Genomic DNA, 57,671 nt, shown 5'->3' with positions numbered 1-57,671 from the left:
TTCATGAAAATGCTTATTTATATAATCTAATGTTTGAGAGGTTAACTGTTCCTCATGCAATCTATTTGAATCTAGTGTATACATTTCATAGATTAATTCTGCTAAGTATAATTTTGTCTTATATTTACTGGCGTCAGTGTGCATTTCCCATTGTGTGTTTATGTTATCTATTAAAGTTAGCCAATGCTTCGGTGCATCATAAAAAATGAGAGGCTCTAAGGGCTCAGATACTATGTTATCAAAAGAAACATTACAATAGATCCATAGACATTCTGAAGATGGTTCCTGCGTGACATGTATGTTTATAGGGTCATGAACAATCAAAAAGATGTTTTTATGGTGTAAAAGGGGAGTATGATGTAAGTCCCATTCGCCAGACCCTTGAGCAATAAAACCGAAAATACAGTTACAAGTAATGACAGGCATTAACTGTGGATTTTTAGATATATGTAAAATGGTTAATTTTGCCGAGTCCCAATCTGCTAAAGTAAGGTTTTTCAATTGATGGTTCACTTCTTTCAATAGGTTATATTACGATAATACAATTAATGATAATGATTCTCAAATAGATGCTTGTATCGTAGAAGTGAAAATTTTCTTAAAAACATACGAAAAAAAGTAAACTGCATTCAAATGATTAGATTGACTCTAATCATTTGAAGTGCAGTTATGCAAGATGTTTCTATTTAATTAGACATATAGCGTTGTATAATTTTTTCATTTTTTTCAGCGAAGCGGTCATTGTGAGAGGATACACCAGCCATATCGACTCCGGTAGGATCTAAATATAGCTTCGCGCTATTAACGGCTAGAATGGCATCATTAAACGCACCAGCTATCAGGCGAACCTTACTAGGGTGAGTAATAAAATCACCAGCACCAAATATGCCTGGAATACTTGTGTGCATTTTAGGCGAAACAGATATACCATATTCTTCACATTCAAAGCCCCATTCCATAATAGGACCGTAGAAGGATCGTTCAAAGCCGTGATTAACAATTATTTCATCGACTTCAAATTGTGTGCTCTCACCAGATGTAACATGTTGGACAGTAACCCGTTCTATTTTGGTGTTGTTGCCATGCAAACTAGTCACAACATAGGGGACTAGTGATGTGGCAACTTGCTTCATTTGCGAAACAGATGATTCAAACGCTTTGAAATCTTCTCGACGATGAACAACAATGACTTCCTTAGCAATTGGTGCAATGGCAATCGCCCATTCCACAGCAGAGTCACCACCACCTGAAATTAAAACACGTTTATTGGCAAACTTAGATTTATCCGTAACTGTATAGTGTAAATTAGTTAATTCGTAACGATCTGCTCCTTCTATATTTAACTTTTGAATTTTGGTAATACCACGACCTGCTGCTAAAATGACCGTTCTGCTAAAATGACGTTCTCCTGTTTTAGCAATTAACTCAAAAATTTTATCTTCCCGCTGTTCCATGCCAACAATTTCTTGCCCATAAACGATGGTTGGATCAAATGTTTTCGCTTGAGTAATAAGTGCATTTATTATTTCTTCACAGCGAACAGGCTCAACACCACCTACATCCCAAATTAGCTTTTCTGGATACGTTCTCATAAAACCACCGAGCTCATGCTTAATCTCAATAATTTTTGTTCTCATTTCGCGCATCCCACTATAAAATGCGGAATACATGCCAGCTGGTCCACCACCAATAATTGTTACGTCATAAATGTCTTGTTCATTTATTGACATTAGGGCACCAACTTTTCAACAATATAGTCGATTAGTAGTTCTGTGCCAATAGGACCTAGTCCAACTGCATAATCCTTTGTATCTAATGGGAACACGCGACCATTCTGTACAGCCTCCATGGATTGCCATAGCGGACTATCTTCTAAACTCTTCATCGATTCATCACTGCTATAATTTTCTAACACTCTCTTTTCAACGAAAATATAGTCTGGTTTAATTTCTGGTAAGATTTCAAGAGATAACGGTGTTAACCAATCTTCTGAATCTGCTAATTGTTCTGGAATTTTTAATCCTAGCTGACGATAGATTAAACCACTACCTGGTCCCTCTGCTTTAGCGCCCATGAAGCGATACTGTTTTGGTTCAACCCTTAATACCATGACTGTTTTATCGCCAATGGCTTGTTGTAGTTTTACTTTAGCTTCTGTCACTTTGTTATTGTAAGCAGTCAGGGTTGCTTCAGCTTCTTTTTCTTTCTCAAAAACTTTACCTAATGCAGGAAGTGCTTCTTCTATAGAACCATTGGCATCCACGGCAAGGGTAGGGGCTATTTTACTTAGCTCTTCATATTTTTTAGCATCGATCACATTCCCTTGCACGACAATTAAATCAGGAGCCAATGAAAGTATTTGCTCTAAATTTTCTTCATATTGAGGGGTATTAATCATTTCTACATTATTTTCTTTAAAAAGCTTTGGACGATAGTCAGGCTCTATTTCATCTACCACTAAAACTTTTTGGGGCACAATGTCAATAGATAGTAAAAACTCTGCATAATTAGAGTTAAACACCAACATATTTTTAGGATTTGTCGGGATCGTAACATCGCCGAAAAGTCCTTTAACGGTTTTGGTAGTAGCCGCTGTTTCTTCTGATGACTGTGTGTTTTGATTGTCTTCCGTTGGCTCACTATTACATGCAGCCAAAGCGAAAACCATCATTAGCAATGGTAAGAAAGCATAATATTTTTTAAACATTTCTCTAATCTCCTTTTTTGATAATGATTATCATTTTCAAATGTTAGCAAATTAGAGAAAGAGAAACCATAGAGGATTGTGTTTATTCAATTGGACTTTAGTGTTGTTCTTTAAAAAATTGATAGAGATTTTGTAGAATAATAGGTTTTCCAAAAATACCACAGTTGTTTAGTCCAAGTGACGTATCAACGAAAAGAATACGATTGTTTTTAACAGCATCTAACATGTTCCATTGATCACTATTTAGTAAGTTTTTCATATTTTCCTCAGAGCTGAAATAATCCATTATTCGTTTTTCTAGCAATAAAAAAATAGGGTTGGCCTGTAATAAATCTTCTAGTGACAAGTCATTAAAGCTATATTCTTTCCCTTGTAAATTTGGAGGCATAGAAAGATCGAGTTCGTTATAGAGTAGCCGAGCAATCTCGCATGATCTTTCACCGATATATCGATAACCAAAATGCTCAACCCTTAAATATACTAGCGTAGGTTTTCTTCGTAGAACATTTGCTAAGTCCTGTTTATACTTTTTAACGTTAGTAAGAGATTCGTTAATTAATGAAGCTGCTTGCTCCTCACAGTGAAATAGTGTCCCGAAATAGTTGATTAAGCTCGTCATTTCATTTGGTAATCCACTAATAACAGGAGCAATTTCACGTAATTCATTTTTAATTTGATCATCTAGTATATTGCCAATAATTAATGTAGGCTGTTGGCGTTGAATTTGGTCAATATCAATGATGTAATGCCCCATATCCATAGTATGAATTTGATGGGAGTTAAATAATGCCCGTTGATAACTGGGCACTAGGGAAGCAGTAGTCACTACACTATGAGGGATAATGTTTAGTGCCAGTGCAATCTCAGCATACAGGGGAGATAAAAAATATATCCGCTGCTGAGCAATTGATTTTATATAATTTTTTGGAGAGACGCCAACTATTGCTTTAAATCGTCTACTAAAGTAATGGGCATCTTCAAAGCCGACATTTTTAGCAATGTCCTGTGAGCGTGCTGAAGTAGTGAGTAAAGCCTCCTGTGCACGATAAATGCGATAAGTTGCTAGATATTCTGATAAAGATAAGCCATATTGCTCCTTAAATTTTCGAGAAAAGTGCCATGGGCTAATACCGATACTATTAGCTAATTGTTCTCTTGTAATCAATTCATTGTAATGGTTATGTATATATTCAATTGATAGTTGTAATTTATTTTCGACCGTGAGTTTTTCGTTATTTTGCGGCTGATATACATGTTTTAGTAAGGTGTATAAAATATATTGATTCATAATGATGGAAGTGTTTGAAGTATGATCTATAGGCTCCATTAAATCACGGCTAATCGTAGCCAATACTACCTCAGGAATTTTGGTCATTTGGGATTCATTTTCAAGAATAGGTTGCCGTTCACTAAGGGTATGAGTAGTGAGGTCATATATGTCAAAATAAATGATCCATCCGGCTAATGCATAATTGCTATTGTCCAGTATCTCGACAACAGAATTTTTCTCAACGGCTAATAAATTGCCTAGGTGTACATGTTGTACCCGACCATTTATACTCCATGAAGCTTGCCCATCTGTAATTAAAATGAGTGCATTATTTGTCATAACATGGACAGTCCTACCTTTTATCCATCCATTCGTAATACGGTGTGTAGCTTGCCATTGCGCAAACCAAGATTGATGTGATTGATACATAGGAACACCTCTTCAATGTAAAGTATAGCTATGTATTAGAATAACAAATATTGTGCGAGTAGGAATATAAGAGTGCGATATCTTATAGTAAATAAAAAAAATCTGATTTCTAGAAAACATTGAAATCAGATCTTACTAAAATTAATGAGCAGTATACCCGCCATCAACAAGAAGCGTTGTACCATTGACAAAGCTTGCGTCGTCGCTTGCTAAGAAGAGAACAGCTTTTGCAATTTCTTCTGGTTTACCAAGGCGACCTTGTGGATGAAGGGACGCTAAATATTCTTTCTTTTGCGCATCGACTTCAGCTAGTAGAGGAGTGTCGATATAGCCAGGACATACTGCATTTACGCGAATGCCTTGTTTAGCGTAAGCTGTACATAGATTTTGCGTTAATAATTTTACGCCACCCTTTGCAGAGGAGTAGGCTGTAGGGTTTGGCAAGGCGACAAAGCTATGAATAGAGCCAGCGTTGACAATGACACCACCAGTTCCCTGTGTAAGAAACTGTTCGATGGCATATTTATCAGAAAGAAATACACCTGATAAATTAATATCAATCGTTCTTTTCCATTTTTCGAAAGAAAGCTCATGTGCTGGTGCATCGTCAGCTACGCCTGCATTGGCATACATAATATCAAGTTTACCGTAGTTAGTAACGGTTTCCTTAATCATGTTTTGAATATCTTCTTCGCTAGTTACATCTGTTTTTACGAAGAGTGTATCAAAACCATTGTTATTTAATTCGTCAGAAACAATTTGTCCACGATCTGAAAAATCGGCGATAACTACTTTAGCGCCTTCTTGTACAAAGAGACGAACTGTGGCTTCACCGATACCACTGGCCCCACCTGTAACGATTGCTACTTTATCTTTTAGTTTCATTTCAATGACCACCTTTATTGTTATTTTGCTGTTGCTCCGCCATCAATGACGAATTCTGCACCTGTTGAGAACGAAGATTCATCAGAAGCTAAAAATAATACGGTTTGCGCTACTTCTTTAACAGAGCCTAAACGTCCTAATGGGAATAAATTTTTTCCTAATTCATCTTTAGTGCTTCCAGTTGTTGCTGATGCATAGTCTGCCATACCTGTATCAATATAGCCAGGATGGATCGAATTGACGCGTACGCCATATGGAGCATATTCCATTGCAGCATCTTTTGTCATAATGCGAACGGCACCTTTACTTGCTCCGTATAATACGTGTCCAGCAGCGCCTGTTAAGCCAGCGATGGAAGAGGCATTAATAACTGAGCCCTTATTATGTTTAGCCATAAGTGGCATAATATATTTCATACCTAGGAAGACACCAGTCACATTGATGGACATTAAGCGATTCCAATCAGAAAGCTCGATTTCTGCAAGTGGTTTAATGATATAGATACCTGCATTATTGAAAAGAATATCTACTTTGTTAAATGTTTTGATTGTTTCATCTGCGACCTTTTTCCAGTCTTCCTCATTGCTAACATCATGATGTACAAATAATGCTTCACCGCCAATTGCTTGGATATCGCGGATAGTGTCGTTACCAGATTGTTCATTTATATCAGTAATAACTACTTTTGCTCCTTCTTTAGCAAATAATAGTGCCGTTTCTTTCCCGATTCCTGTACCTCCACCTGTAATAATGGCTACTTTATTTTCCAGTCTCATTTCAAGCACGCACCTTTCATTATTTCTGGTTATATGGTTACCTTGGGATTCAAAAGTATTCGCATTGTTTAGCGATACTTTCATCTTACTCTTTTCAATTTGAAATACTATCCTATAAGATGCTGTATAATATAGTAAGTGAATATCCTCCATTTATAGGGTATTGTTAGTGTGAAGGAGAAGAATTTCCTATGACGCATCCATTTCAGTTAATTGAAGAAGTAACATTACAAGAGTTTGTGTTATTTATTAAAATTCATCATCAACAAATTGAAGAAAATGTCAATATTTACCTCAATTTAGCACCTTCTATAGCCGAAGAAGATCGAAAAAGGGCAGCGATGCTACTGGATTCATTTTTGCGTTTGATGACATATACGAACATTGATGAACTAAATGATGGTGATAAGTCTTTTTTTAATACGTGGCTTCAGGCACAGTTATCTATAATCGATCGGAAGAGCTTTAATTTATTCCAATTAATTTTTGAGAAATCATTGATTACCTTTATGATTCAACAAAAGAGTAGCCGAACGAATGCCATCTTAATGTATGTATTATCGTTATTTACGTTTCTCGTACAGCTTTACGATGACTGTGAGCGAGATGACAAAAGGAATAACGGATCTACTGAAAATCAAGAGTTACGGCATTTACAGTTATTAGATAAGCTAAATAAATTGCTGATCAGTTCCTCAGGCTATCAGGATTTAGCCTATATTTTAAAAAAATGTGAAGAGTATTTTAGTTATAAAAGATGCGTATTTTATGCATATGTTCCATGGTCCAACCAATTTTACGGGGTTATTGGGGCGGAACTTCCTAAAGTGCAAAGTATGAAAGGGCAGTTGAATGGGGAAAACGCTATACTTAGTTCAAGAAAACCTATTTATTTGAAAAATCCTAAAAATTACGTAAAAGAGGAGCATATTCAATTATTTAATTTATCCTCCATCATCTTTATTCCTATTATGAGGCGAGACCAATTATTTGGATGGCTAACATTTGATCAGCTAGGCGAGGAATTTGATTGTACAAAGGAAGAATTATCACTTCTTGAAGAAGTAGGGAAGCGTCTAGGTTTATTTTTATCACGTAAGGGCGAGAAGGTAGAAAAAAACACAGAGCTTCATTTAACAGAACGGGAGTCGATGATTCTTGGCTTGCTTGCTGAAGGATATGATAATAAAAAAATTGGTGGTTTATTATTTTTAAGTGAGCATACGGTCAGGGATTATGTTAGCAGTCTCATGACAAAGCTTAAAGCAAAGAACCGTACACAGGTCGTTGCCTCCGCCTTTCGTCTAGGGCTGTTAAGCTAGCATAAATGCACTTCTGCTAGGAGTGCATTTTTTGTGTCTTTATAAACCGAAAAATGCGTCTTTAATTTTCTGATAATAAACGCTATTTAATATATAATGTTAAAAATAGGGAAGTATTGTTATAAAGTGATTTTTAGTAGGAGAAGTAATATAGTAGTAAAACAATTTTTACGAATATTACAAGCAAAAGCGATTAAGCTTACACGATTGTAATGAAATTGAAAGCCAATGCGATAGAGTGTAATACATTATTTTGCGAGAATGTGTATAGAAGCAAGAACAAGAAGCGGAGGCATACACAATGAATGAAAAATTAGAAGGCGTATACGAGGAATACAATCGTTATATATATCACTTATGTTTGAAACTAACTCGCAATAATGTAGAGGCTGAAGATTTAATGCAAGAAGTATGGGTAAAGGTTGTACGCTATGAAGACAGCGTTGCCGAGGTAGAGCATATTAAAGCTTGGCTGACAACTATTACAATGAATACATTTAGAGATCGCTATCGTAAAAAAGTACGTCGAAGCAAATATATGATGAACCAACCTGAAACATTAGACGTACCGATTTTAGATTTGGTTCCCAATAATGAAATTTCGACGGAAGAAAAAATTGAAAAGGATATTGTAACAAAACTCGTACAGGATAAAATGGAGCAATTAGATGCTATTTATAGAAAGACTTTATGGTATTTCTACATAGACCAATATTCACTTGCAGAAATCTCTACAATTATGAAGGTTTCTATTGGTACTGTGAAATCTCGTTTATTCCGTGCAAAGGCTCGATTAAAAGAAATGCTCATGTCTGATACAGCAATTGTGGAATCTGTGCTACCAGCATAATAAAAACAGATTGGTCGCACACCACAAGTACTTAGGCGGAAGTATTCGGTCGATTAATCTAAAAAAAAGATGCACTCGCAAATAGTTGCGATGCATCTTTTTAGTTTGTGCTCTTTATTCTGACCGATTAGATTCAACATCTAATAGACATTTTGAAAAAATCGTTCGTAATGTTTGCAGTTCTTCAGCTGTGAGCATACCAAACATATTGTTAATAATTTCACTCACTTGTTGACGCGATTCTTTTAAGATGTTCTCACCCTCTGTAGTAATAACTAGTTGTGAGGCTCGTCGATCTGTGGCATGCTGTGTTTTTTCAATAAAGCCAGCATTAATCAGCTTTGTTGTTAAAACGGTAACACCACCAGTTGTTACTTTTAACCGCTCAGCAATAGCAGAAGGGCGTTTTGGGCCCTCCTGCGATAAGTAGTCTAAAATTAAAATATGGGATTTTGAAAAGCCGAGCACATTATGATTATTCCACTCGTTTGCCCACTTACGCTCAATAGATGAAACGACTTCAAACAACGAGGTAATGGCTTTTTGTTTTTCTTGATCCATAGAGGTCATCTCCAAAACTGTTTTAACTTTCTTGTGCCAATCTTGTCATCGCATTTAATTCGTAAGCACGTACTTTACGTGGGATAAAACGACGGATGTCCATCTCATTGTAACCAACTTGAATACGTTTTTCATCTATTAAAATAGGGCTACGCAACATTCTTGGGTGTGCTTGAATAATAGCGTATAGCTCTTGGATAGAAAGTTGGTCGATGTCGATATTTAAGTTTTTAAAGTCATTTGAGTTTGTTGCAATGATTTCATCTGTACCATCTTCAGTCATGCTTAGAATTTCTTTGAATTCTGCAAGTGTAAGAGGGTGAGATGTGATACGTTTTTCTTTATATTCAATATTGTGATCTTTTAACCATTTAAGTGCTTTTCTGGATGAAGAACAGCTCGCTTGTGAGTAAATTGTAACTGTCATTCTTCATTCCTCGCTTTCTGTATTAGATTATATTTTATAAATAGCTTATCAGTAAGTTATATAGTTTATATATATATCTTACTAGTAAGCTATATATAAATCAATAGTTAATTGAAAGAATTTCTCAATCAAATTAATATTTTTTCAATTCTATTTAATTATACGAAGAGAAGAGTAAAAAGTTTCGTTCTTTCTGCTTACAATGATGTAAGTTTCAGCTGATATTACAGATTTTGAAGAGAGGCCAGCGTGGCAACTCAGTGAACCGTTATTACAAGAAGTGACTATTATGTAACTTCTAAAAAACTGTAGGTAATTGATGACGAATTAATAGGGACTACTAGATGAATGAGCTGATCTCGTAGGAGAGCATTAATTGGAAGTAGGAGTAAAATAGTTAGTCCACTGATTATAGTATGTTTAAATGTGGTCAATTATACATAGAAGTTTGAAAAAAATAAAAAAAGCAGTCCCATAACATGTGGGAACTGCTCTTAAAATGAGCTGGTCTTAGCTTTGTTGTCCAGAAGTGAACCAATCTTGAACGTTCCAGACTTTTGTTGCGAGTCCATCATAGAAATCTGGTTCGTGGCTTACCAGTACAATAGTGCCTTTAAATTCTTTCATGGCACGTTTTAATTCATTTTTCGCATCGACATCTAAGTGGTTTGTCGGTTCGTCAAAAAGAAGCCAGTTCGCTTCTTCCATCATTAATTTACATAAACGAACTTTTGCTTGCTCTCCACCAGATAAAGAATTCAATGGACGTGTAATATGGTCGGTTTTTAGACCCGCTCTTGCTAATGCTGCACGTACTTGAGCCTGCTCCATCGAAGGGAAGGCATTCCAAACATCATCAATTGGTGTTATTTTTTCTGCTTTTACTTCTTGTTCAAAGTAAGACGGATACAGGTAATCACCTCGAATGACTTTCCCATCAAGAGGGTTAATTTTACCTAGCATTGTTTTTAATAATGTGGACTTACCCACACCATTCATGCCAACTAGAGCGATCTTTTCTCCTCGTTCAATAGCAAAAGATAGTGGGGGTAGTAATGGCTTGTCTTTATCGTACCCAATGACCAAGTTCTCTGCCTCTACTACATAGCGGCTGGAAGAACGTGCTTCTTTAAATCCGAATTCAGGTTTTACCGCTGTTTCTGGGCGGTCAATTCGCTCTAAACGATCAAGCTGCTTGGCGCGAGATTTTGCACGACCAGTAGTGGAGTAACGTGCTTTATTTTTAGCGATAAAGTCCTCTTGTTTCTTAATGAATTCCTGTTGCTTCTCATAAGCATCAATATGTTGACGTTTATTGATTTCAGCAAGCTCTAGGAATTTTTCGTATGTTGCTGTATAACGAGTTAATTTTGAAAACTCAAGTTGGAAGATGACATCCACCGTTTCATTCATAAATTCTGTATCATGTGAAATTAAGAGGAAGGCGTATGGATAGTTCTTTAAATAGCTTTTCAGCCAAGTAATATGTTCCTCATCGAGATAGTTCGTCGGCTCATCTAGTAAAAGTACTTTTGGTTTTTCTAGTAACAGCTTAGCTAGTAGGACCTTTGTGCGTTGTCCACCAGAAAGTGCAGCTACATCACGTTCTAAGCCAATAGCATCAAGGCCTAGTCCACGTGCAACCTCTTCAATTTTCATATCTAATGAATAGAAATCTCCTGCATCAAGTGCGTCTTGAACCTCTGCCATTTGTTCTAACAGTACTTCTAATTCCTCAGGTGTAGCTTCTGCCATCTTACCTGTAATTTCATTAAGTTCTTCTTCTTTTTTATATAATGGTAAAAAGGCATCACGCAAAACATCACGCATTGTTCTACCAGCAGTCAGTACTGTATGTTGGTCGAGATAACCATAGTGTGTACCAGGAAGCCACTCTACTTTTCCTGTATCGTGAATCGTTTGTCCTGTAATAATGCCCATTAATGTCGATTTACCTACACCATTAGCTCCTACAAGACCAATGTGGTCACCTTCTACTAATCGAAATGATACATCTTTAAAGAGTGTACGATCACCGAAAGAATGACCTAAATTTTCAACTGTTAATATTGCCATATATGTTCCTCCAACTGTCCATCTTGTTTACATTTTAAAGTGCTGCGAGCTGCTTGTTTAGTTCTGCTAACTTGGCTTCCATATTCGCAAGGCGTTCCTCGGCTTTTGTTACCTGATCGTTGTGCCCAGTAGACTCCAATTTTTCTATATCACCTTGTAAATTCATATAGTCCATTTTTAACTCTTTAATTTGGTATTCAATATCGCTTTTTGTTGGCATGATGATTACTCCTTTTTGAGAATATTTTATCGTGAATGCGTGTAAAAGCGATGGAGGTTTTTCTAATCCCCCACCGCTTAGTCATTAAAATCAATCGGGTACTGGTTGAATTTACTTATATTCCAACGTCCATAAGAGGAGTTGAAGTGAAAAATTCTTATATATTGTATCATAATCATCTTCGAAGTAGCACTAAGTAGAAGCGATATTGTGTCGATCATAAGCAAAATCTAAGAGTAATGCTTGGAGTGTTTCATTGTTACTAGCAAGATTGAGTTGTCGTTGTTTTCTTACAGCTCGTTCACTGCGAGCCTCGTGTAATAGAAATTCCATGACAGCATTTTGGATTTGAGACTGCTTCATTTTACGACCAAGTCCAAGATGAATAAAACCATTATGCTCTCGAGGAAAAGCATGAAGAAGCTCAGCTTCAGTTTGTGCAAGTGTAATGCATGGCACACCATAAGAGGCAATTTTATAAGGCGTATAATTAGCATTACAAATAATGACATCAGCTTTTGGTAATAGTTTGAGAAGTGCGTTTTTATCACGAAGAATGGCCGTATTACGACGACTAAGTACCATCATTTGCAAATCATCCGTTGCATGGCGATAGCTATCATCAATCATTACTGTAATTTGTAGTGGAATTTGTAGCTGTGTTAAGTGTCGAAGTGTTCGGTAGGTTAAGTTATGCTCGTCCCCATCCTCAAAAGCAACGACGATATGAGGAGGATTTTCAGGTGTTTTACTATCAGGAATATCATCAAATTGTTGGTAGGCCTCTGGTAGTGCAAAAACAAAGCTTCCACCAATATAATGCGATGGTAAATAATCTTTCACTTCTTGATAGAGTGCTAGTAATACACAGTCACAGGCTTGACCACCTTCACCAAAATCATCAAAATGAATCATTGTTTTGCAGAAAGGTCGTAAATCCTGTACTTGCCAGCCTTCAGAATTACGGCCATCTCTAACGATTAAATCAGGTTGAAGTCCTTTGATTTGCTTAGGTAATTCGTTAAAGTGGTCAAATAAAATTGGAGAAAGACCTTCATTCATTAAAATTTGGATGCCATCATTTGAAGGAGTCTTGACAAATATAAAAACTTTCTCATTCGTAAGTAACTTAGCCAATGTTGAAACCCGTTCAAAAGGATACAGCCCTTTATCAATACAGCTTTCAATAATGAAAACAATCGTTTTTTTTGGTTCAATTGCTTGTGTTTCTTTTTGCAAATGTATCCCACCCTTTCCTCTGTCTCTTTAAATTATGGCGAAGAAAGAGCAAGTATGTGTAAAATTTAGGATTTGATAATCGATGACTTTGAGGGAATCTTGCAATTAGCTATCTTGAGGGGGATTATAAATAACTTTTTAATGATCAAAAAAATGGTCGATATATATAGTGAAATCAAGAATAGAAAAGATACATACAACATGACATTATGTAGAAGGGGGGAAGAAGGATGAGCATGCGTGCAGCGATTGTTGTAGGGGCGACAGGTTTAACGGGCTCCTCTTTAGTCGAGCAACTATGTGAAAATGATGAATATGTTTCAGTAACCATAATTGCACGGAGAAAACCAATCTTTACGCATCCAAAGTTAGAAGTGAAGATTCGTGATTTTGATAGGATAGAGGAAAAAGATATTGAATTTGCCCATGAATTGTATTGTTGTTTAGGTACAACCATAAAAAAAGCAGGCTCTCGTGAGGTGTTCGAAAAAGTTGATTTTGAATATCCATTAGCGATTGCTTCTTTAGCCAAAAAGCGTGGGATCCCTCATTTTCTTGTCATCACTGCAATGGGTGCTAATGAAAATTCTCCGTTTTACTATAATCGAGTGAAGGGAAAACTCGAGCATGATTTAGTAGAGTTAGGGTTACAACGGCTCTCTATTATTCGACCTTCACTATTAGTAGGAGATCGAGATGAATTCCGTCTAGGAGAGAAGGCAGGAGAAAAGCTATTAAAATTTGCACAACCTTTATTAATTGGACCTTTCAAACGTTCTAGAGCAATTGAAGCCTCACAAGTGGCCAAAGCGATGATTATCATTGCTCTATACGGTAAAAAGCAGCCTGTTACTATTTATCCATCCAATGAACTGGCAACATTACAATACCCTGAAATACCAGAAGAGGATGCTTCAAGAGAGACGCTATTTCATTGGGATAAGCTTGAAGAAGGTGAGAAAGTAAATCGTGATGTTATCATTAATCGAGATAAATTTAAGATGGAGGAAACGGTTATTGATAAGGAGGTACACTTCCAACATCGTGAACAGGGCAAAAAATAATGTGGGTTTGGTTTGTAAATGTTCCGTCTAAAGACTGAATTTATCCCGATCGCTACGACAAACCTTTGCGAGCTACTTTTCATTTGTTACAATATTATTGTAGAAGATGAATGTGGAGGCAAAATAAAGATGAAAATTTTACTCGTTGATGGCACAATGTTTGGTCGTAAAACAGGTGCTATTTTAGAACAAGTGGAACAATATATTAAAGAATTAGATGCTAGTTTCGAATTAGAAATGATGCATTTTAATCAATATAAGCATCAAATTGTGGATGGTTCACCATTAAATGATGATATGAAGAAAATGATTCAACAATTTGAGGAGGCAGACGCTTACATCATTGCAACGCCTATTTTTCAAGCGTCCATCCCAGGTGTTTTGAAAAATGCTTTTGACTACTTACATCCTAAAACGATGCGCTATAAGCCCGTATCTATCGTCGCAAACGGTGGCACATACCAACATCACCTTGTAGTCGAAAATCAATTAAAACCTATTTTAGATTACTTCCGTGCCCTTGTTACGCCTAACTATGTATACACACATACATCACATTTTGATGCAGATAATAACATTGTTGATGAAGATGTTCATAGTCGTTTACGTGAATTAGCACGTGTATTTGTTCAATATTGCGAAATGAGCAAGAACTTGCCGAAGGAAACAATTGATCAACATTAAGATAGCCCTTGTACGGTGGTAAGAAATCACTGTGCAGGGGATTTTTCTTTGTAAGTATTCTTTTAGGATGTGCTAAAATAAAACTTTAGTGACTCGGGAAGGAGGGCTGCTCATGCAGGACATAGCTTTACTAGAAAAACAACGCTGTAGTCTTATTTTGACCAATAAGGCGAAGGAAGCGGTAGAGGAATGCTCAGCAAACGAGCATGCCTTTTTTACGTTACAAAGATCTTTTACTGTTTACATTGAAAAACGCAAAGCAAAAAAAGTTGGTGAAACCTTTTTATCCATCTATTTTAATGCGGAGGACAATGAAAAATTAAGCGATTTACTTGCGGAAAAAACAGTCATTATGGATTGTGTGCTGAAGCTAGAAGGTTTGTTGGCGACTAATATTCGTTTTGTGCATATGCGTGGTCCTATCAATACAAATCGCCGCCTAGCAGCCGCATTACAATTTGTCACAAAGCCTAACAATGGAGCAGGCATTCCACTGGAGCTTCATACAAAAATAAGGCAGTTACCGATAGCGGAAGAACGCACAGAATATGTAAAAAAACGTATAGCTAGCTGGGAAGGCTATTTAAAAATTCAAGAACGTGATGCAACGATTGACGATATTCATACAGAATTTAAGCAAAGCTACTTCAACGAAGACTTTACACGCTTAACGATTGTTTGTCCCTACATAAAGAGTAAAGAGTGGAAAAAGTTAGAGGGTTTAAGTGTAAGTATTCAAGGGGTTCGTGGTGAATTTGGGCAAGTTTTAAAGGCGAATGCAGGAAAACAAACGATTGAAATTGATTTAAAGCCTTTTATACAGGAAATGGCTCGTAAGGATCAGCTGAATCTTCGTTCGAAGCAAGCAAGCTTTAGTAATTTTGCGACCTTAAGTCAAATTCGAAGATTACGAAATGGCTTCACAAAGCTAGAGAAGGGTGAGGCAGTTAACCCTAATTTAGAAACTATCCTGTTTGAACGGCGCCCAACAGTCCGAGCGTCCAAGCTACGAGAAGATATTACGTTTCAAAATAATTTAAATGAATATCAAAGACGAGCAGTATTAGGTGCATTATCTGTTGAGGATTTGTATGTCATACAAGGTCCTCCTGGAACGGGAAAAACGACTGTCATCTCAGAGATTTGTCAGCAAAATGTCAAGGCGGGCTTAAAAACACTAGTAGCATCACAATCAAATTTAGCCGTCGACAATGCATTAGGACGTTTGCTAGCCAATCAAGAAATTCGAATTTTACGCTATGGAAGAACGGAAAGTATCGAGGAAGAAGGCAAAAAATTCATAGAGGAAAATGTCGCTCTCCAATGGCGTGAACAAACACTGGCTGCAATCGAAGAGACAATAGCAATATTTCCAGAACGCGAGCTAGAGCTAAAAGCCAATCTTGCAAAAGCAGAAGATGAACTAGAAAAATTGGAGCAATGGCTAGAACAATTAACTCAGGAAATTGCCGCAAAAGAGCAAGCAGCAATTGAAGAACCCATTCTACAGCAGGAGATTCAAGCATTAAAAAAAGAATTGAAGGCTGCTAAAACAGAGCAACAAACATGTGAAGCACAAAAAGAGCATTATGAGAAACAGCTCGCACAAATCGAACCAATTGTACAGCAGCTTGAACAGACACTTGCTGATTATCCCTCGGTCGAGCAACTACAGTGTACGATTCAGGAAACTACAGAAAAAGTGGAACAATTAGAAGCGGCTGCTCAGTATAAAGAACTACAAGAACAAAAGCAGCAGTTAACTCAGCAATTTCAAGAAATACAACAGAAATATGAAATCGAAAGTAAGCGTCTAGTCATTATGAAGGAAGCTCAAAAGTATATCTACACCTTAACTTCGTTTGAGCTTATCGAGCGATTTTTACAGCACTATCAAATTCGCCCTTCCCATGTATTTTCTCAGCAAATGAGTCGCTTGCAGCATTTGGAAGATGCGAAAGATTTAGAGGCATGGTCAACGATCAATGCTCGCCTCCAAAAGGCGATTGCCAAGTTAGAGGCTTTAGTTATTCATGAAGTGAAGGAACGAGCCCTTGCTAAAAGTAGATTACAACCCGTACAATCATTTTCTCTGCAAAACCTCACAGGAGTATTCGCAGAGCTGAACACGGCTTTTCAGGATGGTCAATTACCAGCAACTGATGTTCTAGAGAGTTATCTGCTTGGGCTATATATGCGTCGTGATTTCGTTTGGCAAAAGGGAGTAGCACTAAAGCAACAACAAGAGCATAAAGATCAGGAATTTGAATCTTTCCGTAAAAATCTAGTGACTTTGATTCATCAGGAATGTGCAATCACTAGCTTTGATGTGCAAAGTTTACAGCGTCAACTCCAACCATTTTTACAGCATACAGAGCGTTTACAACAGTTAGCAAACGCCTTCCGGATTACTGAGGAGCCAGAAGAATCTGTAGAATATTTAAAGATTCTTACCTCGCAAGCTAGGGAGTCTCTTCAACAAGCAAAGCAACAGCTTGAGGCAGTGGAACAGGCGAAAGTACAACTAGTTCCGAAGCAAGCCTCTCTACAGACTGTCACAACAAGCTTACAGGAAGTGGAGCAGCAGCTAACACAAATGGAAGAGCGTATAAAGGACATTAATATTGCTGGATTAAAGAAAGAAAAGCAACTAGCAGTTTATACACAGCTTTTACAATCTACGCCAGAACGTACTGCTGAAGAGGTGCTGGAAGCTATTCAAACTTCTAAACAGGCCATTGAAGCATTACAGCGGCAGCAAAAGCAGCTACCTCTTCGCCAAAAACTACAAGAACAATGGCGTGAAAAACTACAAAACGCAACAGAGTATGATTTAGATGAAATTCGAAAATTATATGTACGTCATGCGAACGTTATCGGAACAACATGTGTAGCTTCCGCTAGTAAAGAGTTTATGGAGAATTACCCAACTTTTGATGTGGTCATTATTGATGAAGTTTCAAAGGCAACGCCACCAGAATTACTGTTACCAATGCTTAAGGGGAAAAAAGTTATTTTAGTAGGTGACCATCATCAGCTTCCACCATTACTTGGGGATGATACGCTGGAGGAAACATTGAAGGCAATGCTAGAAGAAAATCCAAACTTTGAAGGTGCACAGGAATTAAAAAATCTGTTGCGTGAATCATTATTTGAGCGTTTATTTAATAATTTGCCTCCAACACATAAACAAATGCTAGCATTACAATACCGTATGCATGAGAAAATCATGCAAAGTATCACACCATTTTATGCGAAAGAAGAAAATGGATTACAATGTGGGTTGCCAGATTCAGATGCAGCAAGAGATCATGGCTTAGAGGGTCAATTTGTAAAACGTAATGATCATTTACTATGGATTGATATGCCAACGGAGAAGCCTTATTTAGAGGAGCAGGTAAAAGGTGGGACGAGTCGTTATAACGAAGGGGAATTACAAACGATTCGCCGTATCTTAGTAGATCTTAATGAGGCAGTGAAGGCGGCAAAAGAAGCAGGGCGTATGCCGCACGATGCTCTGAAAAGCGTAGGTGTCATTAGTTTCTACGGTGAGCAGGTAAAGAAAATCAATCGTCTGCTGCAACAGGAATTACAGCTACCACACTTGCAGTTTAGAACAGGTACTGTCGATAAGTTTCAGGGGATGGAAATGGATGTCATTTTAGTGAGTATGGTTCGTAATACACCTAAAGGCGGGGATATTGGTTTTGCCAGAGATTATCGTCGTTTAAATGTTGCGCTATCTCGTGCCCGAGAGTTACTTCTACTTGTAGGAAGTGCCGAGATGTTTGCGAAGCGTGCAAAGCATCAAGATACAAGAGAAATGTATACCAATTTATTAAACACAGTAAAATCCTACGATGGCTTGCGTAATCATGAAGGATTGGTGATGTAGAGTGTCAAAATTACAACAACGACTAATGCGTGAACTTCAACAAAATCGCAATATAAAGATTGTCAAAACCGCTGAATGGTGTATTCCTATTCGAACGGTCAGTGTGACCTATGAGCCAGTTAGGCGTTCAACAATGGATGTTTTAATGACTATGTTACTGTTAAGTATTCAGGAGGCTGATTTTGGAAGTGCCCAGGAATTGAGTGAGCTATTACTGGTCGACCCGCTATTTATTGATGACTTAGTTTCTTTAATGATTCGCGTAAATCTTGTAAAGAGCGAGGAACAGTTTTATAGGCTAACTGAAAAAGGGCAACAGCAGCTAGAACGGGGGATTTTTGAAGAGGAGTTAGAAGTAGAAACATCTACACTTTACTTTAGCCCCTGCCACCAATCATTTCTCACAATTGATACAAATAATGATGAATATGATGAATTACCAGAGCTATACCGTTATATCGATAAAGAGGCTGAACAACAGGAGCAGTTTGAGGAGTCGCTAGTGATAGCTGCATTACAAGAAGTGAACGCAGAGGGGGAAGAGAACTCCCAAAAAATCATCTCAAAAATTGTTCAAACAGAAGCCCAACAAATTAATGATAGTCCATGTTTAGAGTTTGTTCTTTATGATAGGGAGCAGGATCTACTCTTTGTACGAGTGTGGAATACATTACTTAATCAATGGGATCATCATTTAGAGCAACAGCTTACAGACAAAGAACAGTTAACATGGCGTGAGCAATATTTAACTTAATTCAACTGGTATTCAAAAGCCAGAACAAAAACGAACGTGGACACACGTTCGTTTTTGTTTTTATATGATAAATCATAAAGATGGGTAAGAAATTTATAAAATCGTTTCGATAAAATGTGGCATTAGCATATATTACTTTATGAAAAGGAGGGGACAGATGTTAACGATTAGTTTATGTATGATTGTTAGAAACGCACAATGTACGATTGAAAGATGCTTAGATTCGGTTCAGCATATAGTGGATGAGATTAATATCATTGATACAGGATCGACTGATCGTACGAAGGATATTGTCCAAAGTTATACCTCTCGAATTTACGATTTTCCCTGGTGTGATCATTTTGCCAAGGCACGAAATTTCTCCTTTCAACAGGCAACAAAGGATTATATTTTATGGCTCGATGCAGATGACGTCATGACACAGGAAGACCAGCACAAGTTGAGTCAACTAAAGCACTCTTTATATCCATCTGTTGATGCTGTAACGATGGATTATTACCTAACGCTTGATCAGGATGGCGTAGTGGAGTGTAGTGAACGAAAGTATCGTCTTGTAAAAAGAGCGAATCATTTTCAATGGGAGGGAGCTGTCCATGAAAATTTAAAGGTATCTGGTCAGCTCTATCATAGTGATATCGCTGTCACGCACTTACCAGTAAAAAAAGATATTCATCGTCCTATTCGTATTTATGAGGGGTTAATAAGGGAGGGGCATTCGCTTTCAGCAAGAGACATATTTTATTATGCGAATGAATTGAAACAGCATCAACGTTATGTGGAGGCGATTAATCAATATCATCTATTTTTGGATAGCGATATAGGTACTACAGATGATCGTATTGAGGCTTGTTTACATGTAGGGGAGTGCTATCGTCGACTACACGATGATCAACAAGCACAGCAAGCTATTTTGCAATCCTTCTTATATGATCGACCAAAGCCAGAAGCATGTTGCCGTATGGGCCAATTTTTTATGGAGCAATCAAAACATAAAGAGGCTATTTACTGGTATTCTCAAGCCTTGCAACAAGCTCCTGTCTATTCAATGACGATCCAAAAACGTTGTTACTCCACATGGCTTCCTCATTTACAATTAAGTCTGTTATATAGGGAGCTACGGTTATTTGAAAATGCCTATCAGCATAATCTAGAGGCACAAAAATGGAAACCAAACCATCCAGAAATAAAGGATAACGAAAAATACTTACGCAATCAATTAGGGATATAAAGCCTTTTATTGGAAAGGTACATCAATAAACAGGACATAAATAGCTTGGCCAATTAATACAGATACACCAACAACAATCGTCATAAAAATCACATTACGTGGTCTAAAATTTTTTGCCTCCATTAAAAACCTCCTTTAAGATAGAATATTCAGTCAATTTAGGATATGTTTAGATGGAATGAGTATGCATAAGAAAAGAGCAAATTCACATTTAGTGTGAATTTGCTCTTCTTAGTGTGGAAAAACAAAACAGTCAATTGAAAGGTAGAAATGGATTTCCGTTGCAGGCTACTTGCTTTCCTGTGGGCGAGCGCACCGAGCCGCTTCCCCGTTTAGAGGCTCACCTGTTTCGTTATCCCACGGGAGTCAAGTAGCCTCCACTCCAACCTACAAAAGTATTACCTTTTTATCAAATATTTCCAAATAAGACGAAGGTCTTCACTGCTCTTTATGGAGAGGTGTTGTCACACATCACTTCTCCACATTGAAAATAAGAGCTTATTCCCTCTAAAAATACAAATAATGGGCTATTTAATCGCTATGTTACTATGAAAAAAAGTAAAGACACTTTGCAGAATGGTTGATTGGAGTGGAGCCAGCGTCACTCCTAGGGGATTTAGCGTCACAGATGAGACCCTGGAGCGAGCGTAAGTGAGTGAAGCGGCTCATCGGACGCCCCCTGGAAAGGACGTTGGCGGAACGGAAATCAACCCCTCACCTTGCAAAGTTGCTTTTTCTGCCTTTGACATGATCTTTTTTCAACAACATGAAGAGCAAATTCACATTTAGTGTGAATTTGCTCTTGTTCATTAATCAAGCTTTAACCCTTTCAATGCTTCAGCAAGGGCGTTGTTTACTGGCTCTTCATCTTTTTGTTGTTTTAAATACTTTTGTACGGAGCGTTTATCAACCTTGCCTCCGCCTTCTTTTTTCCGTCTTGCCTCAAAGGCCGATAATTTTTCACGATAACCACATTTACACACAAAAATTTGACCATCGCCTTCTCCACGAAGCTCTAATTTTTTATGGCATTGAGGACAGCGTGCATTTGTAGTACGTGAGACATTTTTACGATGACCACATTCACGATCTTGGCAAACAAGCATTTTTCCTTTTTTGCCATTCACCTCGAGCATCGGTTTACCACAATCTGGGCAGGATTTAGTAGAGATATTATCATGCTTATACTTTTTGTCACTACCTTTAATGTCCGTAACAATTTCCTTAGTATAATTTTTCATCTCGCTAATAAATACATCCTTTTTTAGCTTGCCCTTTGCAATAAGCTCAAGTTTTTGCTCCCAATCTGCTGTGAGCGCAGGTGATTTTAATTCCTCTGGCACTAAGTCGAGTAGTTGACGACCTTTAGAGGTAATATAAATATCCTTGCCACCACGCTTTTCAATTAAGAAAGAATTAAAAAGCTTATCAATAATGTCAGCACGTGTTGCCACTGTACCAAGACCACCCGTAGATTTTAATGTGTCGGCTAATTTTTTATCACTCGTTGCCATATATTTTGCTGGGTTTTCCATGGCTGATAACAAAGTGGCTTCATTAAAATGAGCAGGTGGCTTTGTTTGACCAGATGTTTGAGCAAGAAGTTTTATTTTTAAAATATCTCCTTTATCAAGACGGGGAAGTATTTGTTCCTTTACATCATCTGATGTGTCCTCATCCTCGAAGCGATGTTCATACACTTCCTTCCAGCCAGCTAATAAAATCGTTTTTCCACGAGCAATAAAACTTTCTTCGCCAATTTTTGCACGAAGTGTTAGCTGTTCATATTCAAAAGCTGGCAGTAGCACAGCTAGGAAACGCTTTACAACTAGATCATAAATTTTACGTTCTTTATCCGAGAAAGCAGAATAATTCACATAGCCCTCTGTTGGAATAATCGCGTGGTGATCAGATACCTTGCTATCATCGACAAAGGCCTTTGTTGGCTTGATTGGTTTAGTAAGCAGTTTGTTGGCGATGGAGCGATATTCACCTATACCACAAGCCTTTAAGCGTTCAGGTATTGTGGCTACAATGTCTTGAGAAATAAAGCGAGAATCCGTACGTGGATAAGTTAATACTTTATGTTGCTCATATAGCTTTTGCATAATATTCAATGTTTCTTTCGCTGAGTAGCCAAAGATTTTATTGGCATCACGCTGTAATTCAGTTAAATCATAGAGACCTGGGGCAAATGTTTTTTTAGGTTTTTTTTCAATGTCAGCGACGATGGCATGGCTATTTCCTAGTTTTCTTACCAACGTATCTATTTTTTCTTTATCAAAGCTACGACTATTACCATTTTGGTCTTGCCAAGTGAGCTTCAAGTTGTCCGTTGTTTGTGCTTCAATCCCATAATAAGTTTGTGCTTTAAAGTTTTTAATTTCATCTTCGCGCGTCGCAATTATTGCTACAGTTGGTGTTTGTACACGTCCACAGTTCAGCTGTGCGTTAAAGCGGGTAGTTAAAGCACGAGTAGCATTGAGCCCGATATACCAATCTGCCTCAGAACGAGCTACAGCAGAGGCATAAAGATTATCATAGGCTTTGCCTGGCTTTAGATTAGCAAAGCCATCTTTTATTGCCTTATCTGTTACAGAGGAAATCCATAAGCGTTTTAGTGGCTTTTTGATCTTCACCTTATCGAGTATCCAGCGAGCTACTAATTCACCCTCACGTCCAGCATCTGTTGCAATGATAATTTCGTTTACATCATTGCGTGTAAGCTGACTTTTGACCGCATTAAATTGTTTCCCAGTTTGTTTGATAACTGTTAATTTTAAGCGTTCAGGTAGCATTGGTAAATCTTCAAGATTCCACGTTTTATATTTCACATCATAACTTTCAGGGTCAGCTAGTGTGACAAGATGTCCAAGCGCCCAAGTAACGATATACTTATCTCCTTCAAGGAAACCATTTCCCTTTTTATTACACTTCAGTACACGTGCAATGTCACGTGCTACAGAAGGTTTTTCAGCGATTACTACGCTCTTTGCCATTGTTAACACCCTTTCATAGTTCCATGGTTTTAAATATAGCATAGGTTGAGTGGGTTGGCAGTTGAACTGTAGCGAAATTTGCTAAATGTCGATGAAAAGAGTAAACATGTCAGACTTGGAGTTGTTACAGTACTGAAAATAGAAATTTCAGAAAAAACATTGAATTCAGAAAATAAATGTGCTAGGCTAGTGTACATAAAATGAAGCGAAGACTTCAAATATTAATAAAAAAAGGATGCACTTCTTTTATGGGGAATCAAACAATTCAGCAAATGATTCAGGAGAAATATCAAGAGTTGTCCAAAAGTCAGCAAAAGGTAGCTACATTCATATTAAAAAATTTACAGATAGTAGGAGTTCACTCCGCTTCATATGTAGGGGAAAAGGCTGGCGTAAGTGAAACGACAGTTATTCGCTTTTGTTACGCATTAGGCTTATCTGGTTATGCACAATTGCAACGTCAGGTGACAATGCATTTATTTAATAAAGGAAATGAAAGTAGTTTACAAAATTATTTGCAATCTAAGCAGGCTTTTTTTGAAAATCCACGTTTTTATGTAAAGACTATGGAAAAGGATGCATCTCGCATTTTATATATGGCTAAAAACATTGATGAGGAAGATTTTAATCGAGCTTCAGTATTGCTCCATGAGAAGAAAAAAATATATATTGCAGGGATTGGCTCCTCTCATTTAGCTGCACAATGGTTCCACTTTACACTAAATCTTTTGCGACCAAATGTTGTACTGTTAAATTTTGAGACAAGTGAGGTCATACGTGCAATCCAAGAGATTGATGAGGATAGCGTAGTTATTATTTTATCGTTCCACCGTTACTTTAAAGAACCGATCCAATTTGCAGCTGAAATACAAGAAAAAAAATGCGAAATTATCGGCATTACGGATTCACAAATTGCACCTATTACCCAATATGCAACCATTACCTTTGTGAACGAACAACAACAAGAAGTGTCCACAATAGATGCTATGCCAGCACTTATAGCATTTTTAAATACTCTAATAGCAGGAATGACTGCACAAAATCATGACTACTATGAAAGTCAGCGCGTAAAATATGATGATTTCGAAAATAGCTTTTTAGCAAACCGATGGAGTTGACTACTATGAACCAAGTTTTACAAGAGTTACAGCCACGTCTGGCAGATATTTTTAAACATTTACATGAACATCCAGAAGTTAGCTGGCAAGAACATAATACAACACAATATATAGCAAATTTATTGAGAGAAGCCCAAATGGAGCCGCATCTTTTTGAAGATATGACAGGGCTTTATGTTGATATTGGTAATGGAATACCTAAAGTAGGGTTTCGCACGGATATAGATGCGCTTTGGCAGGAGGTTAATGGTGTCTTTCAAGCTAACCATTCTTGTGGACATGATGGTCATATGACGATAGCTATTGGGACTGCATTGCTGTTAAAGGATATGGAGCATCTACTTTCAGGTGCTGTACGCATTCTATTTCAACCTGCTGAGGAAAAGGCCCAAGGAGCGCGGGCATTTGTCGAAAAAGGTATTATGGATGATTTAGAATATTTATTCGGTGTTCATGTTCGACCATTAAAGGAATTACAGGATGGGGCGTATGCGCCTGCATTGTATCATGGAGCAGCAAAGCTTTTTACAGGGACCATTATTGGGGAGGAGGCACATGGCGCACGACCAGAACTTGCCATTAATGCAATTGAAGTCGGAGCAGCTATTGTCGAAGGTCTTCAAAAAATTTGGACGGATCCAAATATCTCTGCCTCTGTCAAAATGACACAATTTAATGCAGGAGGCACCTCTACAAATATCATCCCTGGTAAAGCAACTTTTAGTATTGATGCACGAGCTCAAACAAATGAAGTGATGCAAGTAATCACAGAGGGCGTGGAGCGTGTAAAAGCATCTGTTGAAGCGATGTATGGAGCCAAGATATTTTTACAGGTAGATGCCCATATAGTAGCAGCGGTAGTGAATGATGAAGCCTTACAGCATATGAAGGCAGCTATTATTGATGTAGTTGGAGAAAAGGCTTGTGCTTCACCAATTGTGACACCAGGAGGGGAGGATTTTCATTTTTATACCTATGAACGTCCAAAGCTTAAAGCAACAATGCTTGGATTAGGTTGCGGGGTTACTCCAGGCTTACATCATCCTCAAATGACCTTTAATCAAGATCGGCTTTTAATAGGTGTAAATATTATGACAAAAGCTATTTTGAGAGCATTATAAAGAATAGAAAGAAGAGATAGGTATGATAGATATTAGGGAAATCAAAACAATAGAACAACTTGAGCAAGTTCAGCAATTAGAGTTTGATGTGTGGGGAATGCCTGCTATTCCTCTCCACCAAACGCTTACAGCAGTGAAAAATGGGGGCATCGTTGTAGGAGCCTATCAAGAAGATAAATTAGTTGGTTTTAGTTATGGTTTTTCGGGTTTTCGACAAGGCAAAAGCTATCTATGCTCTCATATGTTAGGGATTGATGAAAAATATCGATCCCTTGGCATAGGTGAAAAGTTAAAGTACAAACAGCGAGCAATTGCTATTGATCGAGGCTATGATTTAATGGTGTGGACATTTGACCCCCTTGAAACCCGGAATGCTTATCTTAATCTATCTAAATTAAAAGGTATTTGTTATACCTATATTGAAAATTGCTACGGTGAAATGCAGGATGGCTTAAATAAAGGGCTTCCTTCTGATCGATTTGAGGTAAGCTGGCATTTAACTTCAGATTATGTGGTGAACAATACTGTAATAGAAGTAGCAAATGCAATACCTGTGGCAAGCTGTGAACTTACAAAGCAAGGTTTATTATGCTTAAAAATAACTGAAAATTTAAAATTTACTGAAGATTTTTATACGCTACCTGTACCTAAGGACTTTCAAGCTTTAAAAGTACAAAATCCTAGCTTAGCATTGGATTGGCGTTTCAAAACAAGAAATATACTAAAGCAGCTATTTTCAGCAGGCTATACCGCTATTCTATTGCAACAACAAGAATACTTTAACGAATATGTTTTAGTGAAAAAAGCAGCTTTAAATTTGGAAGGGGTAAATTAATATGAAAATGTCAGAAATCACAATACGACAATTGAAGATGAAGTTAAAAGCACCGTTTACAACAAGCTTTGGCACGTTTGAAGAGAGAGACTTTTTAGTCCTTGAGGCTAAAGATGAATCCGGGTTAATTGGTTGGGGAGAATCGGTTGCTTTTCATTCACCTTGGTACAATGAAGAAACACTTCAAACAAACTGGCATATGCTCGAAGATTTCCTAATTCCTCTTATTTTAAATAAAGAGATTCATCACCCAGATGAAGTGAGCCAATTATTTGAGCCAATTCGCAAAAACAATATGGCAAAATCAACGATTGAAGGAGCTATTTGGGATATATATGCGCAGCAAACTGGCCAATCCCTAGCAGCAGCACTTGGTGGTAAAAAGGATGAAATTGAAGTAGGTATTAGTATTGGAATACAAAATTCAATCGAGGAGTTAGTTGCGTTAGTTGACGGCTATGTAAAGGAAGGCTATAAACGCATGAAAATTAAAATAAAACCAGGCTGGGATGTAGAGGTTATGCGTACATTAAGGGAAATATTTCCTGATGTAGCCTTTATGGCTGATGCAAATTCAGCCTACCGTCTAGAAGATGCAGAAACATTGAAACAACTTGATGCATTTCAGTTAACAATGATTGAGCAACCACTTGCTTCAGATGACATTATCGATCATGCTTCATTGCAAAAATTACTTGAAACGCCAATTTGTTTGGACGAAAGTATCCATTCGTTAGAAGATGCACGGAAGGCTGTCGAGTTAGGGAGCACAAAAATTATTAATATAAAAATTGGTCGTGTAGGTGGCTTAACAGAAGCAAAAAAAATACATGATTATTGTGAGGCCCATAACATCCCTGTATGGTGCGGAGGCATGTTGGAGTCTGGTATTGGTCGTGCACACAATGTAGCCTTAACAACATTATCGAATTTTATATTGCCGGGAGATACTGCTGGATCAAATCGTTATTGGGAAAAGGATATTATTGAACCAGAAGTAGTTGTAAAAGGTGGTTATATTGAAGTACCACAGCAAGTAGGAATAGGTTATGAAATAAATAGGGAAACGGTTAATTCCTTAACAGTCGCACAGAAAACATATCAATAAATAGGCTTCAGTTTCAAATATTAGAATAGTAGGTGTTCTATGAAAAAAAGTTGGCAGATAGGTGGAGCATTTGTAGGCTTAATTGTTGGAGCAGGGTTTGCATCGGGTCAGGAAATTATGCAGTATTTTACAAGCTTTGGTTTGTACAGTATTATAGGTGCCATTGTCGCCACAATTGCTTTTGCATTTTTAGGGATGAGTTTAGCGCAATTAGGGACCGATCTACAAACAACATCACATAAAGAGGTTATCTATCATATTGGTGGACGATATGTTGGTATTATTTTAGATATCGTCATCACGTTTTTCTTATTTGGTGTCGCTGTTGTCATGTTTGCTGGATCAGGCTCGACATTTCATCAAATGTTTGGCATCAATCCAATGGTCGGCAGTATTTTTATGGTCGTTATAACCATACTAACATTACTATTAAATGTTAATAATATTATTAATTTGATAGCATTGGTGACTCCTTATTTAATGGGTATAATTTTTATTATTTTGATTTATTCTATTTTTACAATGGACTTATCCATTGCAGAGCAAAATACTTTAGCAAAAGCACAACCGTCTGCAGCGTCCAATTGGCTAATGGGAGCGCTACTTTATGTCTCCTATAATATCGCTGCGGGTGCAGCCATGTTAATTGTGATGGGTGGAACAGTAACAGATCGCAAAGTTGCTGGTAGAGGTGGACTACTTGGCGGTATAATGCTAGGTATTTTAATCGTACTCATCAATATAGCAATGTTTTCTAAAATAAATGTTGTCGATGGAGTAGCAATGCCAACATTAGAATTAGCAAAACAAATTCACCCTATAGTAGGAGTCTTAATGTCCATCGCTTTATTAGGCATGATGTACAATACTGCGGTGGGGATGTTCTATTCATTTACAGTTCGTTTTATTGCACCAGACCATAAATATTTTAAAGTGGGTATTGTAGTTATTGGATTAATAGGTTTTGCTGCAAGTTTAGTAGGATTTACTACATTGGTTGGTAAAGTCTATTCAACAATGGGCTACTTAGGTTTTGCGTTAATTATTGCTGTTATTATTTCATGGCTACGTAAACTACCGAAAGTTTTATAAAGAGGAATTTTTCCCTTGTGTTAAAACGAGGGGAATTTTTTTGTATTTTGTAATGAAAACAAAATGTACATCATACAGTTAATTTGTGTTCGTGAAATCGTTGAATGCTGTTTTAAGTAAACGTTATGCTCGAAATTATAGAAAAAAGCTATTTGTTGCTAGACACCAAATTTTGAGAATGCTATATTTATGTTGTCATAGTATTTTTATAATTAGGAAAAAATAGAATAATCTATGGATTTGAGTAGTTTTTCCTGATTATAAGGAGTGATGGAGTATAGAGCTAGATGAAGGATGATAGGTGCTTATGGTAAAGAAAACGTTAAAACAAAGAATTGTAGAAGCTTCAGTTGAATTGTTTCAGCAAGATGGTTATCACAATGTAACGGTGGATCGCATTGTGGATTATATTGGGGCATCAAAGGGTGGATTTTATCATAATTTTAAATCAAAAGATGAACTGTTATATGAAATTCATGATGTCTTTATTTCATATGTTATTCAACAATCACAGGATGCATATGACAAATACGATACACCTATTAAACGTCTATGTGCCATGCTGCAAACGCTGACACAAGTGTTCGATATGTATCAAGCACATATTACGATTTTTTATGAAGAGAGTCGTTCACTCTCAGATGAATATAGTGATATTATTCATAAAAAACGAGATCACTATCGAGACATCTTGCAAAAAGTAATAGCAGAGGGCCAGGAAGCAAAGGTTTTTCGTACAGAATTACCTTGTACGATTGTCACGATGGCAATTGTCGGGATGATTAACTGGACATACAAATGGTTTAAGCAATCGGGGCCATTAACAATGGAGCAAATCACAGATGTTTTTACTGATATGGTATTGCGTGCTATTGTGACGGAACAAGCAATGGATGAAGCTAAACAATTTATGATAAAGGGGTAGCCAGTAGGAAACACTGGTTTTATTATTTGTTTTTACAAACCGACTAGTCGGTATTTATCTGTAAGTGACGATCATTGAATTCCATCTATTATGGCAAATTTGACATTAGGGGGATTAGGGATGAATTTTGAATTAACAAAAGAGCAAGAGATGATTCGTGACATGGTGCGAGATTTTGCTGAAAAAGAGATTAAACCGTATGCTCGTGAGGTTGATGAGACATCAACAATGAGAATAGAGAGCTTTAAGAAGATGGCAGAACTAGGCTTATTGGGTATCCCATTTCCTGAAGAATATGGCGGCTCAGGTGGAGATACGGTGTCCTATGCTTTAGCTGTTGAGGAAATTGGTCGTGCATGTGGGGGGACAGGACTAAGCTATGCAGCTGCTGTTAGCTTAGGAGCTTCACCAATTTACAACTTCGGCACAGAGGAACAAAAGCAGGAATGGCTAGTTCCATTAGCAAAAGGTGAGACATTAGGATCATTCGGTTTAACAGAGCCTAATGCAGGTTCAGATGCTGGTGGCACACGTACTACAGCCGTTATTGATGGCGATGACTATGTTATTAACGGAGAAAAATGCTGGATTACCAATGCAGGGTACGCTCGACAAATTATTGTAACTGCAGTAACGGGTAAACGTGAAGATGGTAAAAAAATTATTTCCTCTATTATTGTGCCAACAAACACACCAGGTGTAACGATTAACTGTAATTATGACAAAATGGGTGTACGTGGCTCCAATACATGTGAAATTGTGTTGCAAAATGTTCGTGTCCCTAGAGCAAATCTATTAGGGGATGAAAAACGAGGCTTTAGCCAGTTTTTAAACACACTAGATGGTGGGCGTATTTCTATTGCCGCGCTATCTGTGGGGATTGCACAGGCTGCCTATGAAAAAGCATTGAAGTTTGCGCAGGAGCGTGAACAATTTGGTGCACCTATTTCGAAGCTACAGGCGATCCAATTTAAATTAGCCGATATGGCGATGGAAATAGAGCTTGCTCGTACATTAGTACATAAAGCGGCATGGCTAAAAGATCACAAGAAACCATTTGGCAAAGAAGCGGCGATGGCTAAACTATTTGCTTCTGAAATGGGTTTCCGTACATGTAATCAAGCTATCCAAATTCATGGTGGCTCTGGGTATATGAAGGAATACGATGTAGAACGCCATTTACGTGACATTAAGTTAATGGAAATCGGTGAAGGAACATCTGAAATTCAACGTCTCGTCATTTCTCGTCTAATTGGCTGTTAATCATAATCAATTATGCCTTGGCATAATTGTGTCCGGAATTGGCTTTGTGCTTGCACAAAGCAGTCCTTTCCGATTCCGTGACACCCGCTGAACAGTAGCTTAAATCAGCACTCATCTCACCATCTATAAAGGTGGGAGACTTCTGCTGAAAGAAGTTAAATAGCATGAATAAGGGGGATCTTCATGGCAGAGCTTGTGTATCAAACCATTGGTCAGTTGCTAGATGAACAATCTAAAAAGTATCCGCAAAACGAAGCGTTGGTCTATGCTGATAGGGGTTTACGCATGACTTATGAGCAACTAAATCGTCAAGCACGACTCGTGGCGAGAGGTTTAATGGCTTTAGGAATTGAAAAAGGTGACCATATCGCAGTATGGACAACAAATGTGCCTGAGTGGGTGCAGCTTCAATTTGGTACGGGGAAGATGGGTGCTCCTATCGTTACGGTAAATACCAATTATCGTGCAAGCGAGTTGGAGTATCTATTAAAACAATCTGATGCCAAAACGATTTTTTTAGTTGAAAATTATCGAGACCATTCTTTTATTCATACACTGCAAGAGTTATGTCCAGAGCTTGAACATTGTGAACCAGGTAATTTGCAATCAAAGCGACTACCTTTATTAAAAAATGTTATTTTAATCGGCGAAACCAAATATCCAGGTGTACTCAATTGGTCAGATGTTTTGACTGCTGCTGAGCAAGTAACCGAGGAACAGCTAGATCAAAGAGAGCAATCTCTTCATTATGATGATGTCATTAATATTCAATATACATCTGGTACAACAGGCTTTCCTAAAGGTGTGATGTTAACGCATTTTAATTTAGTCAATAATGCAGTCAACATTGCAGAATGTATGCAGTTAACTGCAGAAGATCGTTTATGTATCCCAGTGCCATTTTTCCACTGCTTTGGTTGTGTCATAGGGACATTAGCCATTACAACGAGTGGCGGCACGATGGTACCAGTACAAGAATTTTCACCTGAAGAAGTACTAAGGACCGTTCAGCAAGAACGATGTACAGCATTACATGGCGTGCCAACGATGTTCATTAGCGAACTTAATTTACCGAATTTTGCGTCTTTCGATCTGTCAACTTTACGGACAGGAGTAATGGCGGGTTCAAACTGCCCAATTGAGGTCATGAAAGCAGTCATAGAGAAAATGGGCATGAAAGATATTACAATCTGCTATGGCCAAACGGAATCATCACCAGTTATTACACAAACTAGAACGGATGACCCGTTAACATTAAAAGTGGAAACGGTTGGTCGTGCGTTACCAAATTTAGAAGTGAAAATTGTTGTTCCTGGTACGACTGAGGAGGCCCCAACAAATGAACAAGGGGAGCTATGTACAAGAGGCTACCATGTCATGAAGGGCTACTATAAAAACCAAGAGGAAACAGAGCTTGCTATTGATGAGGCTGGCTGGCTGCATACTGGAGATTTAGCAACGATGGATGAAGCGGGCTATATCCGTGTAACTGGACGGTTGAAAGATATGATTATTCGTGGAGGCGAAAATTTATATCCGAGGGAGATTGAGGAGTTTCTTTACACGCATCCGAAAATTTCAGACGTACAGGTTGCTGGTGTCCCTGACCCTGTATATGGAGAAGAGGCGGCAGCTTGGATCATTTTAAAAGATGGCGAACAGGCAACAGAGGAAGAAATTCGAGATTATTGTAGAGACAAAATTTCTAGACATAAAATTCCGCGACATATTTTCTTTATCGATAACTATCCTATGACTGCATCTGGAAAAGTTCAAAAATATAAATTACGAGAAGATTTTGTTATGACCGTAAAGTAAGGAGGGGCAGTGACTATGTTCAACAAGGTATTAATTGCAAATCGTGGGGAGATTGCTAGACGGGTAATCAGAACATGCAAGCGTCTAAATATTCATACGGTTGCTATTTACTCAGAGGCAGATGTTGATAGCTTACATGTAAAAGATGCGGATGAAGCTTATTGTGTAGGGAAGCCACCCGTTGCACAAAGCTATTTAAACATTGACCGCATTCTTGAAATTGCAAAAGAGAGTGGCGCAGAGGCTGTTCATCCAGGCTATGGTTTACTATCGGAGAATGTGAATTTTGCGAAACGTTGTACAGAGGCGGGTTTAGTCTTTATCGGACCAAGTGCGGAAGTCATTGCGTCAATGGGCAGTAAATTAGAGGCACGTAAAACAATGAAAGCTGCTGGCGTGCCTATTGTAGAAGGAGTAGAGGCTCCTGTGAAGGATGTTGCAGAAGCTACTGAAATCGCTGAACGTTTAGGTTATCCAATTATGTTAAAAGCATCTGCTGGCGGTGGTGGTATTGGGATGCAGCTAGTTGACAATGCTGAGGAGCTGGCTAAAGCATTTGAGGGAAATCAAAAGCGTGCGCAATCATTTTTCGGTGATGGCACGATGTATATGGAGCGTATTATCGCTAATCCTCACCATGTGGAAGTGCAAATAATTGCCGATCACCAAGGCAATATAGTTCCGTTATTTGAACGGGAATGCTCTATTCAACGAAGAAATCAAAAAGTGGTGGAAGAAGCCCCATCACCGTTCATTTCACAAGAGACAAGAGATAAGATGCTAGAGGCTTCAGTGAAGGCTGTGAGACACATTGGATACGTCAATGCTGGAACGATCGAGTATTTGGTGGATAAAGATCAAAACTTTTACTTCTTAGAAATGAATACAAGATTACAGGTAGAGCATCCAGTCACAGAGGAAATTACAAAGCTTGATTTAGTAGAAGAGCAATTAAAAATTGCGGCAAAACTACCTCTTTCATTTACTAGAGAAAGTATTGCTAAAGATGGGCATGCGATTGAAGTACGTATATACGCAGAGAATCCCTCCACATTTTTCCCTTCTCCAGGTACCATTACGGTTCTTGAATTACCAACAGGCGAAGGGGTTCGACATGAATGTGGTGTAGAGACAGGTTCAGCAGTTACACCATTCTATGATCCAATGATTAGTAAATTGGTGGTGTGGGGAGAAACAAGGGAAATTGCCTGTGAGAGATTAATTCAAGCACTGAAAGCGTATAAAGTGGAGGGTATTCAAACGAATATTCCGATGCTGTTAAAAACCGTTACACATGAACAATTTTTAAAAGGGAATACAACGACTAAATTTGTAGAGCAATATTATTTACCGCAATTAGCAGAAACAAAATAACAACTTTCATACATTCGTGCTTCTTTGAAGGGCGAATGTATGACTAAAATTAGGAGTGAAGGATAATGGCAACAGTAAAAGCAAGTATGGCAGGTACAGTGTGGAAAATCGTCGTAACAGAAGGAGAGAAAGTGACGGCAGGCCAAGATGTAGCTATTTTAGAATCGATGAAAATGGAAATTCCGATTGCAGCAGAAGAGGATGGCGTGGTAACGAAGATCATTGCCAATGAGGGAGACTTCATTAACGTTGATGATGATATTTTAGAAATTGAATAAGAGGAGGCTTCTTTAATGCAGCTACCTAAGCATGTCATGATCAAAGAAGTTGGTCCCCGTGATGGTTTACAAAACGAAAAAACGCATATTACAACTGTTGATAAAATACAATTAGTGAATTTATTGAGCCAAACAGGACTAACTTACATTGAAGTGACTTCATTTGTTCATCCGAAATGGATACCTCAATTGGCAGATGCTGTTGAGGTTCTTCAAGCTATTAAACGGCAGAAGGATATTACTTATGCAGCGCTTGTACCTAATATGCGTGGCTTAGAACGTGCATTACAGGCTGAAGTAGACGAAGTAAGTATTTTTATGTCTGCTAGTGAAAGTCATAATCAAAGCAATATTAATAAAACCATTGACGATACATTTCCTATATTAGAGGAAGTAGTAATAGGGGCTAAGGCTGCAAAGAAAAAAGTTCGAGGGTATATCTCAACGGTTATTGGCTGTCCATATGAGGGGTATATACATCCTGACAAAGTACTACGTGTAACAGATAAATTATTGGAAATGGGTGTGGCTGAAATATCGCTTGGTGACACAATTGGTGTTGGCGTGCCAACGCAGGTTGAGTATCTTTTAGAGGCGTTATTAAAAAGATACGATGCTGAAAATTTTGCCATGCATTTTCATGACACACGTGGGACAGCACTAGCCAATATTATGAAATCCTTAGAGATGGGTATGACCAAGTTTGATAGTGCGCTTGGCGGATTAGGGGGCTGTCCATATGCTAAAGGAGCTTCAGGGAATGTAGCTACAGAGGATTTATTATATTTATTCGATGAGATGGGCATTGAAACAGGAATAGATCGACAGAAAGTGCTAGAGGCAGCACTCTTTATTGAAGAGAAATTAGGCAAAGCGGTTGCATCGAAGCAAATGGCTATTGTCCGTAATGAAAGGAGTGCAAACCAACGATGACACAACTTGTTCGTTTGGAATTACTAGAGGGCAGCATTGGACTGATTACCCTAACAAGACCAGAAGCTGCAAATGCTATGTCTGTTCAGTTACTTCGTGAGCTGTCCGACATGCTCGATCAAATCAATGGAGATCCAGCAGTGCGTGTTGTCCTACTGACAGGTGCAGGAGAAAAGGCATTTTGTGCAGGAGCAGATTTAAAAGAACGTAAAGGAATGGCTGATCGACAAGTGAAGCAAATCGTACAGTTGATTGGTGCGACTGTGGCAAAAGTTGAGACACTTGCTCAGCCTGTCATTGCTGTACTAAATGGGGTAGCATTTGGCGGTGGATTGGAGCTGGCATTAGCTTGTGATCTACGTATTGCCGCTACACATGCAAAGCTTGGTTTAACAGAAACATCACTCGGTATTATCCCAGGTGCTGGAGGAACACAACGACTTCCACGACTAATTGGCCTTGGCAAAGCAAAGGAATTAATTTATACAGCACGTAGGTTGAGTGCGGCGGAAGCCAAAGATTATGGCATTGTTGAGTATGTTTATGAGGAACATGAGGTAATGGAAAAGGCACAACAACTTGCGCTAGAAATGGCAAAAAATGCACCACTCTCTCTAGTGCAAGCTAAAGTCGCAATCAATCAGGGTGTTGAGGTAGATTTAGCTACCGGGTTAAAAATTGAATCACTAGCATATAGTGCACTGATCCCAACAGAAGACCGATTAGAGGGCTTGTTAGCATTCCAAGAGAAGCGAGCGCCACAATATTCAGGGAAATAAAGCGCTAAAAATGATTTTGGTGTAATTGATTGGGCAAAGGGAGGAAATAAACATGAGCAATATCTCGACAGAAAATACGCCACCTACAATGAAGGACAAAATTTTAACAGGTGGTTTACCAAAATATCATGATAAAAATGCACAACAGGGCAAGCTATTTGTACGTGAACGTCTTGAACTATTACTAGATGATGGTCTTCAATCAGAGGATGGCCTCTATGCAAACTGTTTAGCAGGGGATTTACCAGCTGATGGTGTTGTCACAGGTATAGGTAAAATTCATGGTCGCACGGTATGTGTGCTAGCTAATGATTCTACTATTAAAGCGGGCTCTTGGGGAAAACGCACAGTTGAAAAAATGATTCGTATTCAGGAAACAGCTGAAAAGCTGAATTGCCCATTACTATATTTAGTCGATTCAGCAGGTGCGCGTATTACAGATCAGTTAGAAATGTTCCCAGGACGCAGAGGAGCAGGACGTATTTTCTACAACCAAGTCAAGCTGTCAGGGAAAGTTCCGCAAATTTGCTTATTATTTGGTCCTTCCGCAGCAGGTGGTGCTTATATACCTGCATTTTGCGATATCGTTGTCATGGTAGAAGGAAATGCTTCTATGTATTTAGGATCACCTCGGATGGCGGAAATGGTTATTGGGGAGAAAGTAGATTTAGAAACAATGGGTGGCGCAAAAATGCACTGTTCTGTATCAGGCTGTGGAGATGTACTTGTCAAAACAGAACAGGAGGCTATTACGTATGCTCGTAAATATTTAGGTTACTTCCCGAATAACTATGCTGAGCGCAGTAAGATAGAGGCACCTAAACCACCTGCTTCATTTGATAAATCTATTGAAGAATTAATTCCACAAAACCAAAATGTTCCTTTTGATATGTATAAATTAATTGAACGTATTATCGATGAAGATTCATTTTGTGAAATCAAAAAATTATTTGCACCAGAATTAATTACAGGTCTTGCACGTATTAATGGGCAATCCGTTGGGATCATCGCTAACCAACCTCGTGTCAAGGGAGGCGTGCTATTCCACGATTCTGCTGATAAAGCAGCGAAGTTCATTTCACTTTGTGATGCATTCAATATTCCGCTGTTATTCTTAGCAGACGTTCCTGGCTTTATGATTGGTACTCAGGTAGAAAAAGCAGGAATCATCCGTCATGGTGCGAAAATGATTTTTGCCATGAGTGAGGCAACTGTTCCTAAGCTAACGGTCATTGTGCGTAAAGCGTATGGTGCAGGTCTATATGCCATGGCAGGACCTGCCTTTGAACCAGATTGCTGTATTGCTTTGTCAAATGCACAAATTGCCGTAATGGGACCAGAGGCTGCTGTGAATGCTGTTTATGCCAATAAAATTGCAGAGCTTCCAAAAGAAGAGCAAGCAAGCTTCATTGCTGAGAAACGTAAAGAATACCAAGAGGAAATTGACGTGTATCGATTAGCATCAGAGCTAATCATCGATGATGTCATTGAGCCGAATGAGTTACGCAAGGTGTTAGAAAATCGCTTAGAGCTTTATATGTCCAAATACTTATTATTCTCACAACGTAAGCATGGGGTAAACCCAGTATAAACATACTTATTGAAAGGCTGTCTCTGCTGTTAAGAGGCAGCTTTTTTTGAATGATTAATTTTTTCAGCTACTTGCATGCCATAGAGCAGCATATTAAAATATGGGAAGGAATAAAGGGAAGTGGGTGTTAAGCTTGTCTAAAAACAACATAACGGATGTTCACGGTAATGCCAAGCTCCCATTACCGTATCGAGATGTCATTGATACATATTATTTGCCCCTCAAGGTCATGGGGTGGATCTTATTTAGCATCTATTCATTTATAGCTTTTTATAAATTGGTCATTGATCGCTTAGTAAATGTAGTAGTTGTTTTATTGCAAGGCGATTATTCTATCGGCGACTTAGGTTTGTTTGATTATAGTAGTTGGCGACTAACTACTAATTTTGTTCCCTTTGAAACGATTCTCCGCTATATAAACTACTCTCAATATTTTAATTGGGATATCATAATCGTTAACCTTCTTGGCAACTTATTAATTTTTACGCCAATGGGTTTTTTATTGCCATTATTGTCGAAAAAATTTCGCAAAGCATGGGTCATTATTTGTTTGGGCTTTTTTGCTAGTCTTGCTGTAGAAACCATTCAATTCATTTTTACAGTGGGTTCTGCGGATATTGATGATTTAATTTTGAATACGATTGGCGCATGGCTTGGCTATATAGCTTATAAAGGGATCTTAATTAGACCTAAAAAATGAGAAAGCAGTCCTGTTTTAAGGGCTGTTTTTTGCGTTAATAAAAATTTTGTTTAAAGAATGCTTACTGTAAAATGAATGTATGGATTATACGCTTAAAAATAGAGTCTTTATACCTAGCACTAAAAATAATTAGTATCTCTTTAGGTGGTTAGTATTAATTTTTGCTTGAATTTAATAGTGAAAATTCCGATAATGAGTGTACAGAAACTGTTCAGACGGTATAGATATAGTGAAAGAAGATATTTTCATATCTAGTATCTTATTAGCATATGAAGATAGAAGGGCGAGGTGAAAACTATGAAAATATCAAATTTAAGGGAGCAAGAGAGAATTTCATCGCAATATAATCGTAAAAAAATCTTGCAACGAAAAGAAGCCGGAGAAGCTTATCGCAAAAATGCGATGTATTTCCAGCCAAAGAAAAACCCAGCATTGCTTGAACTTGAAAATCTACTGTTAGGGCGTACCGATCAAGACTTATTTGAGCAGCAACAAGAAAAGTCAAAAGAAGTTACTCCTCAACAGCAAGCCATAATGGAAGACTTGCGACAAACAGAAAAGAATGTACGTGCTCATGAGCGATCCTATAAAGAAGGTACTAGTGATAGCGCAGAATCTTCTACTGTCGTCAATCCAGAGCAAAATGACACATTGCAAATTTTAGAGCAGGTGCGACATGCCGCATTAGCATCGACAGAGCCTTCTCCTCAAGATTTACAGGTGGCACAAAGCGTGAATGCGCAAATACAACATATATTAAACGATTCGTATACTGAAGAGGGCAAAATAGGTGAAGAAGAACCATCCTTTGTACGTGACATCATGGAAGTGAAGGTTCCTGAACGTTTCTCGAAGGAATTGAAATTGGATCCATTTGCAGATACAATTTTCGGTAAGAACTATGAGACTGCATTTAAATTAAGAACATTCCATCAGGTATCGGAAAAATATGCGGCTCATGTTCAAATGACGAAAAATGGCTATCGTCCAGACACGGACTCTATGTTCTCTTTGATAGCCTGATGCTGTAGATAGGAGATTATTGACATGGCAAAGGCAAAGCATGCGAAAACAAATGCAATTCGATTATTAGAACAACAAAAAATCCATTTTGATGTGATTGAATATGAAACGGGAGACGGTCAAGTTGATGGTGTCTCTGTTGCAGAAAAAATTGGTCACCCTGTCACGCGTGTGTTTAAAACATTGGTAGCAAAGGCAAGCGCACAAAAGCTATTTGTATTTATCATTCCAGTGGCAGAGGAGCTGGATTTAAAAGCTGCCGCAAAGGTAGTAGGGGAAAAGAAAATCGAAATGCTAGCGGTAAAGGATTTACTTGGTTATACCGGTTATGTACGTGGCGGATGTTCACCAGTGGGGATGAAGAAGTTATATCCAACAGTAATAGATGAATCTGCCCTAGGGCAAGATAGTATTATTGTGAGTGCGGGGAAAATAGGTATGCAAATCCATGTTCAGCTAGACGACTTGAAAAATATGACAAAGGCACAGCTTGCCCCTATTACAACTACCCATGTGTGAGAGAATGGGTAGTTTCTTTATGTATAATGGACAATCAAGTACAAGCGCAGTCTCTCAATTTTTTATAGAAAATGTGATACAGTTAGAGCAATATCATGCATAGAGAGAGGGATAGGAAATGCGTAAGATAATGGGGTGGCGTTGGACATTTTTTATTAGTGGCCTAATTGTGATGTCACTTGGCATCACGATGTCGATAAAGGGGAAAATTGTTGGCACAAGCCCTTGGGATGTCTTGCATGTTGGGTTATTTCAAAATTTTGGGTTAAGTATTGGGACATGGTCTATTATAACAGGGCTCTTTATAGTTGCTTCAACATCGATTGTGTTACGTGAATGGCCAAAGATAGGCACTTGGCTGAACATGCTGCTCATCGGCTCCTTCATTGATGTATTTAATTTGGTGCTGCCATCTACTGATGTTTATGGCTTGCAGATTACATATTTTATCATTGGTTTATTTGTTTTAAGTTTTGGCTGTGGGATGTATATTGCACCGAATATGGGTGCAGGTCCACGAGATACTTTAATGATGATACTTGTTGAAAAGTTTGGTGGCTCGATTAAAACAGCCAGAATGGGCATCGAAGTTCTGGTGACCATTGTTGGCTGGCTTTTAGGAGGACCAGTTGGCGTAGGGACGGTATTAATCGCTCTAACCTCAGGCTATATTGTGCAATATTCATTACCGTATTGTCGTAAAATATTAATGAAATGTATTGGGCATATAGAAGGAATGAAGCCATTCTATTAAACGATGAAGCTACTTAGATCTGTAAAAGATAGAAGTAGCTTTTCATCTTTTTTAGCGTTCTTTCATATAATGCAGGGCAGAAGCTAAAGGAGGAACGACATTTGAATGGAAATGTAACGTATTATTTTGGACACGCATTGACTGGGCAAGGTGTGAAACATTTATATAAAGAGATGATAGAAGAGGCGGAGCTTGTTTACTTTTTGCAAGGTGCCCCCACATTTAAAGGATCAGAGCTGTTAAAAGAGCTAGGGTATTTTTATGTGAAGCAGGGCTTTGCAGTCGAATGGTTTAAGCATGCTTTATTAGAGGAAGTAGTTGAGGCCGTTTATGTAAAGGGCTGTAACAGACTTTTTGTATGGGCCTCTGAATGGAATATCGAGCCAACTTTACTCGGTACAAAGCATCGCGTCATGTCCTTTTATGATTGTTTAGAGGAAGTACAGCTTGAAAAGGTTGGGGAGCAGCTTGCTGAGGCGATGCAGGAGCGTGCAACTTGGCGTGAAAAATGTATTGCAAAGCTGGATCAGGCAATCAAGCTTCATGATGACTGGGAGATTATCACGCAAAGCTGTATGAACTGGCAGGCATTAAATGAACAAGTGGAAAATTTAAAGACAGAAGTGTTCCAGTCAATTGTTTTAAATAAAACGGGTATACGGACACATCGTTTACTTGGAACACTAACGCCTAGAGGTGCGGAAAATACAGTTGAAAGTATTACAAAAAGTATAACGACTCGCTTCATGATTAAAGGTAAGCCTGGTACAGGTAAGTCTTCATTAATGAAGGGTTTAGCGGATGAGGCCAATGCTAGAGGTCTTGATGCACAAATTATATGGTGTGGTTTAGATGCAGGTTCAGTGGATATGGTCATTATTCCAGAGCTTAATTTCTGTATCTTTGATAGCACAGAGCCCCATGTCTTTGATCCACAGGATGGTAGATTAGGGGACAAAATTTTTGATATTGGGCAACATTGTGCACTTTCAGAGGAGGCAGAAACAGCAATTGAGGCAGTTCGAGCACACTACAAAGAAGCTATCCAGGATGCAATGGGTCATTCAAAGCGTTATGCTGAAGCCGAATATACAATCCGCCGTCTAGTGGATAATTGTCTATCCGCATCCTTATGGCGTGAAAAAACAGCGCCATTATTCGAAAGATTAACAAAGTAATGTAGCTAATGGCTTGCATGTGCTAAACTAGGAGCTAGAACAGTTTTCCTAGGAAAGGATGATACGCTTGTCAAAAGTATTGAATGCATTTTTAGATGAAAACCTACAAGCCTTACATGAACAAGGCTTATACAATGAAATTGATCCAGTAGAGGGAGCTAATGGCCCGATTATTCAAGTCCGTGGCAAAAATCTTGTTAACTTATCCTCTAACAACTATCTTGGCTTAGCAACAAATGAAGAATTAAAGCGTATTGCCAAAGAGACAATTGATAAATACGGTGTTGGTGCAGGTGCTGTTCGTACAATCAACGGGACACTTGATTTGCACGTTAAATTAGAAGAAAAGCTTGCTGAATTTAAAGGAACAGAAGCGGCTATTTCTTATCAATCTGGCTTTAATTGTAATATGGCAGCCATTTCAGCTGTAATGGATAAAAATGATGCGATTCTATCTGATCAATTAAACCATGCCTCTATTATTGATGGTTGTCGTTTATCAAAGGCGAAAATCATTGCGTTTAATCACTCCGATATGGATGATCTACGTGCTAAGGCAAAAGCAGCTAAAGAATCAGGATTATACAATAAAATCATGGTCATAACAGATGGTGTATTCTCAATGGATGGTGATATTGCTAAATTACCTGAGATTGTGGAAATTGCTAAAGAGTTTGATTTAATTACGTATGTCGATGATGCACATGGTTCAGGTGTAACAGGTAAAGGCAAAGGAACTGTGAAGCATTTTGGATTAGAAAAAGAAATTGACTTCCAAATTGGTACACTATCAAAAGCTATTGGTGTTGTGGGTGGCTATGTAGCAGGTAAGAAAAATTTAATTGATTGGCTGAAAGTTCGCTCTCGTCCATTCCTATTCTCAACAGCTCTACCACCTGGTGATGTAGCAGCCATTACAGCAGCTGTACAAATGCTGATTGATTCAACAGAGCTGCACGATAAGCTTTGGGATAATGGCAACTATTTAAAAGCTGGACTGGAGAAGCTTGGCTTTAATATCGGTGCATCTGAAACACCGATTACGCCTTGTATCATTGGGGATGAAAAGCTGACACAGGAATTTTCAAAACGTCTTTTTGAAGAAGGCGTTTATGCAAAATCAATTGTTTTCCCAACTGTGCCAAAAGGTACAGGACGTGTTCGTAATATGCCAACAGCGGCACATACAAAAGAAATGCTGGATGATGCGATTGCGATTTACGAAAAAGTTGGTCGTGAATTAGGCGTTATTCAATAAGAAAAAGGCTTCCTCATGGATGGGGAAGCCTTTTTGTGTGATAGAAAGTTGAAAGTGGTGGATAAAAGTGAAAAAATAGTCGATAGCAGCTCATAACTGATCGATAGCCACCTGAAAGTAGTCGATAGCTTTATTTCGAACCTATAATTTTGGCTGTTCTTAATTGCTGAATGTCTTCAGCGGAGATATTCAAAGCCTGTAAAATCTCCTCATTATGTTGTCCTAAAGTAGGTGCTGCACTTGTTAGGTGACCTGGTGTTTGTGAGAACTTGGCTGGGAAGCCTAATGTACGCATCGGTCCTGCAGTTGGGTGCTCATAGGACAAGACCATGCCACGCTCTAGAATATGTGGATCATTTAATGTTTGATCGTAGGAATAGATTGGGCTAGAGGGTACGCCGTGTTCATCCAATAGCGCTAGCCAGTAAATAGCTTGATGCTTGATTAATTCGCTCTCAATTTCTGCCTCCAGTACTTTCACATGTTGGGCACGTGAATAGTTGGTAGCAAAGAGGGGATTGTCTAACCAATCAGGTCGGTTGATAACTTTTGTTGCAAAAATCTCCCATAGCTTTTGATTGCCAGCACCTATTAAAATATAGTCGTCCTGCGTTTTGAAACCTTGATAGGGGGCGGATACCCGATGTGCTGTTCCGGTCCGCTCCGGTAGTTCGCCATGTCCAAAGTAAGCAGCGGCCTCCCATACAGTCCATGCTAGACCTGATTCCACTAAGGAAACATCAATATATTGCCCCTCGCCACTACGCAGCTTATAAATATAGGCCATTAAAATAGATTGTAATGCTGTTTGAGCAGCAGCAATATCATTCACGGCAAAGCCGACTTTTACAGGTCGACCATCCGCTTCACCCGTCATATGCATTAAGCCATTCAGACCCTGTGCCATAATATCATAGCCACCCTTTTGACTATACGGACCCGTTTGTCCATAGCCTGAAATAGAGCAATAAATAAGACCAGGATTGATAGCTTTTAATGTGTCATAATCAATACCAAGCTTTTTTGTGACACCTGGTCGATAGTTTTCCACAAGGACATCAACAGATTGGATAAGCTCTTTAAATAAAGCTAATCCCTCTGGCGTTTTTAAATTAATACAAACCCCTTTCTTATTGCGATTGACCATCATATACATATGGCTTTCTTCATTTATAAAAGGACCCATTGTACGGGTATCGTCTCCATTTGGATACTTCTCAATTTTGATAACCTCTGCACCCATATCTGCTAAGACCATCGTGCAATAAGGACCAGCTAATACTTGCGATAAATCAACAACTCTTAATCCTTGTAATGCTTGTTTCATTTAACCTCAGTCCCATCATGTTTGACTAATGTGATGTTGCGTAATCCTTTGATAGAGGTCGCACCTGCTAAAGCGATGGAAACCTTTAATTCATCATAAAGATTGGTCATCACCTTTTCGACGCCCTGTTGTCCTTCAAGGGCTAGCCCATAGACGAAAGGGCGTCCGATTGCAACGGCATCCGCTCCTAAAGCAAGTGCTTTTAAAGCATCCATGCCACGATAGACACCACTATCTAAAATAATAGGAATTTGTCCATTCACAACTTTCGCAATAGCAGGAAGTGCATCAAGTGAACCAATAACACCATCTAATTGACGGCCACCGTGGTTTGATACAATAATGCCATCAATACCATTGTCGATAGCTAGCTTCGCATCTTCAGGATGTAAGATTCCCTTCAATAGTATAGGAAGGTTTGTACGCTTTTTTAATTCTCGAACATGCTTCCAATTAAGTGTTGGGTGGAAGACATTTTGCAAGACACCTTGTACGTAGGACTCGAATGAATCATCAGGTAAAGTGGCTGTAAAAACGGGATCATTCATATAATTGCCTCGTGCATAGCCTAGCTTCAATGGTGAAAATTGATTGCGGACATCTTCTTCACGCCAACCAAGCATTACTGTATCGACAGTTAAAACAATCGCTTCAAATCCGGCTGCCTCCGCTCGTGCCACCATACTAAAAGCGATTTCTTCATTAGTAGACCAATATAATTGAAACCATTTTGTTGCAGAAGGAGCAGCTTGAGCAACTTCTTCAAGTGCATAAGTGGAAACGGTGCTTTGAATATAGGGCATGTTTAAATGCTTGGCAGCACGTACTACAGCAAGCTCACCTTCATCATGAACCATTCCGTTCATGCCGACGGGAGCAAAGAGCAATGGAGTTGGGTATGTTTTACCAAACAAATTAATCGATGTTTGAACATTTGAAACATCCTTTAAAAAGCGAGGAACTATAGAATACTTTTCGAAAGCTGCACGATTATTGCGCAGTGTTTGTTCACCACCAGCACCTGAACGGATATAGCCAAAAGGTCCAGCTTCGATTTTTTCCGCTACGGCCTTTTCTAAATCTGCAAAGCAAATGGGGAAGGGGGCTTGTGCAGTAATATTTTTTAAGAGTAGATCACCATCAGTTATGTTTGTCATCGTTACTACCTCACTTATTTATTGAAAATAGGCTTTCTTTTGTTTAAGAAGGCTTGAATACCTTCGTTATAATCATCTGAACTAAATGAATTAAGAACGATCTGTGCCAGCTCATCGCTTTCTTCGTTTTCACCATCTACAATTGCTTGGATCATTTTTTTGATGCCTGCGTTTGCAATGGATGATTTACTTAATAGATGTTCAGCAAAATGCAGCGTGGCACTTTCAATATCCTCTGGCTCATGTAAGGCTGTGATTAAACCGATGTTTTTTCCATCTTGTGCTGTAAAAATGTTGGCTGTGTATAAAATCTCTTTCGCCTTGGCAACACCAACAAGATTGATGAGACGCTTTGTACTTTCAAGATTATAGACAATACCAATATTCGCCGCTGTGATGCCAAGCTTACTCTTTGGTGTTGCCATTCTAAAATCACATGCGTTGGCTAGTTCTAAGCCACCACCAATGGCTAAACCCTGAATCATAGCAATTGTCGGGTGAGGAAATTTATAGAGGGTATCAATCGCCTTTAGAGCCAAATCATTATAGGCTTTGGCATTGTCCGCGGCATAACGAATATCTAAAAACTCGCTAATATCGGCACCAGATGAAAAGGCTACTTCATTAACGCCACGGACAATTAATAACTTAATAGAAGAATCTACACGTAGCTGCTCAAGTTGCTCTACTATGTTCTGAAACATCGCCTTTGATAAGGAATTCCGTTTATCAGGTCGGTTTAACACTAACGTTGCAATATAACCATTTTTCTCTACATAAATTTCAGTTGTCATTGTCATTCTCCTCTTAATCCTTTTTCAATTTCGCAGCGAAGCGGTTGCCGATGGATTGAATGCTTTGCACAAGAATGATTAAGATAAAGACAGTTGCATACATAACATCGACCTCATAGCGTAAATGACCATAACGATAGGCGAGGTCACCCAAACCTCCAGCACCAACCATTCCTGCCATAGCCGTAGCACCGATTAAACCAATTGTGGCAATTGTTAAGCCTAAAATAATAGATGGACGAGCTTCACGTAATAGCACATGCCAAATAATATGGCGACGTTTAATACCCATGGCTGTGTAGGCTTCTACCACTCCCGAATCCACCTCTAATAGCGCAGATTCCATCAGTCGAGCAATATAAGGAGCTGTATAGACAACTAGCGGAACGATAACACCTTTAACCCCAATTGTTGTGCCGACGATCAGCTTAGTAAAAGGTAGGATGAAGAATAATAAAATGATGAATGGAACAGAACGTATAATATTGATGACTAAATTAAAAAATTGATATAAAAATTTATTGTCAAAGGATTGACCTGGTCGTGTTAATACGATTAATAGTCCCAATGGAATCCCAATGAGAATGGAAAACAATAAAGAAATTCCGACCATTTGAAATGTTTCGATAATTGATTTGCCAATTACATCTGACCAATCTGTAAAAAAGCTTTGAATACTACTCATTGAATTCGCCTCCTAATTCTTCCACCGCGACGCCATTTTCCGTAAAATATGTAAGTGCCTTTTGGACAATGTGAAGCTCTCCATGTAAATGCACCACAATGTTACCAACAATGCCGTTTTTTAATTCAATAATATTTGCCGTTAAAATATTTGGTTGTACATCATACACTTTCGTAACTTCTGCTAGTAATGGCTTACCAGTACTTTCACCTAGGAAGGTTAAACGAATGACACTGCCTGAAACATTTAACTGCTCGATCAGGGAAGGGGATAAATTACGTTGTGAAATCGTATTTAAAAACTTTCTCGTTGTAGGATGCTTCGGTTTAGCAAAAAGTTCAATAGCCGTACCAAATTCCACCACTTTTCCTGATTCAAGAACAGAAACCTCATCACATATTTTCTGAATGACATTCATCTCATGTGTAATCAGCAGGATCGTAATGCCTAATTCACGGTTAATTTTTAACAACAATTCAAGAATGGCTTCGGTTGTTTCAGGGTCGAGTGCACTTGTTGCTTCGTCACTAAGTAGAACCTCTGGTTCCTGTGCCAAGGCACGTGCAATAGCAACACGTTGCTTTTGCCCACCTGAAAGTTGGTTAGGGTAGCTGTCTAGTTTGTCTGTTAATCCAACAATTTCAGCATATTTAGCCACACGGTTTTTTACCTCTTTCTCGTTATAGCCAAGTAGCTTTAAAGGAACAGCAATATTATGGTAAACGGTTGCCGTTTTTAATAGATTAAAATGTTGGAAAATCATCCCGATTTTTTGGCGTGTTTGCCGTAATTCATGAAGAGAAAGGGCAGTAATGTCCACATTGTCGATTAACACTTTTCCAGCTGTAGGTCGCTCTAGTAGATTGACGCAACGAATGAGTGTACTTTTACCTGCACCACTATAGCCAATCACACCATGAATTTGTCCTTTTTTTACATGGAGATTGATTCCATCTACAGCCTTAATGATGTCTTTTTTCGTCTTATATTCTTTTGAGATATTTTGTAATTGAATCATCCGATTGATTGCTCCTTTCTCAAGCTCCTAAAAAGCAAGAATCTGCTCGTTTTCCATAGAGGAATTTCGGCAGATTCTTCAGCTACTAGAAGCTTCCTGAATGTATTACCAGCTAGGGATTACTGAACCTTTGAATTCTTCTTCAATGAATTGGCGTACTTCATCAGATTGGTAAGCCTCAACGAACTTTTTAATTGTTGGGTCATTTTCATTTTCTGCACGTACCACAATATAGTTCACATATGGAGAGTCAGTAGATTCTAAAAGAATAGCGTCATCTTTAGGATTAATGCCAGCTTCCAATGCGAAGTTTGTATTAATAGCTGCTACATCTACTTCACTAAGCTGCTTAGGAATTTGAGCTGCCTCTAATTCGATGAATTTTAAATTCTTTTTGTTTTCTTCTACATCACGGATAGAGGCTGTTAAGTCTGCCCCATCTTTTAATTTTATATAGCCTGCTTCTTGTAAAACAAAGAGGGCACGAGCACCATTTGTTGGATCATTTGGTAAACCAAATGTTGCACCATCTGGAATGTCCTCAAAGGATTTATATTTTTCAGAGTAAATACCCATTGGATTTAAAATTGTTTTGCCTACTGGCACTAAATTTGTATCATGATCTTTATTAAACGTATCGAGGAAAGGCTCGTGTTGATAGCTATTCGCATCAAGATCTCCTTCAGATAAGGATGTATTAGGTAAAACATAATCAGAAAATGATTTAAGCTCTACTTCTAGCCCATTTTCTTTGGCTACTTTCGCTGCAACTTCTGCGATTTGTTCGTGTGGACCAGACGTGACACCTACGACGATTTTATTTTCATTAATTGCTTCAGCTTGACCTTTACTCTCTTCTTTAGAGCCACAACCTGCTAGAGCTGCTGCTAATGTAAGACTTGCTAAACCTACTAAAAATTTATTTTTCTTTTTCATGAAAACTACCTCCAAGATTGTTTTTATCGGTTTTTGAAAATAAAAAAACTCTCTTACAAACTAAGAGAGGCTCATGAAAAAATGTCCTCTCTTATCTATCAAACGATAATCGTTTGCAGGATTTAGCACCTTCCTTCTAAAAGGAGGTTGCCGAGCTTCATAGGGCCAGTCCCTCAGCTACTCTTGATAAGAGATTTATCATATTTTTTTGTAATTCCGATAGAACTAATATAATTTATAGGTTATAGTAAGTCAATAAATATTTTTTAAATTTTTTATATTATTATAATATTTCGTCATGAAAGAGGGATAGCAATGTCTGTAAGAGTTAATTATGGTATAGGTTCATTTGGCAAGGTTGTAAGTGCTCGATTGCTAATGGGTACAGACATTATTGAAGGAATGGAGGCACTTTGTGAGGAGAACCATATTGAGTCAGCAACAATTGTTAGCTGTATAGGTAGCCTTCAAAAGAGTAGCTTTGTTTATTTAGTACCTGATGAAACATCTCAGATTAACGTAAGTTTTAGCGATGTCATAAAAAAAGAAGGGCCACTTGAATTGATCCAAGGCTCTGGCGTAGTATGTAAGCGCGATGGGGGATATGAAACACATTTCCATGGTTCTATGAGTGATCAATGTGGCGTTGTGTCAGGGGGGCATTTAATGAAGAGGGGGAACCCTGTCATTACGGCTGACATAGTGCTAGCTGAGGTTCAAGGCATCCAGCACTTTCGAAAATTTGATGAAGAAACAGGCCATGTTCAATTTTATCCATTAGAACACGGTTTACAGCAGCCAAGGAAAATTGAAAAATAGCGAAAATGTACTAACTTTTCTTTTCACTGAGTTGCATGTTCCTTCCTGAATTAAAAAATGTTAGACCGAGCTTATAATCGGTCTAACATTTTTACTTTTGTCCCAGCCTCATGTCATGGTTAAGGGTTGAATAATTGTAATTGTTCGATTCTATGGATTGCTTCACGTAAGCGTTCCTCGCTAACAAGTAAACCAACACGGATATAGCCTTCGCCATATCGGCCGAAGCCATTGCCTGCTGCTACAGCGATATCAGCCTTTTCCAATAATAAATCGGCAAACTGCTCGCTAGTATAGCCGAATGGTACAGGGAGCCATGCGAAGAAGGAGCCTTTTGGAGCCGTTACATGCCAACCAATTCTTTGAGCTTCTTCAATGAGTACATTGCGGCGACCTTCATAGGTAGCTCGCAGTTCATCCACACATTCTTGGGAAGCTGTAAGTGCCGTTGCTGCTGCTTGTTGAATAGCAGGGAATTGACTACAAAACAGATGATCCTGAATTAGATTAATGGCAGCAATAATGTCGGCATTACCGACAGCGAAGCCTATACGCCAGCCTGCCATATTATAAGTTTTAGAGAGTGTGTACATTTCAATTCCTATTTCTTTTGCCCCCTCAGCTTGTAGGAAGCTAATAGGTTTATTACCGTCAAATCCTATTGCCCCATAAGCAAAATCATGTGATACGATAATATTGTGTTCCTTCGCAAAGCGAACGGTCTCTTCAAAAAACGCAAGTGTTGCTGTACCACCTGTAGGGTTGTTCGGGTAATTTAGGTAAAGTAGCTTCGCCTTCTCTTTCACTTCATCAGGTAATGTATGATAATTAGGTAAGAAATCATTTGCAGCTAAAAGTGGCATCACTTCAAAATGGACATCACCTAATACGACACCTGATAAGTAATCTGGATAGCCAGGGTCTGGTAAGAGCATTGTATCACCTGGATTTAATACGGCTAAAGGTAGCTCAACGAGTCCAATTTTTGTCCCGCCAAGAATCGCTACCTCTGTGTCAGGATTTAGATTCACATTATATTCACGTTTATAATAGTCGGCAGCTGCTTGGCGTAATTCAGCGATACCGCGAAATGGTGAATATTTGTGATTTTGTGGATTTTCAGCCGCCTCCTGTAATGCTTGAATGATATGAGGGGGCGTTGGTTGATCGGGATTTCCTTGACCAAGATTAATGACATCGCGACCTTCTTCTAAGGCATTATTTACTTTTTGAACTAACGCTGCAAAAAATTGAGTGGGTAGTTGCTGTAGTTTTTTAGAGAATTCCATGCATGATCACCCTTTTCAGAATATAATAATTATTATTGAAGAATATGAAGCAAATAGTATTACTTTTTTTGTTAATTGTCTAGAGGAGGAATGGCTATGAAAATCGGTTGTATTCAATTAAATGTTGGCTTTGGCAAAGTAGAAGAAAATTTTGCACGAGCTGAGGACAAGATTCGAGAAGTGGCAAAAAAAGGAGCAGAAATCATTGTGCTGCCTGAAATGTGGAATACAGGCTATGCGTTAGAGAAGCTGCCTGAACTAGCGGATGTCGATGGTGAACGTACGAAATCCTTCTTGGCTGAATTAGCACAGGAACTTGGTGTACATATTGTAGGTGGTTCTGTTTCAACGAAGAAAGGCGACAAATTTTATAATACGATGTATACATTTGATCGCAATGGAGAACTTGTAGGGGAATATAGCAAAGCACATCTTTTCCGTTTAATGAATGAGCATCTCTACTTAGAAGCAGGGGATGAAATGAATCGATTTGCTCTAGGAGATATTGAAGCTGCTGGGGTCATTTGCTATGATATTCGTTTCCCAGAATGGTTACGTGCACACGCATTACAAGGAGCAAAGGTATTATTTGTACCAGCCCAGTGGCCAACACCAAGGATTGATCATTGGAAAACATTGCTGCAAGCTCGTGCGATTGAGAACCAATGTTTTGTAATAGCAGTTAATCGCATTTCAAAAAAGGTAGAAAACTTTAATGGCCAATCGATGATCATACAGCCTTGGGGAGAAGTACTTTGGATCGGTGCAGAGGATGAAGAAGTAGCGGTGATTGATGTAGATTTTTCTATTGTCGATGAAGTACGTGGAAGAATTCCAGTTTATGACGACCGTAGACCAGGACTATATCATGATGTTGTCGTGAAAGGCTAATAGAGGGGCACGCTCAAGAGGGAGTAATCTTTTGAGCGTGCCATCTTTTTTCTAGCCCTTATCCTCAATCAATGAATTTGCCAATAGCATAAATTCTAATGTAATGCGGTTATGTCCTTTCATGAAATTTTCACCTAGTAAACCTTCAAGCTTTCTTAAGCGGTGATAGAGTGTTTGACGAACAATAAATAATTGGTTGGCTGTTTGCTGCTTGGAGCCATTTGTTTGTAAATAAACCTGTAATGTTTCAAGAAGCTTGCTATTGTATTTTTTATCGTACTCAATAACGGGCTGTAAATAATCGTAAATCACTTCCTGTAAATTCACTTGCATTTGTAATTTATAGATTAAATGATATAAATGCAAATCATCATAAAAGAAAGAGGACGTTTGCACTTTGCGGCAAATATATAAAGTTTCTAAAGCAGTTTGATAGCTTTTAGGAATTTCTTCTACATCGCAAACAACCTTTCCAACGGCTATTTGAAAACCTTGTGCTTGCTGCTTTTTATAAAAGTCGGTATTGGGCAGTGTGGAAAAAATGCTATTCAATATGTCACGAATAGCTTTACTGTCTTTCATATGAAGTAAAATAAAAATAATATAGCTTTTTCTTTCGAATAAAAATGGCATAAATCCATGTTGCTCAAAGAGATTTCGATAATAAAGCTTACTATAGACCATATCCTCCTGTGTCTTTGTCATTGTAGTAGGAGAGGATAAAATAAAGACAGCTCCATTAGATTGTGTATAGCCCGCGTAATGTGTAACGATAAATTTATAGATTTCTTCCTTAGATAATTTTTGATCAATCCAATCGACTAAAATTGTAGCATCCTCAATATTCTTTTTTTCCTCAATATAAAACTCTCGCATTAATAGCTGTGCCAGCGCCGTTGCTGTACGATCTAATATTAATAATTCAAACTCTGAAAATAGTCCATCCTCTCGATAGAGTGTTAAATTTGCATAATGCTGATCAAAGATAAAAATAGGCCCATGTTTAAATTGCTGAGCAGACTTGTTCAATGTTAATAGCTGCTGACGTTTTTGGTGTGTCGTATTGGGGAAAAAAATAGGATTGCGTCCCTTAATGGAAAACATGATTTGTGTTTTTAATTCATTATACATATTTTGTAAAATATCTTCTGTATTTTGTCCTAAGACAGCATTTTTGTTCAAAGCTTGTGCATAAGATTCTAGCGAAGAAATCATTAAATATTGCTGATTGATAATTTGGCTATGTAAATCCTGCGTAATACGAACAAAAGGAACTGCCTCATGAAAAACAATAATGGGAAACTGATGCCGGTTTGCCAGTGCTAGTATTGCTTTTGGAACGGTCTGAATATAAGAGCCATACTCAATACAAAGAGCAGCACAATTTTTTTGAATGATGGCTTCTACAAATGCGGTAAAATTAGCGATACTATGCTGGAGACTAATTCCTGTTGTTAATACTAACTCCTCACCAACTAAAAAATGATCAACTTGTACGATTTCAAGAACATGTACCCATTTGATAATCCTTGATAATCCTTCATGACCTGCCACAACCTCTGCCTTATGAAAATACTTATTTTCCAAAACATCTAGTACTTTAAGTTGAAACGGACTCAATTTAGCCCCTCCCTTAGTTGTATGTATTGTATATTTTTTCTGTTTGATGATTTATATTTTCTTATAAATTCGTGGATATAGTATTTTAAGAATATTTAGTCTATTTTACATTATGTTTAAAACAAAAGTATATAATTTTACAGTTTGTCTATTACTTCAACGTTATGAAACATGTAAAATTTTTGTAAGCGATCAAGCAATCTACTAAAAGGGGTGACAGATATGGAGCAACAAACGCATTTACAAAGAGGGTTAAAGAAGCGGCATATGACGATGATTGCTATTGCAGGAGTAATCGGTGCTGGCCTATTTATGGGGAGTGGTTCAGTTATTAATTTAGCTGGTCCAGGGGCCATTTTATCGTATATATTTGCAGGAATTATCGTTATTTTAGTTATGCGTATGCTAGGCGAAATGGCAGCTGTTAATCCAACGAGTGGCTCATTTGCACATTATGCGCATGAAGCCATTGGCCCGTGGGCAGGTTTTATGATTGGATGGCTGTACTGGTTTTTCTGGGTCATTGCGATTGCACTAGAAGCAACAGCAGCGGCAGCCATTATTCAATATTGGTATGACGGGATGCCTTTATGGCTATTAAGTTTGTTACTAACCGTAGCACTTACTTTAACGAATGTTCTTTCTGTCAAAGCATTTGGTGAGTTTGAGTATTGGTTCTCTCTTATTAAGGTTGCAAGTATAGTGGTTTTCCTTGGTCTTGGTGCCTTCATTATTTTTGGCATCGCCCCAAACTTTAATGCTGTAGGTATGACCAATCTAGTCGGGCAAGGTGGTTTTTTACCTAATGGTTTTGGTGCTGTTCTAATGGGTGTCGTCATTGTTATTTTCTCCTTCATGGGAACAGAAATTGTGGCCATTGCTGCTGGTGAATCAGATGAACCATTAGCTGCTGTAACGAAAGCTACCAATTCCATTACTTGGCGGATTTTAATTTTCTATGTGGGCTCTATAGCGGTTGTTGTAACGCTATTGCCTTGGCATTCCTCCGATATTTTAACAAGTCCTTATGTAGCGGTACTCGATTATATTGGAATTCCTGCTGCCGCACAAATTATGAATTTTGTTGTGTTAACAGCGGTGCTATCGTGTTTAAATTCAGCACTTTATGCAACATCACGCATGGTATTTTCTTTAGCAGAAAAGGGAGAAGCGCCAAAAGCATTTTTAAAATTAAACAAAAAGGGTGCACCTGTCAATGCCATTTTAGCAGCAACATTTTTCTCGTATATTGCAGTCATTATGAATTATGTTTCACCAGATAAAGTTTTTATGTTTTTACTGAGCTCTTGTAGTGCGATTACTTTAATACTTTATTTAATCATTGCCTTTTCACAATTAAGAATGCGACGCAAGATTGAACAAGAAAATTTAGAGCTATTAAAGGTGAAGATGTGGTTTTTCCCTTATTTAACGTATTTCACAATACTCGCTACAACAGCTTTATTAATGGCGATGTTCTTTATAGAGTCTATGCGCTCACAAATTTTATTTACATGCGTTGTCGTCGCTATTGTGATGATTTTCTATGTGCTTACTCAAAAGAAAAAGACGATTAAACAACCCGATGAATCAAGTTCTATTTTTAGCAAAGAAGAATTCGATTTTGAACAATAATACGATAAAGGAGTGGTCTAATTATGACAGTTCAGCAAGAAATGAAAACGCTCACACATTTTATCCAAGGGGAAGAGGTAGCTGGTACAAGTGGCCGATTTTCAGAGGTTTATAATCCATCAACAGGAGAGGTTATTGCAACAGTACCACTTGCTTCAAGAGATGAGGTAAAGCATGCTATTCAGCTTGCAAAAGAAGCCTTTCCAGCATGGAAAAAACGATCAATTGGTAAACGGGTAGAAGTGTTACATCGATTCCGTCAGTTGTTAGTAGAAAAACAGGAAGAGCTTATCGATGTGATTTGTCAGGAAAGTGGTAAAACAAAGGACGATGCAAAAGGTGAAATCGTTCGTGGTATTGAATCCGTTGATATGGCGATCAGTGCACCGCAAATGCTAAAAGGAGAGTACTCAGTCAATGTAGGTGGTAATATAAATGCCTTTTCTGCCAAATCACCACTCGGCGTAGTGGCAACTATCGCACCATTTAATTTCCCTGTTATGGTACCGCTTGCGATTACAAGCATGGCTGTGGCAGTAGGAAATGCCGTTATATTAAAGCCATCAGAGCGCGTACCGATGTCCGCTCTCTATATAAGTCAATTATGGAAAGAGGCAGGTTTACCAGATGGCATTTGGACTGTTGTCAATGGAGATAAAGAGGCTGTCAATGAACTATTAGAAAATAAAGAGATTCAAGCTATCTCATTTGTTGGCTCAACACCTGTTGCTGAATATATTTATCAAACAGGAACAAAGCACAATAAACGTGTTGCGGCATTTGGTGGTGGGAAGAACTTTATGATTGTGATGCCAGATGCCAACCTAGAACAAACGGCGAATGCCTTTTTAGGAGCAGCGTATGGTGCAGCATCACAGCGCTGTATGGCGATTTCAGGTGCACTTGTTGTAGGCAAAGATACCGAACAACGGTTTACGGAACTATTAAAAAATAAAATCTCTCAACTAAAGGTTGGACCCTATACAGAAAAAGACGTCGATTTCGGACCAGTCATCACTAAAGAGTCGAAAAGAACGATTATTCGTTCTATCGATGAGGCAGTCACTGAAGGGGCAAATCTTGTGATTGACGGAAGAAATCCGAAAGTATGTGAAACGTCAAATGGCTTTTATCTTGGCCCAACCCTCCTTAATAATGTCACATCGGAAATGAAGATCTTTAAAGAAGAGGTCTTTGGTCCAGCACGTATTGTTGTAGGGGTGGACTCATTACAAGAGGCAATAGATTTAATCAATAACCATGAGCTTGGCAATGGGGTAACCATGTTTACAAGCAGTGGAGCAGCAGCACGGAAATTCCAAGAGGAAATAGAAGTCGGCATGGTAGGTGTGAACGTACCTATACCAATCCCTGTTGGCTATCATAACTTTGGTGGATGGAAACGTTCTAAGTTCGGTGAAGGGCATATGTTTGGCCCAGATCAGGCAAGGTTCTTTACAAAGGCCAAAACGATTTCTGAGCGCTGGCCAGATGAAACGGAGGATACAACAAGTTCCTTTGCGTTCCCAAGTAATAATGATGCGAAAAACTAATATAGTGAGGGGTGTTTGATGATGACACAGACAAATCTTAAAAGTGATGTATTATCCAAGGATGAGCAATATGTTTGGCATTCTATGAAACCATATAATCCGCAAGCCACATATGTAGTAGAGAGGTCTGATGGTGCAAGAATTGTGGATACAGATGGTGTGGAATATATTGATGCAATGGCAGGGCTTTGGTGTGTCAATGTTGGCTATGGACGGAAAGAGTTAGCAGATGCGGCACATGAGCAAATGATGAAAAATGCTTATGCACCTTTATCTCAGGGTCATTTGCCTGCAGTGGAATTAGCTGAGAAGCTAAATGAACTACTTGGTGGAGATTACGTTATTTTCTTCTCCAATAGTGGATCAGAGGCGAATGAAACAGCCTTTAAAATTGCTCGGCAATACCATCAGCAAAAAGGACAAAGCTCACGCTATAAAATTGTCTCACGCTACCGTGCTTATCATGGTAACTCCTTTGGGGCTTTAGCGGCAACGGGGCAGGCGGAGCGCAAATATAAATACGAGCCACTATCTCCAGGTTTTATCCATGTCGCACCACCTGATCAATATCGTGAGCATGAAAGCGATGCTATTGCGCCATTGGATTTAGCGAGTGTAAAGGCTGTAGATAAAACGATGACATGGGAACTGAGTGACACAATTGCAGCTATGATCTTAGAGCCTATTATTACAGGTGGCGGTGTCATTATGCCTCCAGAGAATTATTTAAAAGGCATTGAGGAAGTGTGTAAAAGACATGGTGCTTTACTGATTGTGGATGAGGTTATTTGTGGCTTTGGTCGAACAGGTAAGCCTTTTGGATTTATGAACTACGGTGTTAAGCCAGATATAATTACGATGGCTAAAGGAATTACAAGTGCCTATTTACCATTA

Annotated in this window: 51 protein-coding genes and 1 riboswitch (2 of these 52 running past the window's edge); of the genes, 31 read left to right on the top strand and 20 right to left on the bottom strand. The window is 38.4% G+C overall.

Going from position 1 to position 57,671, the window contains the following annotated elements; genetic code table 11:
• From MHI34_RS04905 to MHI34_RS04880, 6 genes are all read right to left on the bottom strand, one after another.
• Window positions 1–501, bottom strand: the start of a protein-coding gene (locus tag MHI34_RS04905; protein ID WP_342504168.1) for an AraC family transcriptional regulator. Its footprint begins 1,311 nt before the window's first position; 501 of the gene's 1,812 nt are visible here — the first part of the coding sequence; its start codon is at window positions 499–501; its stop codon lies beyond the left edge, outside the window.
• 185 nt (window positions 502–686) lie between these two features.
• Window positions 687–1,730 (bottom strand): NAD(P)/FAD-dependent oxidoreductase, encoded by a 1,044-nt coding sequence (locus MHI34_RS04900; RefSeq protein WP_170829840.1) that lies wholly within the window; start codon window positions 1,728–1,730, stop codon window positions 687–689.
• Window positions 1,730–2,707, bottom strand: coding sequence for an ABC transporter substrate-binding protein (locus MHI34_RS04895; protein ID WP_342504167.1), 978 nt, complete (start codon window positions 2,705–2,707; stop codon window positions 1,730–1,732). The genes MHI34_RS04900 and MHI34_RS04895 overlap by 1 nt, the downstream gene beginning before the upstream one ends.
• Window positions 2,708–2,804: 97 nt before the next feature.
• Window positions 2,805–4,406 carry a helix-turn-helix domain-containing protein gene (locus tag MHI34_RS04890; protein WP_342504166.1) on the bottom strand — a complete coding sequence of 534 codons (1,602 nt, stop codon included), beginning with the start codon at window positions 4,404–4,406 and terminating at the stop codon, window positions 2,805–2,807.
• A 141-nt stretch (window positions 4,407–4,547) separates the two neighbouring features.
• Window positions 4,548–5,291 carry a glucose 1-dehydrogenase gene (locus MHI34_RS04885; RefSeq protein WP_036117533.1) on the bottom strand — a complete coding sequence of 248 codons (744 nt, stop codon included), beginning with the start codon at window positions 5,289–5,291 and terminating at the stop codon, window positions 4,548–4,550.
• A 20-nt stretch (window positions 5,292–5,311) separates the two neighbouring features.
• Complete coding sequence (locus MHI34_RS04880; RefSeq protein WP_036117531.1) at window positions 5,312–6,067, bottom strand: glucose 1-dehydrogenase; 756 nt, start codon at window positions 6,065–6,067, stop codon at window positions 5,312–5,314.
• A 191-nt stretch (window positions 6,068–6,258) separates the two neighbouring features.
• Here MHI34_RS04880 and MHI34_RS04875 point away from each other — a divergent pair, with 191 nt between their 5' ends.
• Together MHI34_RS04875 and MHI34_RS04870 are read left to right on the top strand one after the other, a co-directional pair.
• Entirely contained in the window at window positions 6,259–7,389 is a 1,131-nt protein-coding gene (locus MHI34_RS04875; protein WP_342504165.1) for a LuxR C-terminal-related transcriptional regulator, read from the top strand.
• A gap of 301 nt (window positions 7,390–7,690) precedes the next feature.
• The gene (locus MHI34_RS04870) at window positions 7,691–8,239 is read left to right on the top strand and encodes an RNA polymerase sigma factor (RefSeq protein ID WP_036117528.1); all 549 of its coding nucleotides are present in this window, start codon (window positions 7,691–7,693) and stop codon (window positions 8,237–8,239) included.
• A gap of 114 nt (window positions 8,240–8,353) precedes the next feature.
• Here MHI34_RS04870 and MHI34_RS04865 read toward each other — a convergent pair whose 3' ends face one another.
• From MHI34_RS04865 to MHI34_RS04845, 5 genes are all read right to left on the bottom strand, one after another.
• Window positions 8,354–8,800, bottom strand: coding sequence for a MarR family transcriptional regulator (locus tag MHI34_RS04865; protein ID WP_036117526.1), 447 nt, complete (start codon window positions 8,798–8,800; stop codon window positions 8,354–8,356).
• Between the two features lie 22 nt (window positions 8,801–8,822).
• Entirely contained in the window at window positions 8,823–9,227 is a 405-nt protein-coding gene (spx, locus tag MHI34_RS04860; RefSeq protein ID WP_036117523.1) for a transcriptional regulator Spx, read from the bottom strand.
• A 510-nt stretch (window positions 9,228–9,737) separates the two neighbouring features.
• Entirely contained in the window at window positions 9,738–11,303 is a 1,566-nt protein-coding gene (locus tag MHI34_RS04855; protein WP_036117522.1) for an ABC-F family ATP-binding cassette domain-containing protein, read from the bottom strand.
• A 34-nt stretch (window positions 11,304–11,337) separates the two neighbouring features.
• Complete coding sequence (locus tag MHI34_RS04850; RefSeq protein ID WP_036117520.1) at window positions 11,338–11,523, bottom strand: SE1832 family protein; 186 nt, start codon at window positions 11,521–11,523, stop codon at window positions 11,338–11,340.
• Window positions 11,524–11,715: 192 nt separating this feature from the next.
• Window positions 11,716–12,762, bottom strand: coding sequence for a hypothetical protein (locus tag MHI34_RS04845; protein WP_036117518.1), 1,047 nt, complete (start codon window positions 12,760–12,762; stop codon window positions 11,716–11,718).
• A 230-nt stretch (window positions 12,763–12,992) separates the two neighbouring features.
• Between MHI34_RS04845 and MHI34_RS04840 the strand changes: the two genes are divergently transcribed.
• From MHI34_RS04840 to MHI34_RS04820, 5 genes are all read left to right on the top strand, one after another.
• Window positions 12,993–13,826 (top strand): oxidoreductase, encoded by an 834-nt coding sequence (locus MHI34_RS04840; RefSeq protein ID WP_036117516.1) that lies wholly within the window; start codon window positions 12,993–12,995, stop codon window positions 13,824–13,826.
• 129 nt (window positions 13,827–13,955) lie between these two features.
• On the top strand, window positions 13,956–14,510 hold the full coding sequence (locus MHI34_RS04835) for an NADPH-dependent FMN reductase (RefSeq protein ID WP_036117514.1): 555 nt from the start codon (window positions 13,956–13,958) through the stop codon (window positions 14,508–14,510).
• 112 nt (window positions 14,511–14,622) lie between these two features.
• The gene (locus tag MHI34_RS04830) at window positions 14,623–18,405 is read left to right on the top strand and encodes an AAA domain-containing protein (RefSeq protein ID WP_342504164.1); all 3,783 of its coding nucleotides are present in this window, start codon (window positions 14,623–14,625) and stop codon (window positions 18,403–18,405) included.
• Window position 18,406: 1 nt separating this feature from the next.
• On the top strand, window positions 18,407–19,159 hold the full coding sequence (locus MHI34_RS04825; RefSeq protein WP_036117511.1) for a hypothetical protein: 753 nt from the start codon (window positions 18,407–18,409) through the stop codon (window positions 19,157–19,159).
• A 157-nt stretch (window positions 19,160–19,316) separates the two neighbouring features.
• A complete protein-coding gene (locus tag MHI34_RS04820; protein WP_141903947.1) occupies window positions 19,317–20,387 on the top strand; it encodes a glycosyltransferase in 1,071 nt (356 codons plus the stop codon).
• An 809-nt stretch (window positions 20,388–21,196) separates the two neighbouring features.
• Here MHI34_RS04820 and MHI34_RS04815 read toward each other — a convergent pair.
• Window positions 21,197–23,386: a DNA topoisomerase III gene (locus MHI34_RS04815; protein WP_330493615.1), complete on the bottom strand. Its 2,190-nt coding sequence runs from the start codon at window positions 23,384–23,386 to the stop codon at window positions 21,197–21,199.
• Between the two features lie 248 nt (window positions 23,387–23,634).
• Here MHI34_RS04815 and MHI34_RS04810 point away from each other — a divergent pair, with 248 nt between their 5' ends.
• The 19 genes from MHI34_RS04810 (at window position 23,635) to MHI34_RS04720 (ending at window position 43,053) form a co-directional block, all read left to right on the top strand.
• The gene (locus MHI34_RS04810) at window positions 23,635–24,504 is read left to right on the top strand and encodes a MurR/RpiR family transcriptional regulator (RefSeq protein WP_342504163.1); all 870 of its coding nucleotides are present in this window, start codon (window positions 23,635–23,637) and stop codon (window positions 24,502–24,504) included.
• Between the two features lie 5 nt (window positions 24,505–24,509).
• The gene (locus MHI34_RS04805) at window positions 24,510–25,625 is read left to right on the top strand and encodes a M20 peptidase aminoacylase family protein (protein ID WP_101966476.1); all 1,116 of its coding nucleotides are present in this window, start codon (window positions 24,510–24,512) and stop codon (window positions 25,623–25,625) included.
• A gap of 22 nt (window positions 25,626–25,647) precedes the next feature.
• A complete protein-coding gene (locus tag MHI34_RS04800) occupies window positions 25,648–26,460 on the top strand; it encodes a GNAT family N-acetyltransferase (protein WP_036117498.1) in 813 nt (270 codons plus the stop codon).
• Window position 26,461: 1 nt separating this feature from the next.
• Window positions 26,462–27,568 (top strand): o-succinylbenzoate synthase, encoded by a 1,107-nt coding sequence (gene menC / locus MHI34_RS04795; protein ID WP_101966475.1) that lies wholly within the window; start codon window positions 26,462–26,464, stop codon window positions 27,566–27,568.
• Between the two features lie 39 nt (window positions 27,569–27,607).
• Window positions 27,608–28,660, top strand: coding sequence for a hypothetical protein (locus MHI34_RS04790; protein WP_101966474.1), 1,053 nt, complete (start codon window positions 27,608–27,610; stop codon window positions 28,658–28,660).
• 307 nt (window positions 28,661–28,967) lie between these two features.
• Window positions 28,968–29,585 carry a TetR/AcrR family transcriptional regulator gene (locus tag MHI34_RS04785; protein WP_036117492.1) on the top strand — a complete coding sequence of 206 codons (618 nt, stop codon included), beginning with the start codon at window positions 28,968–28,970 and terminating at the stop codon, window positions 29,583–29,585.
• A gap of 120 nt (window positions 29,586–29,705) precedes the next feature.
• Window positions 29,706–30,848 (top strand): acyl-CoA dehydrogenase, encoded by a 1,143-nt coding sequence (locus MHI34_RS04780; protein WP_036117490.1) that lies wholly within the window; start codon window positions 29,706–29,708, stop codon window positions 30,846–30,848.
• A gap of 183 nt (window positions 30,849–31,031) precedes the next feature.
• Window positions 31,032–32,666, top strand: a complete 1,635-nt coding sequence (locus MHI34_RS04775; RefSeq protein WP_036117488.1) for an AMP-binding protein — start codon at window positions 31,032–31,034, stop codon at window positions 32,664–32,666.
• A gap of 15 nt (window positions 32,667–32,681) precedes the next feature.
• Window positions 32,682–34,040, top strand: coding sequence for an acetyl-CoA carboxylase biotin carboxylase subunit (locus MHI34_RS04770; protein ID WP_342504162.1), 1,359 nt, complete (start codon window positions 32,682–32,684; stop codon window positions 34,038–34,040).
• Window positions 34,041–34,105: 65 nt separating this feature from the next.
• Window positions 34,106–34,318: an acetyl-CoA carboxylase biotin carboxyl carrier protein subunit gene (locus MHI34_RS04765; RefSeq protein ID WP_004225532.1), complete on the top strand. Its 213-nt coding sequence runs from the start codon at window positions 34,106–34,108 to the stop codon at window positions 34,316–34,318.
• A 15-nt stretch (window positions 34,319–34,333) separates the two neighbouring features.
• Window positions 34,334–35,251: a hydroxymethylglutaryl-CoA lyase gene (locus MHI34_RS04760; RefSeq protein WP_036117483.1), complete on the top strand. Its 918-nt coding sequence runs from the start codon at window positions 34,334–34,336 to the stop codon at window positions 35,249–35,251.
• Window positions 35,248–36,030 carry an enoyl-CoA hydratase gene (locus MHI34_RS04755; RefSeq protein ID WP_058843612.1) on the top strand — a complete coding sequence of 261 codons (783 nt, stop codon included), beginning with the start codon at window positions 35,248–35,250 and terminating at the stop codon, window positions 36,028–36,030. Before MHI34_RS04760 ends, MHI34_RS04755 begins: the two co-directional genes overlap by 4 nt.
• A 52-nt stretch (window positions 36,031–36,082) precedes the next feature.
• Window positions 36,083–37,621 (top strand): acyl-CoA carboxylase subunit beta, encoded by a 1,539-nt coding sequence (locus MHI34_RS04750; protein WP_058843613.1) that lies wholly within the window; start codon window positions 36,083–36,085, stop codon window positions 37,619–37,621.
• Window positions 37,622–37,754: 133 nt separating this feature from the next.
• On the top strand, window positions 37,755–38,321 hold the full coding sequence (locus MHI34_RS04745; protein WP_036117477.1) for a VanZ family protein: 567 nt from the start codon (window positions 37,755–37,757) through the stop codon (window positions 38,319–38,321).
• 297 nt (window positions 38,322–38,618) lie between these two features.
• Window positions 38,619–39,344, top strand: a complete 726-nt coding sequence (locus MHI34_RS04740; protein WP_330493608.1) for a hypothetical protein — start codon at window positions 38,619–38,621, stop codon at window positions 39,342–39,344.
• Window positions 39,345–39,368: 24 nt separating this feature from the next.
• Window positions 39,369–39,863 carry a Cys-tRNA(Pro) deacylase gene (gene ybaK / locus MHI34_RS04735; RefSeq protein ID WP_141903935.1) on the top strand — a complete coding sequence of 165 codons (495 nt, stop codon included), beginning with the start codon at window positions 39,369–39,371 and terminating at the stop codon, window positions 39,861–39,863.
• 118 nt (window positions 39,864–39,981) lie between these two features.
• Window positions 39,982–40,617 carry a YitT family protein gene (locus MHI34_RS04730; RefSeq protein ID WP_036117471.1) on the top strand — a complete coding sequence of 212 codons (636 nt, stop codon included), beginning with the start codon at window positions 39,982–39,984 and terminating at the stop codon, window positions 40,615–40,617.
• A gap of 101 nt (window positions 40,618–40,718) precedes the next feature.
• The gene (locus MHI34_RS04725) at window positions 40,719–41,795 is read left to right on the top strand and encodes a nucleotide kinase (protein WP_036117469.1); all 1,077 of its coding nucleotides are present in this window, start codon (window positions 40,719–40,721) and stop codon (window positions 41,793–41,795) included.
• Window positions 41,796–41,853: 58 nt separating this feature from the next.
• Window positions 41,854–43,053, top strand: a complete 1,200-nt coding sequence (locus MHI34_RS04720) for a glycine C-acetyltransferase (protein WP_170829839.1) — start codon at window positions 41,854–41,856, stop codon at window positions 43,051–43,053.
• A gap of 130 nt (window positions 43,054–43,183) precedes the next feature.
• Here the strand turns inward: MHI34_RS04720 and MHI34_RS04715 are convergent, their stop codons facing one another.
• The 6 genes from MHI34_RS04715 to MHI34_RS04690 form a co-directional block, all read right to left on the bottom strand.
• Window positions 43,184–44,380: a CoA transferase gene (locus MHI34_RS04715; protein WP_058843615.1), complete on the bottom strand. Its 1,197-nt coding sequence runs from the start codon at window positions 44,378–44,380 to the stop codon at window positions 43,184–43,186.
• A complete protein-coding gene (locus MHI34_RS04710) occupies window positions 44,377–45,537 on the bottom strand; it encodes an alpha-hydroxy acid oxidase (RefSeq protein ID WP_342504161.1) in 1,161 nt (386 codons plus the stop codon). The genes MHI34_RS04715 and MHI34_RS04710 overlap by 4 nt, the downstream gene beginning before the upstream one ends.
• A 14-nt stretch (window positions 45,538–45,551) precedes the next feature.
• Window positions 45,552–46,331, bottom strand: a complete 780-nt coding sequence (locus tag MHI34_RS04705) for an enoyl-CoA hydratase-related protein (RefSeq protein WP_058843617.1) — start codon at window positions 46,329–46,331, stop codon at window positions 45,552–45,554.
• Between the two features lie 13 nt (window positions 46,332–46,344).
• Window positions 46,345–47,016 (bottom strand): methionine ABC transporter permease, encoded by a 672-nt coding sequence (locus MHI34_RS04700; protein WP_036117459.1) that lies wholly within the window; start codon window positions 47,014–47,016, stop codon window positions 46,345–46,347.
• On the bottom strand, window positions 47,009–48,034 hold the full coding sequence (locus MHI34_RS04695; RefSeq protein ID WP_036117457.1) for an ATP-binding cassette domain-containing protein: 1,026 nt from the start codon (window positions 48,032–48,034) through the stop codon (window positions 47,009–47,011). The genes MHI34_RS04700 and MHI34_RS04695 overlap by 8 nt, the downstream gene beginning before the upstream one ends.
• Window positions 48,035–48,139: 105 nt before the next feature.
• The gene (locus MHI34_RS04690) at window positions 48,140–48,970 is read right to left on the bottom strand and encodes a MetQ/NlpA family ABC transporter substrate-binding protein (protein WP_342504160.1); all 831 of its coding nucleotides are present in this window, start codon (window positions 48,968–48,970) and stop codon (window positions 48,140–48,142) included.
• 88 nt (window positions 48,971–49,058) lie between these two features.
• A riboswitch (SAM riboswitch) is annotated at window positions 49,059–49,163 on the bottom strand.
• A gap of 122 nt (window positions 49,164–49,285) precedes the next feature.
• On the opposite strand from MHI34_RS04690, the gene MHI34_RS04685 reads away from it, so the two are divergent.
• Entirely contained in the window at window positions 49,286–49,789 is a 504-nt protein-coding gene (locus MHI34_RS04685; RefSeq protein ID WP_036117453.1) for a PPC domain-containing DNA-binding protein, read from the top strand.
• A gap of 119 nt (window positions 49,790–49,908) precedes the next feature.
• Here the strand turns inward: MHI34_RS04685 and MHI34_RS04680 are convergent, their stop codons facing one another.
• Complete coding sequence (locus tag MHI34_RS04680; RefSeq protein WP_342504159.1) at window positions 49,909–51,078, bottom strand: pyridoxal phosphate-dependent aminotransferase; 1,170 nt, start codon at window positions 51,076–51,078, stop codon at window positions 49,909–49,911.
• Between the two features lie 96 nt (window positions 51,079–51,174).
• Between MHI34_RS04680 and MHI34_RS04675 the strand changes: the two genes are divergently transcribed.
• On the top strand, window positions 51,175–51,969 hold the full coding sequence (locus MHI34_RS04675) for a carbon-nitrogen family hydrolase (RefSeq protein ID WP_342504158.1): 795 nt from the start codon (window positions 51,175–51,177) through the stop codon (window positions 51,967–51,969).
• 51 nt (window positions 51,970–52,020) lie between these two features.
• Here MHI34_RS04675 and MHI34_RS04670 read toward each other — a convergent pair whose 3' ends face one another.
• Entirely contained in the window at window positions 52,021–53,589 is a 1,569-nt protein-coding gene (locus MHI34_RS04670) for a PucR family transcriptional regulator ligand-binding domain-containing protein (protein ID WP_342504157.1), read from the bottom strand.
• 222 nt (window positions 53,590–53,811) lie between these two features.
• Between MHI34_RS04670 and MHI34_RS04665 the strand changes: the two genes are divergently transcribed.
• The 3 genes in view from MHI34_RS04665 to MHI34_RS04655 are tightly spaced (at most 23 nt apart) and all read left to right on the top strand, a layout consistent with a single transcriptional unit that may run on beyond the window.
• Window positions 53,812–55,224: an amino acid permease gene (locus tag MHI34_RS04665; RefSeq protein WP_058843621.1), complete on the top strand. Its 1,413-nt coding sequence runs from the start codon at window positions 53,812–53,814 to the stop codon at window positions 55,222–55,224.
• Between the two features lie 23 nt (window positions 55,225–55,247).
• On the top strand, window positions 55,248–56,777 hold the full coding sequence (locus MHI34_RS04660; protein WP_342504156.1) for a CoA-acylating methylmalonate-semialdehyde dehydrogenase: 1,530 nt from the start codon (window positions 55,248–55,250) through the stop codon (window positions 56,775–56,777).
• Window positions 56,778–56,798: 21 nt separating this feature from the next.
• On the top strand, window positions 56,799–57,671 hold the 5' portion of the coding sequence (locus MHI34_RS04655) for an aspartate aminotransferase family protein (protein WP_342504453.1). Its footprint extends 480 nt past the window's final position; 873 of the gene's 1,353 nt are visible here — the first part of the coding sequence; the start codon lies at window positions 56,799–56,801; the stop codon falls past the right edge of the window.

The sequence above is a fragment of the Lysinibacillus sp. FSL L8-0126 genome (assembly GCF_038630385.1).
In the GTDB taxonomy this organism is placed as follows: Bacteria; Bacillota; Bacilli; order Bacillales_A; family Planococcaceae; genus Lysinibacillus; species Lysinibacillus fusiformis_D.
Note: the sequence above shows the minus strand (reverse complement) of the source record. Positions and strands in the feature narration are given on the sequence as shown.

Bases quoted from the DNA above. Each gene is read 5' to 3' on its own strand.
- MHI34_RS04900 (WP_170829840.1), bottom strand. From the start codon at position 1,730: ATGTCAATAAATGAACAAGACATTTATGACGTAACAATTATTGGTGGT.
- MHI34_RS04895 (WP_342504167.1), bottom strand. From the start codon at position 2,707: ATGTTTAAAAAATATTATGCTTTCTTACCATTGCTAATGATGGTTTTC.
- MHI34_RS04890 (WP_342504166.1), bottom strand. From the start codon at position 4,406: ATGTATCAATCACATCAATCTTGGTTTGCGCAATGGCAAGCTACACAC.
- MHI34_RS04885 (WP_036117533.1), bottom strand. From the start codon at position 5,291: ATGAAACTAAAAGATAAAGTAGCAATCGTTACAGGTGGGGCCAGTGGT.
- MHI34_RS04880 (WP_036117531.1), bottom strand. From the start codon at position 6,067: ATGAGACTGGAAAATAAAGTAGCCATTATTACAGGTGGAGGTACAGGA.
- MHI34_RS04875 (WP_342504165.1), top strand. From the start codon at position 6,259: ATGACGCATCCATTTCAGTTAATTGAAGAAGTAACATTACAAGAGTTT.
- MHI34_RS04870 (WP_036117528.1), top strand. From the start codon at position 7,691: ATGAATGAAAAATTAGAAGGCGTATACGAGGAATACAATCGTTATATA.
- MHI34_RS04865 (WP_036117526.1), bottom strand. From the start codon at position 8,800: ATGGATCAAGAAAAACAAAAAGCCATTACCTCGTTGTTTGAAGTCGTT.
- spx (WP_036117523.1), bottom strand. From the start codon at position 9,227: ATGACAGTTACAATTTACTCACAAGCGAGCTGTTCTTCATCCAGAAAA.
- MHI34_RS04855 (WP_036117522.1), bottom strand. From the start codon at position 11,303: ATGGCAATATTAACAGTTGAAAATTTAGGTCATTCTTTCGGTGATCGT.
- MHI34_RS04850 (WP_036117520.1), bottom strand. From the start codon at position 11,523: ATGCCAACAAAAAGCGATATTGAATACCAAATTAAAGAGTTAAAAATG.
- MHI34_RS04840 (WP_036117516.1), top strand. From the start codon at position 12,993: ATGAGCATGCGTGCAGCGATTGTTGTAGGGGCGACAGGTTTAACGGGC.
- MHI34_RS04835 (WP_036117514.1), top strand. From the start codon at position 13,956: ATGAAAATTTTACTCGTTGATGGCACAATGTTTGGTCGTAAAACAGGT.
- MHI34_RS04830 (WP_342504164.1), top strand. From the start codon at position 14,623: ATGCAGGACATAGCTTTACTAGAAAAACAACGCTGTAGTCTTATTTTG.
- MHI34_RS04820 (WP_141903947.1), top strand. From the start codon at position 19,317: ATGTTAACGATTAGTTTATGTATGATTGTTAGAAACGCACAATGTACG.
- MHI34_RS04815 (WP_330493615.1), bottom strand. From the start codon at position 23,386: ATGGCAAAGAGCGTAGTAATCGCTGAAAAACCTTCTGTAGCACGTGAC.
- MHI34_RS04810 (WP_342504163.1), top strand. From the start codon at position 23,635: ATGGGGAATCAAACAATTCAGCAAATGATTCAGGAGAAATATCAAGAG.
- MHI34_RS04805 (WP_101966476.1), top strand. From the start codon at position 24,510: ATGAACCAAGTTTTACAAGAGTTACAGCCACGTCTGGCAGATATTTTT.
- MHI34_RS04800 (WP_036117498.1), top strand. From the start codon at position 25,648: ATGATAGATATTAGGGAAATCAAAACAATAGAACAACTTGAGCAAGTT.
- menC (WP_101966475.1), top strand. From the start codon at position 26,462: ATGAAAATGTCAGAAATCACAATACGACAATTGAAGATGAAGTTAAAA.
- MHI34_RS04790 (WP_101966474.1), top strand. From the start codon at position 27,608: ATGAAAAAAAGTTGGCAGATAGGTGGAGCATTTGTAGGCTTAATTGTT.
- MHI34_RS04785 (WP_036117492.1), top strand. From the start codon at position 28,968: ATGGTAAAGAAAACGTTAAAACAAAGAATTGTAGAAGCTTCAGTTGAA.
- MHI34_RS04780 (WP_036117490.1), top strand. From the start codon at position 29,706: ATGAATTTTGAATTAACAAAAGAGCAAGAGATGATTCGTGACATGGTG.
- MHI34_RS04775 (WP_036117488.1), top strand. From the start codon at position 31,032: ATGGCAGAGCTTGTGTATCAAACCATTGGTCAGTTGCTAGATGAACAA.
- MHI34_RS04770 (WP_342504162.1), top strand. From the start codon at position 32,682: ATGTTCAACAAGGTATTAATTGCAAATCGTGGGGAGATTGCTAGACGG.
- MHI34_RS04765 (WP_004225532.1), top strand. From the start codon at position 34,106: ATGGCAACAGTAAAAGCAAGTATGGCAGGTACAGTGTGGAAAATCGTC.
- MHI34_RS04760 (WP_036117483.1), top strand. From the start codon at position 34,334: ATGCAGCTACCTAAGCATGTCATGATCAAAGAAGTTGGTCCCCGTGAT.
- MHI34_RS04755 (WP_058843612.1), top strand. From the start codon at position 35,248: ATGACACAACTTGTTCGTTTGGAATTACTAGAGGGCAGCATTGGACTG.
- MHI34_RS04750 (WP_058843613.1), top strand. From the start codon at position 36,083: ATGAGCAATATCTCGACAGAAAATACGCCACCTACAATGAAGGACAAA.
- MHI34_RS04740 (WP_330493608.1), top strand. From the start codon at position 38,619: ATGAAAATATCAAATTTAAGGGAGCAAGAGAGAATTTCATCGCAATAT.
- ybaK (WP_141903935.1), top strand. From the start codon at position 39,369: ATGGCAAAGGCAAAGCATGCGAAAACAAATGCAATTCGATTATTAGAA.
- MHI34_RS04730 (WP_036117471.1), top strand. From the start codon at position 39,982: ATGCGTAAGATAATGGGGTGGCGTTGGACATTTTTTATTAGTGGCCTA.
- MHI34_RS04720 (WP_170829839.1), top strand. From the start codon at position 41,854: ATGATACGCTTGTCAAAAGTATTGAATGCATTTTTAGATGAAAACCTA.
- MHI34_RS04715 (WP_058843615.1), bottom strand. From the start codon at position 44,380: ATGAAACAAGCATTACAAGGATTAAGAGTTGTTGATTTATCGCAAGTA.
- MHI34_RS04710 (WP_342504161.1), bottom strand. From the start codon at position 45,537: ATGACAAACATAACTGATGGTGATCTACTCTTAAAAAATATTACTGCA.
- MHI34_RS04705 (WP_058843617.1), bottom strand. From the start codon at position 46,331: ATGACAACTGAAATTTATGTAGAGAAAAATGGTTATATTGCAACGTTA.
- MHI34_RS04700 (WP_036117459.1), bottom strand. From the start codon at position 47,016: ATGAGTAGTATTCAAAGCTTTTTTACAGATTGGTCAGATGTAATTGGC.
- MHI34_RS04695 (WP_036117457.1), bottom strand. From the start codon at position 48,034: ATGATTCAATTACAAAATATCTCAAAAGAATATAAGACGAAAAAAGAC.
- MHI34_RS04690 (WP_342504160.1), bottom strand. From the start codon at position 48,970: ATGAAAAAGAAAAATAAATTTTTAGTAGGTTTAGCAAGTCTTACATTA.
- MHI34_RS04685 (WP_036117453.1), top strand. From the start codon at position 49,286: ATGTCTGTAAGAGTTAATTATGGTATAGGTTCATTTGGCAAGGTTGTA.
- MHI34_RS04680 (WP_342504159.1), bottom strand. From the start codon at position 51,078: ATGGAATTCTCTAAAAAACTACAGCAACTACCCACTCAATTTTTTGCA.
- MHI34_RS04675 (WP_342504158.1), top strand. From the start codon at position 51,175: ATGAAAATCGGTTGTATTCAATTAAATGTTGGCTTTGGCAAAGTAGAA.
- MHI34_RS04665 (WP_058843621.1), top strand. From the start codon at position 53,812: ATGGAGCAACAAACGCATTTACAAAGAGGGTTAAAGAAGCGGCATATG.
- MHI34_RS04660 (WP_342504156.1), top strand. From the start codon at position 55,248: ATGACAGTTCAGCAAGAAATGAAAACGCTCACACATTTTATCCAAGGG.